This is a genomic window from Exiguobacterium sp. s6 (genome assembly GCF_018618155.1).
In the GTDB taxonomy this organism is placed as follows: domain Bacteria; phylum Bacillota; class Bacilli; order Exiguobacteriales; family Exiguobacteriaceae; genus Exiguobacterium; species Exiguobacterium mexicanum_A.
Genome location: NZ_JACSLN010000001.1, coordinates 913,758 through 971,428, shown reverse-complemented (window position 1 = coordinate 971,428; position 57,671 = coordinate 913,758). Strand labels below are relative to the sequence as shown.

Sequence of the window (57,671 nt, the reverse complement as noted above, 5' to 3'; positions counted from 1 at the left end):
CTTTCCGGTCCCGGCCGGCCCGATTCCGAAGACAAGATCTCGTTTTTCAATGGCACGAACGTAGCGGCTTTGTCCGACTGTTTTCGCCCGGATTGGTTTGCCTTTGTTCGTCGTGAAGACGACCCGCTCATAATGCTCGAGCAGTTCATCGCCTTTGCCGACCTTGATATGTTGAATCACGCTGATGGCATCACTCTCGTTCAAGCGAGCCCCTTTTTTGACAAGCTGTTGTAGCGTCTTGATGACGGTTTTCGTCAATTCAAGTGTGTCAGCAGTATCGGCCTGAATGATCAATTCTTCTCCACGAGGAGTGAGTGCGACCGCGAGTTCTGCCTCGATAGCGTGAAAGACCTCGTCTTTCGGCCCGAGGAGTGCCTGTGCTTCGTTCGCATGTTCCATGACGAACGGTATCTTATCAGTCATAATCAATGGTTGTTTCTCCTCCCCATCAGTAGATTGTTCCTTCTTTACTTTAGCACTATCAAGCCGTTCGTGAAAGAAAGACCGTCCGTTTCGGCCACAAAAAGAAGCAGTGACTCGATGTCACTGCTTCAGGCTTAGCGACGGCGTTTCGACACCGGCGGCTGCAAAATTTCACTCCAAACGACAGCTTGCCGAACTTGCTTCATCGACATGCGCGGTTGCGGTTGCGGCCGAGACTCGGTCGCCTCCGAAATCGGCGGAATCTTGACTGTCTGTTCGAACTGCGCACTCACGTGCGGTAATTCTTCCCGCCGGCGCGACGGCTGAGACTCTCTTGATTCAGCCGGGGCAGCGACACGACGACGCAGTTTTTGCGGCGTCGGTTTTTCCTTGCCATCGCGTGGCTCGTCAAATGTCGCCTCGACTTCTTTCATCATGTCACCGACCGTATCGAGATAGCGTTTCAAATCCGTACTCGGCGGCCGTTCTCCAGTAGAAGATGATTTCTCCATCCGCTTCATGACCGCCGAAGCGATCCCGAATGCGGCGAGGAGTAGTACCCAAAGTCCATCCATCCCGATCACTCTTTGTCAGATTCGACTGGGTGACCGATCGCTTTACGCATTTCTGTATCGGCTTGGACGTTCAAGTAGTTGACGTAGTCCATGACACCGAGCTTGCCGTGGCGAAGCGCATCTGCCATCGCAAGCGGGACTTCAGCCTCGGCCGCGACAACTTTCGCGCGCATCTCTTCGACTGATGACTTCATCTCTTGCTCACGGGCGATCGCCATCGCGCGGCGTTCTTCCGCTTTCGCTTGCGCGATTTTCTTATCAGCCTCGGCTTGGTCTGTCTGAAGGACCGCTCCGATGTTTTTACCGATATCAATGTCGGCGATATCGATGGACAAGATTTCAAACGCGGTCCCTGAATCAAGACCTTTCGTCAATACGGTACGTGAAATCATATCCGGATTTTCCAAAACGTGTTTATGGTTGTGTTGCGAACCGATCGTCGAGACGACCCCTTCACCGACACGGGCGATAATTGTCTCTTCTCCGGCACCCCCGACAAGACGGTCGATGTTGGCACGAACCGTGATCCGGGCTTTCGCTTTCACTTCAATCCCGTCCATGGCCACACCGGCGATGAACGGCGTTTCGATGACTTTCGGGTTGACGGACATTTGAACAGCCTCTAACACGTTTCGGCCGGCAAGGTCGATTGCTGCGGCACGTTCAAACGACAATTCGATATCGGCACGGTGGGCCGCAATCAAGGCGTTGACGACACGGTCAACGTTACCCCCAGCCAAGAAATGACTCTCGAGCTGGTTCGTGTTTAAGCCAATACCGGCTTTGACCGCTTTGATGAGCGGGTTGACGATTTTCGATGGGACGACGCGACGGAGTCGCATCCCGATCAATGTGAAAATCGAGACGTGGACGCCAGCGGCGAACGAGCTGATCCACAGCCCGACCGGGACGAACGTGAAGAATACGGCGAGCGCAATCAAACCTCCACCTGAGATGAGTAACGTGGTCAATAGTTCTGGTGTCATTCTGTTACATCCTCCTTCGGCTCTATAAAGCTACGGACGACAACGCGCCCTGAATCGACTTTATACACCTGAATTTTCGTTTGCGAATCGAGATAGCTACCTTCTGTCACGACATCAATCCGTTCTCCGTCAATCTCAGCGGTACCCGCCGGGCGCAGCGGCGTCAATGTGACCCCGACTTTCCCGAGCAACCGTTTGCGGTCATCGTGAGACAGATACCCTTTGTCTGATGACGTCGAATCGGTCAAAATCAACCCTTTATACATGAGCGAACGATTGGACTGCAGGCGACGATATGCCCAAAATCCGAGTCCAGCGACGATGGCCGTGGCTAACCCGAGCGACAACCATAGTTGCCCGATCGTGGCGCCCGCCATAATCAAACTGGCGACGACCGCCCCGATCCCTAGCACGCCAAACAATCCAAAACCGGCAACGAACACTTCAATTCCTAGAAGGACGATCCCGACAAAAAACACCGTCAGAATCACTCCGAGACCAAATGTCATCGTATTGCAACCCCCTTCCGAGTTCACAAGCTACCTCTTATCTCTAGTGTATACGAAACAAGTTTGCTTGTGGTTTCAGAATACGCAAAAAAAGACAGAAACTTTCGGTTTGACCCAAAAGCTCCTGTCTCTTTCATTAATTCGTCAATTGTTGTTTGACAATGCGGTTCACAAGACCACCGTCTGCCTTGCCTTTAACTTGAGGCATGACGACGCCCATCACCTTACCCATATCTGACGGGCCTGTGGCATTCGTTTGAGCAATAGCTGCTTTCACGATCGCCGTGACTTCATCTTCAGAAAGTTGTTCAGGCATATAGGCCTCTAGTACGACAATCTCGTCAGCTACTTTAGATGCAAGGTCTTCACGACCAGCGCTTTCGAATTCTCGGAGGGAGTCTCTGCGCTGTTTCATCTCTCGGTTGAGCACCGTGAGTTCCTCTTCCTCAGTAAGATCTTGTCGACCAAATTTGATGGCCTCATTTTGGAGCGACGCTTTGACCATCCGGATCGTCGTAAGACGATCTTTCTGTTTTGCGCGCATGGCTTGCTTCATGTCGTCCGTCAAGCGTTCTTGAAGACTCATGAGCTAACACCCTCTCTACAAATGAAACTGAAATTAGAATTTCTTACGCTTACGCGCAGCTTCTGATTTCAATTTGCGTTTTACGCTTGGCTTTTCGTAGTGACGACGTTTGCGAACTTCGGCAAGAGTGCCATCTTTCGAAACACCGCGTTTGAAACGACGAAGAGCGTCTTCAAGCGATTCGTTTTTACGGACACGAGTTTCCACTAGTTTTCCCTCCCTCCGAATTACACGACTAAGGAAACGTGTTTCACACGTCATAACATATTATAGTGAAAGTAAGTCGTGCGGTCAACCACTAGTTATTAATAGTCGCTATCTGAACGTCCGCCTGTGACGATGGCGATTCCAGCTGATGCGCCGATGCGCGTCGCGCCGGCATCGATCATCGCTTGTGCGCCTTCGAAATCACGTACGCCGCCTGAAGCTTTGACGCCGAGATCTGGTCCGACCGTCTCACGCATGAGGCGGATATCTTCTACCGTCGCGCCGCCTGTTGAGAAGCCAGTCGACGTTTTCACGAAGTCTGCGCCTGCTTTGACTGAAAGTTCAGCCGCTTTTTTAATTTCTTCTTTTGTAAGGAGGCACGTCTCGAAGATGACTTTGACGAGCGTTCCGTTTGCCGCTTCGACGACAGCGCGGATGTCGCGTTCGACGAGGTCGAAGTCGCCGTCTTTCATGGCGCCGATGTTGATGACCATGTCAATTTCATCTGCACCGTTGGCAATCGCGTCTTTTGTTTCGAACGCTTTCACTTCTGGCGTGTTGGCTCCGAGCGGGAAACCGATGACCGTACATACTTTGACGTCGTCATCTGATTTGAGTTGTTCCGCCGCGTACTTCACCCATGTCGGGTTGACACAGACGCTTGCGAATTTGTATTCGAGCGCCTCGGCACAAAGTTTCGTGACTTGATCTTTCGTTGTTTCTGCCTTCAAGGCTGTGTGGTCGATATAACGTGCTAATTCCATCGTAAAATTCCTCCTCTGATGTATCGGTCTGACATATAGGTCTGACATCTAACATATTATCATGTTTTCTTGAAATGTAACAGCTTTCAATTCAGACGAGTTGACGACGTTTTCGTGTCTGGATCCAGCTGTTCCAACTAAAGAAGAAAATCGCAATCCAGATGCACGTGAACGCAAAAACGTGATAACCCGTGAACGGCTCATTATAGAGGATGACCCCGATCGCGAGACTGAGCGTCGGTGCGATGAATTGAAGAAACCCGACAAGCGTGAACGGGATATGTTGCGCCCCGTACCCGAACAAAAGAAGCGGCAACGCCGTCATCACGCCTGTCCCGATCAAGGCGACCCAAATGACCGGTTCGGTCGTCATCGTCAATCCGCCCTGTGACGTCTGCCAACCTAAGAAAATGATAGCGACCGGCACGACCGCGAGCGTCTCAATCCCGAGACTGACCGTCGAGGCAAGCGGTCGGCGTTTCTTCACCATGCCGTAAAATCCGAACGTACTGGCCAGAATGAAGGCGATCCACGGGAACGACCCATACCCGAACGTCAAAACGAGCACACCGATCGCCGCCACCGTCACCGCGAGCCATTGGACTCGGTTTAATGATTCCCGAAAAACAAGCACACCTAACACCATGCTGACGAGCGGATTGATGTAATAGCCGAGTGACGCCTCGATGATATAGCCGTGATTGACCGCCCATATGTACACGAACCAGTTGGCGCTGACGATGAAGCCGTTCAACATAAAGGCGTTCCGCGTCGCCCGGTGCCGGAGCGCATAGTTGAACTCAGTCCACTGCTTCGTCCATTTCAAGACGAGTAAGATGAAGAGAAACGACCAGACGATCCGATGGGCCAAGATTTGACCGCTCGGTATCTCCTGTAAAAACTTCCAATAAATCGGTAGGACGCCCCACATGACGTAGGCTCCGACCGTCGGCATGACGCCTTTGTTCACTTCGTTCACCCGCTCTCGTAATCAATTATCGTCAGTGTAGTCGATGCGATTAGGACATTCAAGCGAATTCTTTCGCCATGCACACGACAAAAGAGGTGCGCTCGCAAGCGCACCTCGCATCACTATGAATGTTAGTTCGGAATCGTCGCCACGGTCGCGAGCGCTTGCTCCAAATCTTCAATCAAATCTTGTACATCTTCGAGACCGACGGAGATGCGGACGAGCCCGTCCGTAATGCCGAGCTCGAGACGACGTTCCGCCGGGATTGACGCATGGGTCATCCGGGCCGGGACGCTAATCAAGCTCTCGACCGCGCCGAGACTCTCGGCGAGCGTGAAGTATTTCGTCTTCGCGACGACGAGTTCGGCCGCCTCGGCTGAACCGACATCGAAGGCGATCATTCCACCGAAGCCGCGTGCCTGCGACAAGTGGACCCGCTTCGCTTCTTCGCTGCCGACACTCGGATGTAGGACACGGCTCACCGCCTCGTGCTTCGTCAAGTAGTCGACGAGCGCGAGCGCGTTTGACTCGATCGCTTCCATGCGGACCGCGAGCGTCTTGATGCCACGGACGACAAGGAAGCTGTCTTGCGGTCCGAGTACCGCGCCGACTGAATTTTGAAGGAATGCGAGACGCTCTCCGAGTTCTTCCGTCCGAGCGACGACGAGACCGGCGACGACGTCGCTGTGGCCACCCAAATATTTCGTGGCGCTATGAAGCACATAATCGGCCCCGAATTCGATCGGATTTTGGAAGTACGGGGTCATGAACGTGTTGTCGACGACGAACAAGACGTCCGCCTCGTCAGCGATGGCGCGAATCAGGCGCATGTCGGTCACGTTCAACAGCGGGTTCGTCGGTGTCTCGACGTAAATCATTTTTGTGTTCGGTTGGAGCGCTTCACGGACCGCTTGCGTATCGGCCGTATCGACAAAAGATGCCTCCAAGCCAAGTGATTGAAATACTCGATTGAATACACGGTACGTTCCCCCATATACGTCAGAACCGACGATGACGTGGTCCCCTGATTTCATTAACATTAAAATCGTCGAGATGGCTGCCATCCCAGAGCCGAACGCGAATCCGAGGGCACCGCCCTCGATATCGGCGATGAGCGTCTCGAGTGCCGTTCGCGTCGGGTTGGCCGTCCGCGAATACTCATATCCGTCCCGGAGATTGCCGATGCCGTCTTGCTTGTATGTGCTCGTCTGATAAATCGGTGGTGTGACGGCTCCTGTCAGGGGATCCGTCGTTTTACCGCCATGAATGAGTGCTGTTTTTGTACGCATATTCTGCCTCCTTGACTATTCCTTGACTTAAATAACGTTCGACACTGTCCGGTAAAATCGTGACGATAACACCTTCCGTCATCTTCGCCGCTTCTTGAACACATGCCGCGATGGCCGCTCCGGATGAACTTCCGACGAGCAAGCCTTCTTGTTTAGCGAGATGAGCGACATAATAGAACGCCTCTTCGTCCGTAATCGTGTAAATCCCGTCGACGAGGTCGTGCGGCAAGAATGCCGGCCACGCCTCGACCCCAATTCCTTCTGTCTTATGGGGGCCAGGAGCTCCCCCGTTCAAAATCGACCCTTCCGGCTCGACGACGATCGCCTTCGTCCCGTTCGGCCGCAACTTGCTCGCGACACCGGTGAACGTGCCGCCTGAGCCGGCCCCGGCGACGAACACATCGATGTGGGGAAGGTCGGCCTGAAGCTCGAGTGCGAGCGTGTCGACGTACGCGTCCGGGTTATCCGGGTTCGAGAACTGTTCCGGCACATAGGCGTCATATTCGATGGCGAGCTCTTTCGCCCGCGCGATGGCGCCTTTCATCCCGAGTTCGGTCGGCGTGTTGACGACGGTCGCCCCGAGTAGCGCCATGAGCGCCTGCTTCTCTTGACTGAACTTTTCCGGCGTGACGGTCATCAACTTGATGCCGTGACGTTGACAGGCGAGCGCGAGCCCGATTCCGGTGTTCCCGGCCGTCGGTTCGACGACCGTTCCCCCGCGTTCAAGTTGTCCACGTTCAAGCGCCCGTTCAATCAATTGCAGACCGAGACGATCCTTGACGCTACCACCCGGATTCATCATCTCGAGCTTGCCGTATACTTTCACACCCGCAGGTACCGGCAACGTCCGCAATTCGAGAAGCGGCGTCTCCCCAATCAATTCATAGACGCTTTGGACAATCATTTACGCTTCGTCCTTGAAGATGATGTGCCACTCGTCACGCTTGGCAAGCATATCGGCCGCAAGCTTCTTCGCGCCTTCGAAATCGTGATGGTTCGCGCTCCCGCATTGAATCGGGTTTTGTGCCGGCAACTCCGTCGCATTTGCTGCGTCGCGGAGTGTCGCTTCGACGAGGTCGAGCATCGCTTCGTAATCCCCATCGTTCAACATCGTCCAATAGAAGCCTGTCTGGCAACCCATCGGCGAGACGTCGATAATTTGATTCGAATGGCTACGGCTGTTCTCGGCGATCAAATGCTCGAGCGAGTGGACGGCCCGCATTGGCATGAGCCCTTCGTTCGGTTGAATGAAACGGATATCATATTTATAAATCGTATCGGCCGTCCCTTTCTTCACTCCGGCTAAACGGACGTAAGGCGCTTGTACTTTTGTATGGTCTAAATTGAAGCTCTCGACTTTATAACTTTTCATGATTGAGTTCCTCCTGTTTGTTTCGTGGCCACGACGAGCCAGACGAATTTATTTTTTTGCGTAAGGGTGACCGTGTAGCCGTTTGCTTCGAGCATCGCTTGAATCGTCTGGGTATACGGATAAAACTCTCGATTCAAATCTTCGAGTAAATCGGTATAGCCGTTCGCTTCGGCCCAGTCCAAGATGTCCCGTTTCGCTGTTTGCGAGGCGAACATCGTATCAAGCAAAACGAAACGCGGGGCGTCAAGGTGTTCGACGTAACTTCGAATCGCCGTCCGTTTCTCGTCATCCGTCAAATGATGGAACGCATACGACGACACGATCGTATCGACGGACTTGTCAGTCGGATAGTTGAGAAAATCACCATCGACGATATCGAGCTGTAACTTTTCGGCCGCGACGGCCCGCATCTCTGGCGACGGTTCGACAGGGATGAGGTCGTGCCTCTCTAGAATTCTTGCGCTTAAGTTCCCAGTCCCAATCCCGAATTCCATCACTCGGCCTTCTAACTGGTCGACGACCTCGCCGATCATCGTCTCGTACCCCGCGAATACTTCGCGATATTGTTCGTCGTGTCCGGTCACGGCCGCGTCATATTCCGACGCCCACTCCTTAAAAATGTCCATGAACTGTAATCCCATTCTGTCACCCCATCATCTTTATTCCGACTATATCGATAAGTTTTATATGATTTATCTACTACAGACTGTATCAACTTACGCTAGAAATCTCAAGTAAATTGTCCATTTCGTTTTAGAGAATTCATTTTTTGAGACTTGGGGCCCTACACTGGAAAAAGACCTATATGCCAATCTGAGCACATAGGTCCAAAGTAATTGTCAGAATCTTTTAATTTGTTCAAATTCATTACCCTTCCGTTTAAAAAACAGGAGGATTTTTGGGTTTAAATCCGCTATCATTTTCCACAAATGGATTTATTTTTTCAAAAAACGATTGGAGGATACTAAATTGCCACAACCAAAATTTTATTTGAACGTCTCCCTCGCGACATGTCTCGCGTTGACCCCTGGCCTGCTCGGTCTCGGTGCCGAACCGGTCTTGGCCAAACCGTCCGTCAAACAAAGCGTGAACACGACGGACAAACACGAGAAGTTACGTGTCGTCGTCGAACTCGTCGGTGCCCCGGCGATCGATCAAGCAAAAAAGAAAGGCAAGAAATTCAATGAATTGACGAAGACCGAGAAAGATGGCGCCCAAAAGGTCGTCAAAGCCGAACAAAAGAAAGCGAAAGCGGCCATCTCGAAAAAAGGCGTTAAAGCCGTGACGCTTGAAGAGTTCACAACCGTCTTCAACGGGTTCAGTACGATGCTCACAGCGACAGATGTCAAAAAAGTCGAGGCGTTACCTGAAGTTGCGCACGTCCACGTCGTCAATGAGTACGAACGTCCAGAAGTCAAACCGGATATGGTCACGAGCAACGGCATGGTCCAATCGCAACAGACGTGGGGCGACTATGGCTTCACGGGCGAAGGCACGATCGTCGCCGTCATCGATACAGGCGTCGACGCCGACCACCGCGACTTCCGTCTCACCGATGATTCGAAGGCTGAGTTATCTCAAACAGAAGTCGAGACGGCCGTCAGCACGTTCGGCATGCCTGGAGCTTACATAAACGAGAAAGTCCCATACGCTTATAACTATTATGATGAGAACGATGATATCCGTGACGATTCACCTGGCGCCTCGATGCACGGCATGCACGTCTCCGGTACCGTCGCCGCCAACGGTGATGAAGCCGCGGGTGGATTGAAAGGCGTTGCCCCTGAGGCACAAGTGCTCGGGCTCAAAGTATTCAGTAACGACCCGAACTACGCTTCGACATATGGCGATATTTACATTAAAGCCATCGATGACGCCATCAAACTCGGGGCGGACGTCATCAACATGAGTCTCGGATCAACGGCCGGATTCGTCGACGCCGACTCACCGGAACAACAAGCCGTCCAACGTGCCGTCGACAACGGTGTCTTCATGTCCATTTCAGCAGGGAACTCGGCCTACTTCGGGAACGGTTATGACCTTCCATACGCCAACAACCCGGACACGGGCGTCGTCGGTGCCCCGAGTGTCAGCTCGGCATCGACATCGGTCGCATCGCTTGAGAACGATCAAATCCAATTGGACGCGTTCTCCATCAAGTCAGGCGACAACACCGATAAAATCGGTTGGAAAAAACAAGACGGTCCCGCCTTTACACAAGGAGACTATGAACTCGTTTACGTCGGCGACGGGCAACCGAGCCAGTACGTCGGAAAAGATGTCAAAGGGAAAATCGTCCTCGCCGTCCGTGACGGTAGTTACTTCTATTCGAACATTCAGCAGACGGCCGAAGCGAACGGCGCGGCCGGTGTCATCGTCCGCGGTGCTGTCGGTCATGGCGACTACGTGAGCATGGCCTTGTCAAACCCGCAAGTCCCGATGGCCTCGCTCAGCATCAAAGACGGAAACGCCTTGCAACAACGTCTCCTTGCGGGCGAACAGATGACGATCGGCTTTGCCGGCGATCGACTCAGCGTCGTCAACGGTGCGGCCGGTCAGCTCTCGAACTTCACATCATGGGGCATGACGCCAAACCTTGACTTCAAACCAGAGATTTCGGCACCAGGCGGACAGATCTTCTCGACGTTGAACGATAACCAGTACGGCTTGATGAGCGGTACATCGATGGCTGCGCCACACGTTGCCGGTGGAGCCGCCCTCGTCCTCGAACGCGTTGACCGCGACTTCAACTTGACAGGCACGGCACGTGTCACGATGGCGAAGAACTTGCTTATCAACACGTCGAAAGCTGTCACGGATATCGGACCGCTCAACAAACAGTTGCAACAAAACCTTCCGTACACGCCACGTCGTGGTGGAGCAGGTCTCATGCAATTGCATGCTGCCGTTTCGACACCAGCGATCGCGTACGAGAAGAAAACGAAAGAAGCAAAAGTCGCGCTCAAGGAATTGAACCGCAGCAAAGCCACGTTCACACTCGTCGTCGAGAACTTGTCGGATAAGGCCGTGTCGTATAACGTGTCTTCGTCACTCCAGACCGACCTCGCCATCGAACAGACGGCTGGACTCGTTCAGAACGCGATGGAAGCACAAGCACTCGAGAATGCAAAAGTGACGGTGAATGGCAAAAAAGTTCGCACGGTCAAAGTGAAACCAAATCAAAAAGTTGAATTGAAAATCGCGCTCGACGTCTCGAAAGCGAAAGTGCTCAATCCGAAAACGCTCGACGGCCTCGTACCGGCGAAAGACGTCTTCGAGAACGGTTACTTCGTCGATGGATTCGTCCGCTTGACGGACGTCAACGGTCCTGAGGGCAACCCGTCACTCGTCGTGCCGTTCGTCGGTTTCGAAGGAGACTGGGGCAAGGCACCGATCTTCGATGCCTCCATCTATGAAGACGGCTCGTTCTATGAAGTATCAGGCATGGTCGACCAGACAGGAAACTATCTCGGTTCGAACCTCGACAAGTCTGTCGATGCCGACGCGATCGCCTTCTCCCCAGACAAAGATGGCTCAAAAGATGTCGCTGTACCGGTGTTCTCGTTGCTCCGTAACGCCAAAGACGTCAAGTACCGCATCGTCGACGAGTCAGGGAACGTCGTCCGGACGCTGTTCCAAGACGAAGAACTTCGTAAGAACTACTTTGACGGTGGTGCCAACACGCCTTACTACTACTCGGCCGCTTACACGTGGGATGGTCAGTTGAACGGAAAACCAGCTCCTGCCGGTAAGTACTTCTACGAAATCGAAGGAAGCATCGACTACATGAAGAAACAAGCCCAGACGCTTCGCTTCCCGGTCAAAGTCGATTACACGGACCCGACGTTCACGACGAAATGGCAAGGGGACAGCTTGGCCGTCCAAGCGAAAGATGAGTTCTCAGGCATTCATTCGGTCGAATATTTCTTGAACGGAAAATCCGTCGCCAAACAGGCTGACGGAAAAGCGGCTTACACGTTCGCAGGCGTCAGTGACGCCGATCAAGTCAGCGTTCGCGTCGTCGATCACGCCGGCAACAGCACAACGAAGACGGTCGTCTACTCGACAGACGCCGATAAGCCTGGCGTGTTCGTGAACGCCCCGCTCGCTTTGACGCCATACGCGACATCGGACATCCCGGTATCTGGAACGATTCAAGATGCATCTGCGATCCAATCGTTCCAAGTTGACGGCGTTGACATGCCACTCACGTGGGATGATGCGAAGAAAGAACACGTCTTCAACACGACTCGCAGTTTCGGGGACGGCGTCCATAAATTACGCTTCGTCGCCGAAGACGCGGCCGGCAACGTGACCAACTTCCAACGTGCGATTTTCGTGGACACGACACCAGCCGTCATCGAAATCGGTAAACTGCCGAAGAAAATCGGTAAAAAACAATCGACGGTCAACGTCGACGTGACCGTGAAAGACAACTTTGATGAAGTGAAGCTTCTCGTCAACGGTGACTTGAAATTCAGCCAAACGCTGAAGGCTCCGTATGAGATGCGTTCGTTCACTAAAACCGAGCGAATCGCGTTACCTGTGACAACAGGTGAGAACACGTTCACGTTCGAGACGACTGACCTCGCCGGAAACGTGACGACGAAGACGATCACACTCGTCAAAAAATAAGTGGAAGGGCTCGCGTCTTGGATGCGAGCCCTTTATCTTTCCACAAAAAATGGCTCTCGCATGTGCGAGAGCCATTTGTGTGGTGTATCAATTCAATTCAAGGGCGTAGGAAATAGCTGAGAGCGCATAGAGCGGAGCCGTTTCCGAACGCAAGATACGCGGACCGAAGGCACAAGGTACGGCACCCGCCTCGATCCAACCGGCCACTTCCGCTTCATCGAAGCCGCCTTCTGGACCAACGAGAAGCAGGAGCTTCGAGCCCGGTCGAGCGGCTGTCAATACCGTCGCAAACGCGGAACCTTCTCCGTGTTTGGCCACCTCTTCGTACGCGAGAACGACCGCATCATATGCATTGAAACGAGCCGTTAGCTCTTTTGGGGTGAGATAAGCACATGTCGGGACGACGGCGCGGTACGACTGTTCGGCCGCCTCCTGCATGATTTTTTGGAGCCGTTCCAGCTTTTTCGGCACCTTCTTGGCGTCCCATTTGGCGACCGAGCGCTTCGACTCGAACACCAACAGATGATGCATACCGAGCTCGGTCCCTTTTTGGGCAACGAGTTCGACTTTATCCCCTTTCGGGATCGCGTAGGCGAGCGTCACGTCAACCGGCAGTTCGGTCGTCGCTTCCCGCTTCTCGACGACGCGTGCCGTACCGGACTTCTTATCGAGCGTCACCACTTCGGCCACGTATTCAAATCCGGTTCCGTCCAAGAGCACGAGTTGATACCCAGGACCTCCCCGAAGCACTGTGCCGATGTGATGCACGACGTCGGCCGGCAATTCGACGAGATCGCTTCCAAACGCTTCACGTTGTAAAAAATATCGTTGCATGGCTTACCCTTTCTTCGCGATGATGGCGACCCAATCTTCCATGACACGCGTCTCTTCAATCGTGAATCCGGCCGCTTCGAGCGCAGCTGTCACTTCGGCCCGCTTCTGACCGATGATTCCAGACGTGATGAAGTAACCGCCTGATTTGACGCGCGCATAAGCATCATCGATGAAGAGCATGATGACGTCGGCCAAAATGTTGGCGACGACGAGGTCGTACTCGCCCGTCATCCCTTTCAGCAGATCTCCCGTCTTCACGTCGACGACGTCTTGGGCATCGTTCGTCTCGACGTTTTGACGCGCCGATTCGACGGCGACCGCATCCAAATCAAGCGCCTCGACACGTTCGGCGCCAAGCTTCGCCGCGGCGATGGCGAGTACACCGGATCCGGTACCGACATCGATCAAGCGGTCACCCGGCTCGATATAATTCTCGATTGCTTGGATACACAGCATCGTCGTCGGATGTGTCCCGGTGCCAAACGCCATGCCCGGGTCAAGCAAGATGACGTTCTCTTCAGGTTGCGGCTCATAATCTTCCCAGAGCGGGACAATCGTGAGATGTTGCGAGATTTTGACGGGTTTATAGTATTGCTTCCACGAATGGGCCCAGTCCTCTTCGTCCATCTCGACGACCGTCACTTCGCCGGTGCCGATGTCGAGCATATGACGCAACCCGTCCACTTCTTTTTTGAACGCTTCGAGGGTGTCTTGGAAATCACCCGACGCCGGGACGTACGCTTTCACGTAGACGCCGGACGTCGGATACGATTCGCGTCCGGAAACGTCCCAAATCTCTCCGAAATGGTCTTCGGCCATCATCTGGTCGTAGTCCTCGACGTCCTCGATGACGACCCCTTGTGCCCCCACTTCATGTAATAAGTTCGATACGGCTTCGACTGCCTGCTGTGTCGTGTGGACACAAATTTCAGACCATTTCATCGTTTCACACGCTCCTTTTACTGGCTAAAAAACTTCTTCATTTTTTGGAACAGGCCGTGCTGTTCTTCGACGCCTGCTTCCCCGCTAATCTCTTCGAACTCACGAAGCAGTTCTTTTTGACGGTCGGTCATGTTCGTCGGTGTCATGACGACGATATTGACGTACTGGTCGCCGTTGCCGCCGCCGCGGACGCTCGGCATCCCTTTGCCGCGCAAGCGGAATTTCGACCCGGTCTGCGTGCCGGCTGGTACTTTTAGGCTCACCTTGCCGTGGACGGTTGGCACTTCTAGCTCGGCACCGAGTGCTGCTTGTGCGTATGTGACCGGCATCTCCATCGTGATGTGTTGGTCGACCCGTTCAAAGATCTCGTGGGCCCGGACGCGGACGACGATATATAGGTCTCCAGCTGGTCCGCCGTTATAACCTGGGCCGCCTTTACCGGAGAGACGGATTTGTTGGCCGTTGTCAATCCCGGCTGGAATCTTGACTTCGACTTGCTTCTGTTTCTTGACGTGGCCAGAACCATGGCACGTTTCACATTTTTCTTTAATCGTCTTCCCGCTGCCGTGACATTGGCTACACGTCCGCTGGTTGACCATCCGCCCGAGAATCGTGTTCTGTTCAACCGTCTCGACGCCGCTACCGCCACAACGGCCACACGTCTCTGGTTTCGTTCCTGGTTTGGCACCGCTGCCCATGCACGTGTCACATTCCACTTCGATCTCGAGGTCGATTGTTTCCGTCTTGCCGGTCACGCTCTCCATGAAATCGAGATCGACGACGTATTGATAATCTTCGCCGCGACGTGGAGCGTTCGGGTCTTGACGACGTCCGCCGCCACCGAAGAACATGTCAAAGATGTCACCGAAGCCACCTTGGAAGTCGCCACCGCCACCGAACTGGCTGGCCCCTTCAAAACCGAAGCGGTCATACTGGGCCCGTTTCTGCTCGTCTGACAGCACTTCATATGCTTCTCCGAGCTCTTTAAATTTATCGGCCGCATCCGGCTCTTGGTTAATGTCTGGATGATATTGTCGTGCGAGCTTACGATATGCCCGCTTGATGTCTTGTGCCGAGGCCGATTTATCCAGGCCAAGCACTTCATAATAATCTCGTTTCGCCACGTTACTCTCTCCTCTACACTGTCTAAACTAAGATTCTACCGAATCTACCTTAACATGGAAAGAGCCAAAGCAGAAACCTGCTTTGGCGCTCTCCTATCTATCGGTTGCCTTATTTACGATCGTCGAGGTCTTCAAACTCCGCGTCGACGACGTTGTCGTCTTTCGCTTCCGTCTGTGTCTCGGCACCTTCAGCACCTTGCTCTTCAGCCATGTTCGCATATACTTTTTGCGTCAATTCTTGAACGACGTTTGACAATTCGTCTTTCGCCGTACGGATTGCTTCGAGGTCTGTGCCTTCGAGTGCTGACTTGGCTTTTTCTTTCGCCGCTTCAGCACGTTCTTTGTCAGCCGCATCGACTTTGTCGCCAAGGTCTTTGATCGCTTTGTCTGTCGCGAAGACGAGTTGGTCCGTTTCGTTGCGGAGTTCGGCTTCTTCTTTACGCTGTTTGTCCGCTTCTGCGTTCGCTTCCGCTTCTTTTACCATGCGCTCGATTTCAGCCTCATCGATACCTGAAGACGATTGGATCGTGATTGACTGCTCTTTGTTCGTACCGAGGTCTTTCGCCGATACGTGAACGATTCCGTTCGCATCGATGTCGAATTTGACTTCGATTTGCGGCACACCGCGTGGTGCCGGCGGGATGTCCGTCAATTGGAAGCGGCCGAGCGTCTTGTTATCCGGCGCCATCGGACGTTCCCCTTGGAGGACGTGGATGTCTACGGCCGGCTGGTTGTCAGCTGCCGTCGAGAAGACTTGTGATTTCGAAGTCGGGATCGTCGTGTTACGGTCAATCAACTTCGTCATCACGCCACCCATCGTCTCGATACCGAGCGAGAGCGGAGTCACGTCGAGAAGGACGACGTCTTTGACGTCACCAGCGAGGACACCACCTTGGATGGCTGCACCGAGAGCAACAACTTCATCCGGGTTGACACCTTTGAACGGCTCTTTTTTCGTGAAGTCGTGAATTGCTTTTTGGACCGCTGGGATACGTGTCGAACCACCGACGAGGATGATCTTGTCGAGGTCAGATGGTGTGAGCCCAGAGTCTTTCAAGGCACGGCGTGTCGGTTCCATCGTGCGCTCGACGAGTTCGGCTGTCAACTCATCAAATTTCGCACGCGTGAGCGTCGTTTCAAGGTGAAGCGGACCAGCAGCTCCGGCCGTGATGAACGGAAGGCTGATGTGTGCGCTTGTCACGCCTGAAAGGTCTTTCTTCGCTTTTTCAGCTGCATCTTTTAGACGTTGGAGCGCCATCTTGTCTTGTGCGAGGTCGATGCCGTTCTCTTTTTTGAATTCAGCTACGAGGTAGTCGATGACTTTTTGGTCAAAGTCGTCACCGCCGAGACGGTTGTCCCCTGCAGTAGCGACAACTTCGAAGACACCATCGCCAAGTTCGAGAATCGACACGTCGAACGTACCGCCACCGAGGTCATAGATCAAGATTGTGTGGTCTTCACCTTTATCGAGTCCGTAAGCGAGTGCTGCTGCCGTCGGCTCGTTGATGATCCGTTTGACATCAAGTCCAGCGATTTTCCCTGCATCTTTCGTCGCTTGACGCTCGGCGTCGTTGAAGTAAGCAGGAACAGTGATGACCGCTTCCGTTACTGACTCACCGAGGTAGTCTTCTGCATCTTTTTTCAATTTCTGTAAGATGATCGCCGAAATTTCTTGCGGCGTGAACTTCTTGCCATCGACTTCTACTGTATGAGCCGTACCCATGTGACGTTTGATCGACTGGATCGTGTTCGGGTTTGTGATCGCTTGACGTTTCGCGACTTCTCCGACTTGACGTTCTTCCCCTTTGAAGGCGACGACAGATGGTGTCGTACGGTTCCCTTCCGCGTTCGAGATGACGACCGCTTCGCCACCTTCCATCACTGCCACACATGAGTTCGTTGTCCCTAAGTCAATTCCGATAATTTTACCCATTGTCTATTCCTCCATCTAATTAAGTAATGTTATTCTGAGACTTTTACCATGCTCGGACGAATGACGCGCCCGTGCATCGTGTATCCTTTTTGAAGCTCCATCGTCACGATCCCTGATTCGAACTCATCGCTCGGCTCTTGCATGACCGCTTGATGATAGTTCGGGTCAAACGGCTGTCCGACCGCTTCGATCGCTTCGACGTTCTCACCGTTCAAGACGTCGAGCAACTGGCGGTGAATCATGTCGACACCGGCTTGAATCTGCTTAGCGTCGTCCGAATTCGCTTCGACTTGGAGCGCACGCTCAAAGTTGTCGATGAGCGGGATCAATTTCTCGACGACCGTCTGCGACGCGAATTTCACGCGTTTTGCGTTCTCTTCGTTCGTCCGGCGTCGGAAGTTGTCAAAATCCGCGCGAATACGGAGCTCGCTCGCCTTGAGCGCATCGATTTCTTTTTGTAAATCCGTCCCCTCAGAAGTTTCTTCCACAAACTCAACATTTGAAACCTCTTCAGCTTCTACCGTCTCTGTCTGTTTCGGATCAAAATCTTTTTCTTCGAGCACTTCTTCTGGCTCTGGCCCATTCTGTTTGTCAGTTGTCATAATGAGGCTCCTTTCCATCACTCTTCTAATTTCGTTCGCCTGAGCGCCTCAATGATTTGTCCCATCATCTGAACCCCGTGTCGATAATCCATCCGGGTCGGTCCGATCATCGCGATCGTCCCGAACGTCTGACCGTCGAGCGTATAGTCGGACGTGATGACGCTACAATTTTGAAGCGCGACGATGCCATTCTCGCTTCCAATGCTCACATAAATCTCGCGGTTTGGCAACGATTCGAGCCAGTCGGTCAACCGCTCCTGCTCGTCGATCCATTCAAGGAACGGACGCAACGTATCAAGCGTCTGGAACTCAGGTTGGTTGAAGATGTTCTTCTTCCCGCCTAGGTAGAGCGAAGCAGGATGTTGGACGCCGACGGTCGATTGAATGAGTTGCATCATGAACTCGAATTGTTCCTGATGCGCGAGTCGAAGCTTGGACACTTCTTCTCCGATCCGGAACTTCAGCTGACCGAGTGGAGTTCCTTTCAGACGATCGTTCAAGAAGCGGATCGTCTGTTCGACCAGGTCCGGCGCCATCGGAGATTCGAATACGACCGTCCGATGTTCGACGTGGCCTTGATCAGTCACGATCAAGACGACGCCACGCCTTTCGTCGAGCGGCATCAAATCAATCCGGGCCAGCCGATTCATCTGGCTGTTCGGACCGAGCGCCACCGTCGTATAATTGGTCAGGTCAGAGAGTAGGTCGGCGGCTTGACGGATGAGCACTTCCGACTCTTGGGCCGAGGCACGTAGCCGCTCGCCAAGGCGATACGTCTCCCGCTCGTCGATGATTTTCGTCTCGACGAGATGGTCGACATAATACCGATAGCCGACTTCGGACGGGATGCGTCCGGCCGACGTATGCGGCTTTTCAATCAGACCCATATCTTCTAAATCAGCCATGTCGTTCCGAATCGTCGCCGAACTGAATGACAAGTCATCCCGCTTCGATAACGTCCGCGAACCGACTGGTTGGGCCGTTTGAATATAATCATCAATGATGGCTCGTAAAATGAGCAATTGTCTCTCTGTCAGCACAACGTCACTCCTCTCTGAAGGATTGGCCTCGCTTTATTAGCACTCATATTTACTGAGTGCTAATCACACTTCAAATATTATCATGTTCTCCATATTTGTCAATTCATTCGCATCATTTTTTCCAGCCCCATAGAGCCTTCCGGTATGCATGTTTCTTCAAGTTTCGGTATGATACGAATTGAGGTGATTAGATGTTTACAACACAACAATTTAACGTATTCACGCAAGACGGACTCGATGCCCGCATGGCAGGCATCCGCTCTGAGATTCAACCGCTGTTCCACCGAATCTATGAGGAGGTCGGTCCCCAACTCGAGGCCGATGTCGGTGTCCCGCTTTACTTGCATGTCGCCAAACATGCCCGTCGGACGGTCAATCCACCGAAAGACACGTGGATGGCGATCGGCCATGACAAACGCGGCTATAAGAAACATCCCCATTTCCAAGTCGGGTTATTCGACGACCGGGTCTTCGTCTGGCTCGCGTTCATCTATGAGATGCCGAACAAAGAAGCGATCGGCCGTCGACTCATGACGATCGACTTCAAATCAGAGTTCCCCGACTTCCATATCGCCGGGGACCATATGAAAAAAGACGCGTTCTTAATCGAGGATTCGTCAGCTGAATCGATCGAAGCGATCACAGAACGGTTCGCGACGGTGAAGAAAGCGGACTTCTTGATCGGTCGTCAACTTCCGGCCGATGCGTCGATTCTGCAAAACGAAGCCGCCTTCCTGGCGCTCGTCGAGGATACGTTCAGCCGGCTCATGCCGATTTACCGCGATCTTGTCTTATAAGCAAAACAAGGGCGAACCCAATCCGGGTTCGCCCTTGTTTGTTATGACATCGATGTCTGTTCCGGTGAGTCGCTCATCCGTGCCTCGCCGATGAAGGCAGCGAACGCCTCGTTGGCGAGCGGGAGCCCAGATTCGGTCAAGCGGACGTGTGTGTCCGTCGTCTCGATCAACCGTTTTGCCTCGAGTTCCGACAAGACATGCCCGAATACCGAACGCATCGACACACCATACTTCGACTCGAACGTCGCAAACGACACGCCTTGACGCATCCGGAGTCCAAGGAACAGTTCCTCTTCCATCTTCTCGACCGTCTCGAGCGTCGTCGTATTGCGAACCGGTAGCCCTTCCGCCTTGATATAGTGCGGAATCGGCGCGATGTTCGCCCGACGCTCCCCGTTCAAATAACTGTGCGCCCCAGCCCCGAAACCATAATACTCTTCGTTGCGCCAGTACACTTGGTTGTGACGGCTTTCGCGTCCTTCGAGGCTATAGTTCGAGATCTCATACTGTTTCAAGCCTCGACGTTCGAGCGTCTCCATCACTTTCAAGTACATCTCGACTTCGATATCCTCGCCCGGGAGGCGCAACTTCCCTTTCCGCTCTTGAATCGCGAACACGGTGTGCGGCTCGAGAATCAACGAATAGGAAGAAACGTGTTGGATTGGGAGCTGGAACGCCAAGTCGAGGTCGCGCTCAATCTGTTCGAGCGTCTGTTCCGGCAAGCCGAACATCAAGTCGATCGAGATGTTATCGAATCGCTTCGCCGCTTCCGTCACGGTCGCGAACACGTCATCGGCCCGGTGTGTCCGTCCGATTCGTTCGAGTCCACCGTCATCGAACGTCTGGACGCCGAAACTGACGCGGTTGACCCCTCCATGTTTCATCGTATCGAGCTTCTCGGCGCTCACGAAGTTCGGATTCGCCTCGACCGAGTATTCGAGGTCTGGCGACGCGAGCGGGAGCAAGTGACGCGCGACCATGTCCATGAGACGTTTCATCTGCGCCTCATTGAGGGCGGTCGGTGTCCCGCCGCCGATAAAGATCGTCTCAATCGTATCGGTCGGGTATTGTTCGAGCGAGAGTTTGATTTCTCGTTCTAATGCATCTAAATAGTCATCAACCGGTTGGTTCTTCAAGAACACCTTGTTGAAATCGCAGTAATAACAAATATGTTCACAAAATGGAATGTGAAGATATACGGCTTTAGCCATGGCGGCCACCCCTTTCTTCTCTTCCATTTATAACGCTTTTCACGCCGTGACGCCACTCTGCACGTTCAATCGAACCGATGAATGAACAGACCACTCTTTAATTTCGGTTCGAACCACGTCGATTTTGGCGGCATTTGACCGCTCTCGTCGGCGACGCGCATCAGCTCTTCCATCGCCGTGGCGTGACACGTCAACACGACGACGTCATCACGTTCAGCCAAGTCGGCGAGGCGCGTCGGGGCATCTTTGCCGCCGATGAAATCGATTCGTTTGTCCGTCCGTACGTCTTTGACATGGAAATACGGCTCGAGCACATCCCGTTGCAACGTCGCGACGTCGAGTGCCGTCGTCGTCTGCCGTTTTTTGAGCATAAAATGCTCGCCCCGGTAAGACAAACCGAACGTGCCCCGTTCGTTCGGGACGTGTAAGGCAGGCACCGATTCAATCTCATACGAGAAAGCTAAACCGTCAAGCAACGCTCTGACTTCTTCTGGCGCCACATCGTTCAAAATGCGATGATACGGCAAAATCGTCAGCTCATCGCTCGGGAACAAGACGCCGAGGAAGTGGTCCCGCTCTTGTTTCGATTCCCCTTCATGGATCGGGCTCCGGGCGACGACAGCTGCGGCTTTGGCCCGGTGATGCCCATCGGCGATATAGATGGCCGGAATGCTGGCCCCGAGCATGATGACGCGTGCTTGATGCTTGGATGGCACGGCATAGCCTTCATGGATGACACCTTCACTGTCCGTGAAGGCAAACAACGCCTCTCCTGTCGTCGCGTCGTCCAAGATGCGACGCAACCCCTCGTCCGGGACGTGACTCATCAAAATCGGGCCGGTGTGCGCTTTCGTCGCCGATACGTGTTCGATCCGTTCACGTTCTTTCACCTCACGTGTGTGCTCGTGGATTTTGATTCTTCCTGCCTCATAATCGGTCACCGAGAACGTGGCGACGAGTCCGGTCTGCACATGTCCGTGGTCGGTGAGCCGGTAGACATAAAACCCATGTGTCCGCTCGGTCAATTCTGATTCATAGAGCCGTTCGAGCTCATGACGGGCTCTGCGTCCCCAGGCGTCGAGTGGCATGTCCGCCGTGAACAGTTCTGGTTTATCGACCGAAAGAAAAGAATGGGGACGCTGATCGACGTCTTCACGCGCCTGTTCGACAGTGACGATATCGTACGGGGCGGCAGCGACCGCCTCAGGGTGTTTCGGCATATACGGGGCAAACGGTTTAAATACGACCATGGTCATTCCTCCTTAAAATTCGCGGACGCGCATGACACCCTCGATGTCATATAGGGCATGCACGGATAACGTCTCATGTTTATGGTTGTCGATGTCGATCAACGTATAGGCCACATCGTTGCGGCTCCGGTTGACCATATTATCGATATTGATGCCGTTTTCGGCGAGCCGGCTCGCGATTTGACCGACCATGTTCGGGACGTTCAAATGGAGCACGGCCAAACGCCGCTTGCCGACATACGGGAGCTCCGCGTTCGGGAAGTTGGCCGAGTTACGGATGTTACCGGTCTCTAAGTACAGTTTGAGCGTATCGACGGCTTGAATCGCACAGTTCACCTCAGACTCGTGCGTCGACGCCCCGAGATGCGGGAAGGCGACGACTTGCGGATGACCGAGCAGCGCCTGTTTCGGGAAGTCGGTGATGTACGTCGCGACGTTCTCATCGAGCGCCTCGAGCAAATCGGAATCGTTCACGAGCTCACCGCGGGCAAAATTCAACACGGTGGCGCCCGGTTTCATCTGTTTGAACCACGTCGCGTCGATCATGTGACGCGTGTCATCGGTGAGCGGCATATGAATCGACAGGATATCGACATCGGCGAGCAATTCGCTCAACTGCTTCGCCCGCTTCACTTGTTGCGAGATGTTCCACGCCGCGTCGACCGATAAATGCGGGTCGTAGCCGACGACGTCGATGCCAAGGTGGAGCAGGTCGTTGGCGAGCGACGCGCCGATCGCACCGAGACCGATGATCCCGACTCGCTTGCCTCTTAGCTCAGACCCGACAAAGCGCCGTTTCTCGTCTTCCATCGCCTGCTCGAGCGACGCCTGATCGGAAAACGTATGACCGTTGACCCAGTTCGTCCCTTCTAAAATCGGTCGAACCGACAACAGCATGCTGGCGAGCACGAGTTCCTTGACGGCGTTCGCATTCGCACCCGGTGTATGGAAGACGACGACGCCTTGACGAGCTAACCGTTCGAGCGGAATGTTGTTCACACCGGCACCGGCCCGGGCGATGGCCAGCAAATAGGGCGGGATGTCCGCCTGATGGACGTCATGACTCCGAATGACCCAGGCGTCGGCTTGCTCCGCATCATTGACGGCGTACTCGCTCGGTTCGAAGCGTCTTAGCCCGTCTTTGGCGATTTGGTTATACGTTTTTATATGAAACATCTTGTCCCTCCTGTTCAAACTCGTGCATCACGTCAATGAGACGCGTCACACCTTCAAGTGGCATCGCATTATAAAGGCTCGCTCGAAGACCCCCGACCGACCGATGACCCCCGAGCTCGATCAACCCGCGCATCTCCGCAAACTGCCGGAACGCTTCATCCGTCGCGTCATTTCCGCTCGTGAACGGGATATTCGTCAGCGACCGATCCTTGCCGGAGACGAGCGCGTGAAATACCGGTGACGTATCCAAGGCGTCATATAACAGCTTGCTCTTCTTTTCGTTACGGCGTTCCATCTCGTCGACGCCCCCTTCGGTCTCGACCCAAGCGAGAACCCGCTCAGCGACATATAAACTGAACGTCGACGGGGTGTTGAGTAGCGTGTCGACATGCTTGCTGTAAGCCAGATACGACGGCAAATCGCGCTCAGTGACCAAGTCACGACGGATGATGACAATCGTCAATCCGGCCGGACCGATATTTTTTTGGGCACCGGCGTACAAGAGACCATAGCGCTGTACATCGATCGCTTCCGCTAAAATGTTCGACGAGATGTCGGCGACGAGCGGGACGTTCGTATCCGGCAACGTCGTGTAGCGCGTCCCTTCGATCGTATTGTTCAACGTCACGTGAAGATAATCCACATCCTGAATATGTTCCGGCCACTCCGGGATTGCGTCGTAGTTGGATGACGCTGAACTACCGGCGACGATGACGTCACCGAAGTGTTTTGCGTCATTGATCGCTTTCTTCGACCATGTCCCACTGTCGAGATAGGCGAAGCGACCCGATTCCCGCAGGTTCATCGGCACCATTGAAAATTGAAGCGTCGCCCCACCTTGAAGGAACAGGACGGCGTAATCGTCTGGAATCTGCATCAATCGCCGCAGTCTCGTCTCGAGCTGCTCGACGATCGTCGCGAACGTGTCGGAGCGGTGACTCATCTCGACGATGGACACCCCATGTTTATAGGAAAGAAACTCGGCTTGCACTTCTCGTAAGACAGGTTCTGGCAATACGCCCGGCCCTGCTGAAAAATTATATATCGGCACCGCCACTCCTCCTCTATTTATCTGTAAGTGGGTACTATTCCGTACCTGGCCCACCGAATCCTGCCAAATGCGAAAAAAACGCCCTCATCCGTAGATAAGGGCGAACGATTATTCTTCGTCCATCGACAAGACGGACATGAACGCTTCTTGCGGCACTTCGACAGAACCAACCATCTTCATGCGCTTTTTACCTTCTTTTTGTTTCTCGAGCAATTTACGTTTCCGTGAGATATCGCCGCCGTAACATTTGGCGAGGACGTTTTTACGGAGCGCCTTGATTGTCGAACGGGCCACGATCTTCGTTCCGACCGCTGCCTGAATCGGCACTTCGAACTGCATACGCGGAATGAGCGCCTTCAATTTCTCAACGATGACCTTCCCACGTTCGTAGGCGAAATCGCGGTGCACGATGAAGCTGAGCGCATCGACAAGTTCGTTGTTGAGGAGGATATCCATCTTGACGAGGCGTGACGGGCGATAACCAATCAAGTCGTAATCAAGTGACGCATATCCTTTCGTGCTCGACTTCAACTGGTCGAAGAAGTCATAGACGATTTCACTGAGCGGGATGTCATACGTGATTTTGACACGCGTCGTATCGATATATTGCATGTCGATGAAACTGCCGCGCTTCTTCTGACAAAGTTCCATGATGGCGCCGACATAGTCGTTCGGTGTCATGATGGCCGCTTTGACGTAAGGCTCTTCAATCGACTCGACTTTTTGTTGTTCCGGCATTTTCGACGGGTTATCGACATGGATGACGTCGCCGGCCGTCGTTGTGACGTGATAGATAACCGATGGAGCCGTCGTGATCAAGTCGATCCCGAACTCACGCTCGATTCGCTCTTGAATGATTTCCATGTGAAGCATGCCGAGGAATCCGCTGCGGAATCCGAAACCAAGTGCTTGCGACGTCTCCGGCTCGAATTCGAGCGCCGCATCCGATAACTGAAGCCGTTCGAGCGCTTCACGTAAATCGTTATATTTGGCAGCATCGATCGGATACAGACCACAGTACACCATCGGGTTCATTTTCCGGTAGCCCGGGAGCTGTTCCGTCGATGGATTTTTAGCGAGCGTGATCGTATCACCGACGCGGACGTCGCCGACCGTCTTGATTGACGCCGATAACGTACCGACATCACCGACGTTCAGTTCCTTCACCGAGACCGGTTTCGGTGTCGAGACGCCGAGATCCGTCACGTCGAACGATTTACCGGTCGACATCATTTGGACTTTGTCCCCGACTTTGACCGAACCGTTGACGATTCGGATCGAGGCGACGACGCCACGATAGGCGTCATAATACGAGTCGAAGATAAGTGCTTGGAGCGGTGCCGACGGGTCACCGGTCGGTGGCGGAACGAGTTCGACGACTTGCTCGAGAATCTCTTCAATCCCGATTCCCGCCTTGGCAGAAGCCGGCACAGCGTCACTAGCGTCAAGTCCGATCACATCCTCAATTTCTTGACGGACGCGTTCGACGTCAGCCGATGGCAAGTCGATCTTGTTGATGACCGGGATGATTTCAAGGTCGTTATCAAGCGCGAGATAAACGTTCGCGAGTGTCTGAGCTTCAATCCCTTGAGCCGCATCGACGACAAGGACCGCCCCTTCACAGGCTGCGAGCGAACGCGACACTTCATATGTGAAGTCGACGTGTCCCGGTGTATCGATCAAATGAAGGATGTACTCTTCGCCATCTTTTGCGGTATAGTTCAATTTAACGGCGTTCAATTTGATTGTGATCCCACGTTCCCGTTCGAGATCCATCGCATCAAGCGTCTGTTCTTTCATTTCACGCGCTGTGAGCGCACCAGTTCTCTCGAGAATCCGGTCAGCGAGTGTCGACTTCCCATGGTCGATGTGGGCGATGATGGAAAAGTTCCGTATTCTCTTCTGACGATTCTCTAATTCTTGTTTGTTCATATATGGGTTCACCTATCCTTCTCATGCATACCGTGTCATTATATCAAAATCCTAAGTTAATGTGTACGACCTACTACAACAATACCACATATAGTTTTCAGAATAATCATCAAGTGGTTGCTTTTCGAATAACCGTTTGCTACAATTGTGCTTGTTCTGTTGAATGATTACTTGAAGTAATGAGAACATACACTTTCTTGTTTCAGGAGGTGAAATAACATGGCAAATATCAAATCAGCAATCAAACGTGCAAAAACTTCTGAAAAGCGTCGCGTAGCGAACTCGCAAGAGAAAGCAGCAATGCGTACAGCAGTAAAACGTGTTGATACTCTCGTTGTAGAAGGTAACAAAGAAGCAGCTCAAGAAGCTTTCGTCCTCGCTACGAAGAAAATCGACAAGGCTGCAGCAAAAGGTCTAATCCACCAAAACAAAGCAGGTCGTGACAAATCACGTCTCGCAGCTCGCATCGCAGCTCTCTAATTAGAGACTAAAACGAAACAGCCGCCTCCATTAGGAGCCGGCTGTTTTTTCGTATTTCATCACGTAATGGGGTCCAATCCCTGGAATGTCAAACGCGTCACCAACCGTCACCAATCCGTTCCGTTCATAGAACCGGACGGCGATCGCTCGAGCGTTGCACCACCACGAATCACTGACCGCTTCATGCAACGCCTGTAAAAAGGACGAGCCAATTCCTCGGCCAGCAAATGCCGGGTCCGTTGCCATCCCTCTAAGCTGATACGGCACCGTCTGACCGTCGAAGTCACGCCCCACTTCCATCACGGTCGCAATCGACACGACACGACCGTCTTCGACCCAAGCATAGTGGCGTGTCGTCTCGGCGTCATCCCCTTCAAAATAACATGTCTCGACTGCCTGTCCCGGCCGTAACACTTCATGCCGAAGCGGAATCACGTCCACGAGTCTCACTTCCTGTAATCCCATGTCTTCACCTCACAGTAACGTTAATTGGCAGACGAGTGTGTCAAAGACGATTTGCTTGTCGCCCCGTCCCGTCTTCATCGCCTCGTCCGCATCGGCAATCATCGTCAGCGCCCGGGCGAGCTGGGCCTCTGAGAAATTCCGGCTCGCTTGTGAGGCGAGTTTTACCGTATATGGATGCGCCCCGATTTTCGAGGCGATCTGCTTCTCGCCATAACCTTTCTCGGTCAACTGTTTGGCCAGATACATATTCCGGTACTGCCGGGCGAGGAGCGACAACAGACCGATCAATTCCTGCCCCTGTTTCTCCAAGTCCCGTACAAGCCGAAGCGCAGCATCCGCACGTCGGGCCACTAAAAACTCGGATAGCTGGAATACGTTATCCTCGAGCGTCCGCGGGACCAAGTCGTTGACGATCTCCATCGGGATGTCGGCGCCTTCACTCGCATAAAGTTGTAATTTCTCAAGCTCGCGCACGAGTTTTCCCCAATCGTCCTGACAGAGGAACAACAGACGCTCGACGGTCGCCCGCTCCATCTTTTGACCACGACGATTCAATTCGTCGCCGACGTAACGCATTAATTCGGATTGGCTCGGTTTTTTCGCTTCGAGGACGATGGCCCGTTCTTTCAGGCGTTTGACAACTTTTTTTCGTTCATCGAGTTTTTCCGCTTCAATGACAAAGACGAGCACAGAGTAAGGCGCCGGTTGTAAGACGTATTCCGTCAAGCGCTCGACGTTTTGTTTCTGCTTTTCTTTCGCCCCCGTCAAAAACTGGGCATGTTTGACGATGACGGTCCGATACTCACTGAAAAAAGGTACCGTCTCCGCTTCATCAAGCGCCGTATCGAGTGACGTCTCGTGCAAGTCGAGCTGCATGACATCAAATTGATCACCAGACGGGTTGGCGGCTTTGATGATCGCCCGTTCCCACGTCTCTAGTAAATATTTCTCTGTCCCAAATAGGACATATACGTTCGACAACTTTCCGTTATGCAGCCACGGTTCATTCAAAACACACACCACTTTCACAATTTATTCTTATCTAAACATAGATTATCCTTCACTGATTCGCTATACTTAGGACGGAACCATTTCAAGGAGGGACTCACTATGCATATTAACTCTGTTCGCCCACAAAGCGAAAACCCGTTCGAGAACGACGTGCAGTGCAAACGTAACGATGCCATCGATTCAGCAATCGGCTTCATCGTCCCGTTCGGCTTTTTCTTCACCATCTTCGCGATCGGTGTCCTCATCAAGTTCTTGAGCTTATAAGTCAGTCAGAAAGCGATTGCCCCGGGGGAGCAATCGCTTTTTTAGTTTATCATAGATTTCTTGGAGTGACCCCCCTCGTTACGATCCCGCGACAGCGATTTCGTTCACAGACGACCATCCCGTCCTCGTCCGTCCGCAATAACCGTCTTCCTTCGATTCGCTCTAACGTGTCGGGGTGGGGGTGACCGTAGCGATTGTTCGCCCCGACGCTGACGACAATCCATTCCGGATCGACCCGCTCAATCAACTCACGACTCGAGGATGAGTCCGCCCCGTGATGTCCGAGCTTGAATACATCGACGTCGACGGTCGGGATCATCCCTTCCCGTGTGTCCGGTAAGTCTCCGGTCAATAAATAAGTGAGGTCCCCAACTTTCATGAACAGTGACACCGAGTTCGCATTCTCATCCTCTCCTGACTCGTCCGGGGCGACGACCCACATCCACGGGTACGGCCTGTCCCCGCTCGACAGGAGCCGGATCGGGACTTGATAAGCCGCCAGCTCGGCCAGTAACTCGTCTCGTTTGCCTTGATCCGCTACTTCCGCCGAGAGCCACACCTCATCGACTTCGATGGACGAGAGCAAACCGGACAGTCCGCCGACATGATCATGATCGGCATGGGTAAGCAGCAAGAAATCGAGACGCGTCTCCCCTCGCTTCCATATGTACGGGGCGACGACATCCGCTCCCGGATCATACGTGGACCGTTTCGATTCCTTCGGGTCTTGAAACACTCCGCCGACATCGATGACCCCGGTCACATCGCCATACTCGACGACGATGGCATCGCCCTGCCCGACATCTAGAAACGTGACGCGTGGCTGTTCGGTCCATTCCAACGAGACGTGAAGGAAGAAAAGGGAACTGACGGCCAGCGCCCAGCCCGTCCAGCGCTTCCATTCGAGTAAGATCAACCCACCCCACAGCACGGCAGCGAGCGTTACAGCGTGCCAAAACGTGAACTCGTGCAACGGGAGCCACGGCTGCCAGTCATGGTGCAGTTGGAACGTCCCGTTCAACCCGTCGAGGACCGGATAGAGGAGTGGTTCGGCCGTCGGTACGAGGTACGAGAGCAGTGTGATCGGGATGATGAACCAAGAGATCAACAGCCCGACGAGCACGTTATATACCGGTGCCAACATCGATAGAATTGGTTGCACGGGCCATAGGAAGATGAGACCGAACCATTGCGCATAGATGGCCAATCCGAACGGCCCCTTCCACATCGACCGGGTCACGAGCAAAAATAGCGTCATCGCGACCGTCAATTGAAACCCTAGATTCCAGAACAGATAAGGTTGCACGGCGAGTAGCATCGCGGCACACCAACTCAGTAAACGAATCGGGTCACGGACACGGTAGCCGAACAGCGACAACCCGAGCAACAGATCGGCGACGAGAACGGCCCGTGCGACCGGTGGCGAAAACCCGGTCAGCCAGCCGAACAGCGTGACCGCGGCGATGATGAGTTGCGTCTTCGTCTCCTGACGAAACGGCAAACCGCGCATCAGCCAACGGAACGCCAAAACGAGGAGCGCGATATGTGACCCGGAGATGACGAGCAGATGAAGCAGACCCGTGACCCGGTAAGAGAACGAAGTGTCCTCATCGAGCAATCGGCTCTCCCCAAACAATAACGCCTCCATATATAGCGCCACATCTGGTCGATACGTTGCCTCGATTCTCGCGAGCTGTCGTTCTTTCCAGCGGAGCATCCGCCCAGCTATCCCGTCACTCGGACGACACGCCTCAATGGCGACGTCACTCCCTTTGAACGTCAGACCGGCTCCGAGCGCCCACGCCGACTCATTGAATCCGCCCGTATTACGCAGCGGTGCGAACGGGATGTGCGTGAACGTGACGAGGCACGTCTCTCCGGGACGACCGAGTGCGAGGTCACGACCGGTCAACACACCTTCCGTGCCGTCGATTTGTCCATACAGCCGCGCTGATAGTCCGTTGTCCCGCCGGCTCTCGATGGCGAACAGATAGGGCCCGTCCTCCGGCAACGGTTCGGCGTCAGGACGTACGAACACGAACAGGACGAGCAGGACGGCGCCGATATGTGCATAGACGGATTGACCGCGACAGGTGAACGCGATGGCGACAGACAACAGGAGGCAGAGGGCGACCGACCCGTACATCCCGGCAATGAATAGGCTGATCGGCAATAGTGGATACAGCGGCATGTCACGGGACCAATAAATAACCTTCCATGCTTTCTAACGTCTTCTCCCCGAATCCTTTGACGTTGCCAATCTCTTCGTATGACTTGAACGGCCCATGTTGTTTCAAATGATTGAGAATCGCCTCGGCTTTGGCCGGGCCGATGCCCGGTACGGTCATCAGTTCGTCCTTCGTCGCACTGTTGACATGGACCCCGTTCGTCCCCCCGCTCGCTTCTTCAGCGGCCGGCACAACGACCGTCTCTCCTTTTTTCGGGACGCTCACTTTCGTCCCATCGACGAGCAATTGGGCCAAGTTCAATTGTTCGGGGTCGGCCTCATCCGTCAAGACAGCGAGTGACAACACGTCACCAACACGCGCACCTTGTGGCATCGTATACATGTCCGGTGTCTCGACCGCCCCGGTCACATAGACGACGATTTCGGTCGGGACGCTCGGCTCGACTTCCGGTTCGGGTGTCGCGACGAACTGTTCGACCATCGGCGTCTCCGGTTCTTTCGAATAAAACATATAGCCCACCCCGATAAACAGTCCGATCAGCAGCACGACGACATATCGTTTCCACTTCTCCATACGTCCCCTCCTCGAGCGAGTCTTTTCTATAGTATGAAGAAACGTTGTCATCTGTGCCGAGGCCGAACTCGTCGTTTTCCACGCGCCTATCGGACGAAGGCATCCGCTTCCTGTACATAGCGAGACGACAAAAAAGAGACAAGCCGAAACTTGTCTCAGTGCTCTTCAAAATGTTGGACTTGGCTCGCGAGTGCCGCGGCTTGCCCTTCTAACTCTTGCATCAAAGCGAAAATCTGATCGAAGCTCGCTTGCTGCTCTTTCATCGAGGCTGCGACTTCTTCGTTCCCCGCTGCAAGTTCCTCGGTGACACCGCTCACTTCTTCAACCCGTTTCAAGACGTTCGTCACTTCTGAACTCGACGCGACCATCTCGCGTTCAATCGTACTGACAAACGAGGCGACGTGGTCCGTGCGGTCATGGATTCGGTTGAACGCCTGCTTCGTCATTCCGAACGCCTCGAGCTGTGCCGTCTGTTCCCGACTCGACTCTTCGACCATGTCCGTCAAGCGGACGACCTCGTCCCGGATTGTCTGGACGACACCAAAGATGGAACGTGTCGCCACGTTGCTCTCCTCGGCCAATTTCTTCACTTCGCTGGCGACGACTGCAAAACCTCGTCCTGCCTCCCCTGCCCGTGCAGCCTCGATGGCCGCATTCAAGGCGAGCAAGTTCGTCTGGGCGGCGACATCTTCCACGAGCTTCGCCATTTTTTCGATTTCTTCTGTTTTCCGGGCGAAATCATCCATCCGGTTGACGAGCGATGCGTTACGTTCGCTCGAACGTGCTAAAATCGCTTCCTGGTCCGTCAACGTCTCGATGCCGGCCGCGACTTCGCGTGTCATCTCAGACGTCTGTTCGGTCGTCTGCTTCGTCTGGTTCAAACTTGTCTCGAACGAGGTCGCCATGATGCCGACCGATTCAAGTGTCTCTTGCAGTTCGGTCGCAATCGACTGGGCCCCGTTCGCCATCTCATCGACCGCATTCGTGATGTTCGATGTCGTACTGACCACGGCCTCGTTCTCAGCAGCCGCCGTCTCTGTCATATCGTTCACTTTCATCGACGTGACACGGATGGAACCGATGACCGTCTGGAGCGACATCGTCATTTCCCGCATCGCTCGTTCTAAGCGTCCGATCTCATCACGTCGCGTCGAATCCGGCAGCGTGATCAATCGTCCGGCCGCGATCGCTTCCGCCGCCTCGACGTTACGTTCGAGCGGGTGGGTGATCGAGCGGGCGAAGAAGAAGTTGTATACACTGAGTGCGACGATGACAAAGACCGTCAACAATACGGACACGAGCAGGAGACGTTTCGTCTCACTCGCCGCCTCGGCTTGTAACGCCTCGTAGAATGTTCCATTTTTCAAGAGGAGCGTATTCACATCGTTCAATACCCCTTCAAGCTTCGCCGCTTGAATCCGGGCGGCGATTCCGCCGGCCTCGGCCGCCTCGACCTCGGCTCCGATTCGCTCATACTTCATCGTCGCACGTTCGAGGTGGTTCGCAAATTCAGGAATAAGATACGTCTGTTTCAATGTCGTAAACGTCTCCGTGTTTGTCGTCCGAATCCGCTCGAGCTGCGTGAGCGTCGATTGGCTCATCTGCTCACCGAGCGAGGTCCAAAGGGACTGCTCCTGCAAGAGCGACGTCTCGAGTTGGGACAACTCAATCATCTGGGTGCCGTACTGCTCGTTATAAGTTTGCAGACGATTCAACGTCGACAAGACATAACTCATCATCAAGACAATCAATAAGACCGTGAACACGGTCGAAAAGATGAACCGTTTCCGTAAGCTCATTTCAGCGTCCCCTCCATCAACTGTTTCTGAAACGACTCGAACCGTTTTGTCTCGTCGTCATCCCATTGGACACGACGAAGAGCGGCCAAACCGACACCGCCTTGATCGATCCCGAGTTCGACGTGAGCGTTGAACGCCTTCGCTTCGACCCGATCCGCGATTTCGACGATGGCCAAATCGACTTGTTTCAACATCGACGTGATGACCGCGTCCGGTGCGATCATCGATTGGTCGCTATCGACGCCAATCGCTTTCACGCCGTTCCGTTCCGCTGCTTCTAAGACACCGACCCCTGTCAGTCCTGCAGCGGCGTACAGCACGTCCGCTCCGGCTTCAATCTGTTTCTCTGCCAACTTACGTCCGATTTCAGGCGAGGCAAAATCGTTGGCGTAATCGACGAGCATCGTTACGTCTTCATTCACGCCTTTTGCACCGAGCTCGAAGCCGGTCCCGAATTTTTGAATCAGCTCGTTGTCGACACCCCCGATGAAACCGATTTTATTCGATTCCGTCTCGAGCCCCGCGACTGCCCCGGCGAGTGCACTGCCTTCCGTCTCTTGGAACGTCACCGAGATGACGTTCGGTAACGTCGATACGGCATCAATCAACGCGAACTGTTGCTCTGGATGTTCGGCCGCCACCGCTTCAAGATCCGTCTGACATGCGAAACCAAGACCGATGATAACATCATGTCCGTCCGCGACGAGCTGTTCGAACCCCGCTTTATATGTCTCCGTCTCGGCAAGCTCGCGATAGTCGACGAACCATTTCCCTGTCTCCCGGAGTTGCCCCATGCCGCGCATCGCCGCGTCGCTGAACGATTGGTCCCCGAGACCAACATCGGACAAGACGACGCCCATCGATTGACGTGTTTCCACGGTTTGTTCCGGTTGGTCGATGACAGACTGACAACCGGGCAACCAAGTCACACATGCGGCCAACAAGCCGATGATGAGTGATTTCTTCATAATAGCTACTTCCTCTCTCTAATGGTCTGACATCTCCCTTATCGTCAGAAACCGATCGAGTTTGAAGTCTTTCCTATCAAATTTAGAGGAATCCGCACGAAACAAAAAAGCCACAGACGATTGTCTGTGGCTCTCGGCTCACTCTTCGGTCGCGGCGAACGTCGATTCGCTCAATTCGCGATTCGCGCTCGGCTGGACGTTGCCTTTCCCGGCAAAATTGTCGAGTAAATCTTTCATGTCGATTCCTGACGACGCTTTGAGCGTCTGTTGGAGCGATGCCATCAAGTCTGTAGCGTAGCCTGTGACTTTGCCGGCACCCCCATCTTTGCCGCTGCCCGTATCGACGACCGTGATCTTGTCGATATTGCCAAGCGGTGCTGCAATCTGTTTCGCGTAGTCCGGAAGCATCTTGACGACCATGTCGAGAATGGCAGCCTGTCCATACTGTTCGAACGCTTCGGCGATTTTTTGTTTCGCTTCGGCTTCGGCGAGACCCGTCAAGCGGATAATCTCGGCTTCGGCTTCCCCTTTGGCCCGTTCCGAGTCCGCTTCGGCCACACCGGCGAGTCGAACGCGTTCGGCGTCAGCTTTCGCTTCCGCTTCGATACGATATTTCTCGGCATCGGCCGAGGCGATTTGACGTGCCTTGTCGGCTTCCGCTGACTGTTCGATCGCATAGCGGTCGGCGTCGGCCTTTTTCTTCACTTCTGAATCGTATTGTTTCTCACGACGCATGATTTCTTTCTCTTCGAGCTCGATTTGCTTTTGACGCTCGATGATTTGGACTTGCATCTGTTGCTCGGTGACTTCTTGTTTGGCGCGGGCTTCTTCAAGTTCATACGCTTGGTCGGCCCGGGCCTTGGCGACGTCTTGCTCACGACGATAGGCGGCGATGCGGAGCTGGTTCTCTTTCTCGGCTTCTGCGATTTCCGAAGCCCGTTCGAGTTCAGCTTTCTTCGCGTCTTTCATCGCTTCTGCTTGTTTGATGCGTGTCTCTTTGTCCGCTTCGGCCGTTGCGATATCAGCATCGCGTTTCACTTGCGCGATTCGTGGTTTCCCGAGTGATTCGAGATAGCCGTTCTTGTCACGAACATCTTTAATCGTGAACGACACGATGACGAGCCCCATTTTCGCCAAGTCTTGTGAGGCGACGCGTTGGACTTCTTGTGAGAACTTATCGCGGTTCTTATAAATCTCTTCAACTGTCATCGAACCGAGGATGGAACGGAGGTGACCTTCGAGCACTTCTTTCGCCTCGTTCTCGCGTTCGATTTTCGGTTTGCCGAGGAACTGCTCGGCCGCCGTGGCGATCTCGCTGATCGAGCCACCGATTTTGATGATGGCCGTACCGTCCGCCATGACCGGTACGCCTTGCTCGGTGTACACTTCCGGCGTCGTCACTTCAAGTTTGCTCGAAAGAAGGCTGAGCGGTTCCGCCTGCTGGAACACCGGCAAGACGAACGTTCCGCCCCCGCGGATAATCTTTACACGGTTGCCCGACGCGTCGCTATGGACGTTCTTTTTCCCTAAGTAACTGCCGGTGACGATGAGCGCCTCATCTGGTCCGACCGTGCGATACTTCAACACGAAGACGAAAATCAAGGCGAGCAAAATCACCCCGACGATAATACTGGCTAATATGGCTGTGCTCATAAGTTAAAACTCCTTTCGGATTGTCGGCTCGTCATATTCCATGACGACCGCAATGTTTCGTTCGACTTCGATGATGATGACCCGTCGATCACTCGGAATCGCTTTGCCGTCCACACTTTGAGCCGTCTTTAAAATCGAACCGATGACCGATTCGACGAGTACTTCCCCGTAACCGCCTTCCGGAACGGGGACGGTCAACCGTCCGACAAGTCCGACGAGCGATTCATCGGTCATCCCGATCGATTCTTCCGCGTTCGATAACGGCAAGAGGACGAATAAGTACAGGAGCGTCGTGAGCGCGAACGATCCGACGAGTGCGACGGCGAGCCCGATCATCGGGGACACATGGGCGAGAGCGTTCAAAATGAGGCCGATGCCCGCACCGAGTGCTAAAAATGACAGGATGACCGCTGGATTGAACCAACCATCGAATAAATCAAACGCATCTGAAAATAACATGTACAAAAATGTACCGAGACCGGCGATGATGAGTACCCACCAATACAGCTGATCTAACGATTCCATTACCACTCCTCCTCGGCGCGACGCTGTCGTTCATAGGAAAGAACACGACGCAAATGTTCGACTTCGAGTGCGAGTGCTTGCTCGATCGTGTCCCATTCGGACAAAGGCCGGGTCGGTTGATCGACCACCTGCCGCACACGTCCTAACGTCTGTTCGAGACGCAAGCGGTCGTAGCGATCGACCGCTTCCGCTCGCTCTTGTCGCAATAGCGATAAAAAATGATCGACTTCCGCTTGCAGCGCAATGATTTGTTCGGTCGCCGCGGCCGACGATTCTTGCATCAGCAGGCGACGCACCCTGACTTGATGGGCGATCAGCTTCGCAATCCTAGCCTCTAGCTCGAGAATATGTTTATAGAGAGATCCCGCCTCATCTTCATCCGTGTCATCGCGCCACCACATCTCCGACTCACCTCACTTCTTTCTTTACTCACTTGTCTATACGTTTAGAGCGAAACTTTGGTTTCAAAATATCTAAAAAAAATGTAAGATTGATTTGCTAGAGTTAGAAAGGAAGTGCTCACGTTGGGCAATCAAGTCATCAAATTGTCGACCGCGGCCCAAGAAGAACTCATCGCGAGTTATCGGGCCCACGCGGTCAATCCACCGCCCCATGCACGATTCAGTGCCAAAACACCTCAGTGTGTGATTACGGTCTACAATTCGGGTAAAGTCATGTTCCAAGGACACGATGCCGACAGCGAGGCCGCAAAATGGGGAACGAGTATAAAAAAAGAACCAAGTGTGCCTAAAACCGTTCTACCGGAAGGCTTTTCGGACTGGTCTGTCATCGGGAGCGATGAAGTCGGAAAAGGAGATTATTTCGGACCGCTCGTCGTCGTCGCCGCCTATGTGCCGAAAGAGAAAATCGCCCTTGTCAAAGAGCTCGGGGTCAAAGACTCAAAACTGTTGTCCGATACAGAGATCGTCCGCATCGCCAAAGATTTACATGTCACCATCACCTATCAGAAAGCGACGCTGCACAATCCGGCGTATAATAAGATGCAACGGACGATGACACAAGGTAAGATGACGGCCATCGCTCATAATGCCGCCTTGTCGGCCTTATTACAGAAGCTCGATGCGACACCGGACGCGATTTTAATCGATCAGTTCGCTGAAAAGAACGTCTACTACAACCATTTGCGATCTGAAAAGGTGGTCGTCAAAGACGACGTCTATTTCTCAACGAAAGCGGAAGGACTGCACGTCGCCGTGGCCGCCGCCTCGATTCTCGCCCGGGCCTTGTTCTTAAAAGAAATGGACAAGTTAAGTGCGACACTCGGGGTCACGTTACCGAAAGGGGCCGGTGCCAAAGTCGATCAAGTCGCTGCCGCGTTGATCATCCGTTACGGTCAAGAACGTTTGAACGAAGTGGCGAAAGTCCACTTTGCCAACACGAAGAAAGCGCTCCGTTTGAGTGAGCTGAAACGATAGTCCTCACTTCGAAGATATGGTATATTAATTTTAGGGTTTAATGAACTTAAAAATTTTTGGAGGATAGCGTTCATGTTGCATTATAAAACGTACACTTTAAGCGACGACCATCCTTGGGTCATCTTCATCCATGGCGCCGGTGGAAGTCTGTCGCATTGGTATCGTCAAATTCGGCCGTTCAAAAAAAAATATAACGTGCTCTTGCTCGATCTCCGTGGACACGGCGGCTCGTACAACGAAGAACAGTCGTTGAACCAACCGCTGAACGCATATACGCTCGACGTCGTCGTCGAAGACGTCGTCGAAGTCATGGATCATTTGAAGATTGAAAAAGGACATATGGTCGGCCTGTCGCTCGGGACAATCGTCATCCAGGCGATGTTCGAGCACCATCCGGAACGAATCGCTTCCGTCGTGCTCGGTGGGGCCATCGTCAAGTTCAACGTCCGCTCGACGTTGTTGATTCGACTTGGCAGTCTCGTGCAGAGCTTCGTGCCGTACATGTGGCTGTATCAGTTGTTCGCGTGGATCTTGTTACCGAAAAAACGTCATAAAAAATCACGGATGATGTTCGTCCGCGACGCGGCCAACCTATGCCAGCGCGAGTTCATCCGCTGGTTCAAGATGACCGAGAATATGAATCCGTTGCTTCGTCACTTCTCATCAATCGAGACGAACGTACCGATTCTCTATATTATGGGTGATGAGGACTACATGTTCCTTGAAGCTGTCGAACGGACCGCGAAACATCAACCGACGGCTCGCGTCCAGGTCGTCTCGGACTCGGGTCACGTCGTCAACGTCGACCAACCCGATCACTTCAATTCGATCTCGATGGCGTTCATCGATCAACAAGTCGGCTCACTCGCCGCCAGCACATCTTAAAGAAAGACGGTCCTGCACGGGGCCGTCTTTCTTTTTGAGCGGTTTTCAATTTTTTTCAAAGAAATTTTCAGAAAATATTGATTATTGAAAAATATCGTGTTACTCTTAGACAAATCTTAACAAACGGAGGAGCTGGCACTGATGAAAACCCATGCACAACACGGCCTACTGATTATTATTCGACTGAGGGACTGAAAATCGACTCGATGACCGAGACGAATTTTTGGGCCCTTGTTTCGATGGTTTCGGACGAGGCGCTCATGGTTTGACCGACGCGCCTATCCAATCTGGATAGGTTTTTTTATTGGAACGATACACATAGAGGAGATGATGGAAGTGAAACAGTACGCAATGGATCGGATGATCAAAATATCAGCAGGAATGGCAAGCGCCGTCCTCGTCACGCTCGGGGTCGGACTCTTGATTGAAACGATTGGGAAGATGGCCGGAATCGAGACACTCGTCTTGATCGGCCAAGTCGCGAAATCGTTGCTCGCCCCGGCACTCGGTGCCGGTGTCGCCTACCAGCTCGGCGGCAATACCCTCGTTTTGTTCAGTGCGATGATTGCGGCAACCGTCGGTGGTGCGGCGCTCCAACCGACCGAGAGCGGGCTCGTGCTCGTACCTGGTCAACCGATCAGTGCTTTAATCGCGGCCGCGGCTGCGGTTTGGCTTGGTAAACGTGTCCTCGGCAAGACGAAGTTCGACATGATGGTCGTCCCGGTCACAGCCGTCCTCGGCGGCGGGATCGTCGGGGGCGGGGCAGCAGCCGTCACGACACCGCTCATCAACTCGATCAGTGCGAGCATCACCGCTTCGGTCAATACATCGCCAATCGCGACATCGCTCGTCATCGCGCTCGTCTTCAGTGTCATGCTCATGTCTCCGGCTTCATCGGCCGCACTCGCCATCGCGCTCCAGCTCGACCCGGTCGCCAGCGCCGCCGCGTTGATTGGATGTACGGCCCAGTTCGTCGGCTTCACCCTTATGGCGTATCGCCAAACGGATCCGGGCGGGTTGGTCGCCTCGTTTTTCGTCACACCGAAAGTGCAGTTCCCGAACGTCGTCAAAAACCCTCGCGTCGTCATGCCACCTTTTATCGCGGCGATGATCAGCGCTCCGATCGCGACGCTCGTCTTCTCGCTCGAGGTCCCCTACGAGATCGCAGGGCTCGGCCTCAACTCGTTGATCGCCCCGCTCAACATCCTTGCCGCGCAAGGAATGGACGCGTTCCTCATCTTCGTCGGAACGGGTGTCGTCCTCCCGGCCGTCATCACGCTCCTGTTGTATAAAGTGACATGCCTCGTCGGTTGGACGAAGTTCGGCGACTTGGCTCTCGAGGTCCAGTAAACTCAAAAAAGGTGTCCACACGTGGTGGACACCTTTTTTAGGTTAGGCGCGAACTTCTGCGCCGTGGGCCGCTTGAACGGCTGCAAGGATTGCTTCATACGACGCCGTCACTTCTTCATCTTGAAGCGTCCGCGTCGGGTCTTGATATTTGAGTGAGAAGGCGATTGATTTTTCATCGTCTCCTACGTTCTCTCCGACATAGACATCGAACAAGGCGAGGTCGATCAAGAGCGGTCCGGCAGCCTGTTTAATCGTTGCTTCGACTTGACCCGCCGGGATATCCCGCTTCAAGACGAGTGCCAAGTCGCGTGAAATCGATGGGAAACGTGGCACGTCTTCGTAGACGAGTTGTGCCGTCTGATGCAACACATCCAAGTCGAGCTCGAATACGTACACTTCTTTCAAACCGTACGTTTCTTTTGACACGCCCGGATGGACTTGTCCGACATAGCCGATGACACGTCCGTCCACGAGGACGTTCGCAGTCCGGCCCGGATGCATATCCGCAATCGTCGCCGCCTCATACGTCGCGTCGATGCGAAGTGCATGCAACAGCGTATCGACGATGCCTTTGGCGACAAAATAGTCGACCGGGACGCGTGTGCCTTGCGAGCGATGGTCGTACCAAAGCCCCGTCAATACACCGGCGACGCGTTCCGTTTCGCGTGGTAACGTCTCGCCTTCTTCCACGTAGACGCGCCCTGTTTCATACAAGCGCACATTCGCTTGTTGGCGTGACGTGTTGTATCGCGCCGCTTCGAGGAGACCTGGGACCAGTGAGGTCCGGAGCACTGAGCGCTCTTCGCTCATCGGCATCGCCAAGTTAACTTTGTCCGAGCCTTCCCCACTGAAGCGTGCGGCGTGTCCGACGCTCGTGAGCGAGTACGTGATCGCTTGCGACAATCCTGTCCCTTGAAGGACACGACGAACTCGGCGACGTAACACGTTCTCTCGTGGGAGGTACCCTTTTGAACGCGACGCCGGGAGTGTCGACGGCAGACTGTCATACCCATAGAGGCGCGCCACTTCTTCCGTGATGTCGGCCGGTAGTTCCAAGTCAGGCCGGCGTGACGGTACGTGGACCGTCAACGTCTCGTCTCCGGTCACGTCGAGACCGAGCCGCTCCAAAATGCGGACGATCGTCGCTTGTTCGAGGTCCATCCCGAGGCGATGGTTGATATAGGCGACCGAGACATCGATCGTCCGGGCCGCTGAAGCTTTGTCCCCAGCGACGACGATGTCGCTGATCGTGCCACCGCTCACTTCGACGATGAGCTCGGCGGCACGGTCGAGGGCCAGTTGCAACCGTGCCGGGTCGACTCCTTTTTCAAAGCGGGCACTCGAATCCGAACGCAATCCGAGCGTACGGCTCGTCTTCCGGACCGATGCCGGTACGAAGTAGGCCGACTCGAGGATGATACTCGACGTCGTCGCATCGACTTCTGTGTTCGCACCGCCCATGACGCCGGCAATGGCGACAGGACGTTCACCGTCCGTGATGACCATCATCGAGGCATCGAGCGTGCGCGTCACGTCATCGAGCGTGACGATTTCTTCGCCGTCATGCGCTTGACGGACAGCAATCGTCGTCCCGAGTTTTGCCGTATCGAACGCATGTAGCGGCTGGCCGAGCTCGAGCATGACATAGTTCGTCACATCGACGACGTTGTTGATCGGCCGGACACCTTCGGCAATCAAGACGTTCTTCAGCCATTGTGGCGAATCTCCGATTGTGACACCATCGACGCGACGTGTCGCGTAGTACGGGCAGTTGTCTGTCTCAAGACGGACACTGACCGCGTTTGGTGCGTCAGTCGTCACATCTGCCGACGGAAGCGTGTAAGGACGCTCGAGAATGGCCGCGACTTCATGGATGATTCCGTATAGGCTCAAGCAATCCGAGCGGTTCGGTGTCAACCCGAGCTCGATCACTTCGTCGTCAAGGTCGAGTAAGCTGATGACGTCCGCACCGACCTCAACCGATTCACGGAACGTATGGATGCCGTCCTGTTCATCTTCACGAATCTGCTTCTTCTCAAAACCGAGTTCCTCGAGGGAGCAAATCATCCCTTGTGACTCGACACCACGCAGTTTCGCTTTCTTAATTTTGAGTCCCGGGAGACGAGCTCCGACCGTCGCCACGATGACGTGCTGTCCGGTCGCGACGTTCGGTGCGCCGCAGACGATTTGCACCGGGCTGTCCGCACCGATATCGACCGTCGTCACGTTCAACTTGTCCGCTTCAGGATGTTTCTCGCACGAGAGGACGCGACCGACGACGAGTCCTGACAATCCTTCAGCGCGGCTGATGACGCTCTCGACTTCGATTCCGTTCTTCGTGATCAAGTCTCCGAGTTCTTGCCCGCTCAAGTCTGATACATCAATATATTGATTCAACCATTTTTTCGATAATAACATATGTGTTCCCCCTTAGAATTGCTCGATGAAACGTAGATCGTTTGTATAGAAGTGACGGATATCGTCTACTCCATGTTTTAACATCGCCATCCGTTCGACGCCGATCCCGAATGCGAATCCAGACATCTTCGTGGCGTCATAGCCAGCCATCTCGAGAACGCGTGGATGGACCATGCCGCCTCCGAGAATCTCGATCCAGCCTGTTCCCTTACAGACGTTGCAGCCTTTGCCGCCGCATTTGAAGCAAGAGATATCAACTTCGACCGACGGTTCCGTGAACGGGAAGAAGCTCGGGCGAAGACGAATTTCACGCGTCTCACCGAACAATTGCTTGACGAACACTTCGAGCGTGCCTTTCAAATCAGCCATCGAGATGTGCTCATCGACGACAAGCCCCTCGATTTGCATGAACTGGTGTGAGTGTGTCGCGTCGTCTTCGTCGCGGCGGTACACTTTCCCCGGGCAGATGATTCGAATCGGTTTCCCGTCGGCTTGGAGCATCGTCCGGGCCTGAACTGGTGACGTGTGTGTCCGGAGAAGCGTCTCATCCGTGATATAGAACGAGTCTTGCATATCACGTGCCGGATGGTCTTTCGGCAAGTTGAGCATCTCAAAGTTGTACAGGTCTGTCTCGACTTCCGGGCCTTCGGCGATTGTATAGCCGAGCCCGACGAACAAGTCTTCCATCTCATCGACGATTTGTTGAAGTAAATGGGTATGGCCCGGCAGCGCCGTCCGACCCGGTAGTGTGACGTCGATTGTCTCAGCCGCGAGTTTCGCTTCAAGTTCGACCGCCTTCACTTCCTCGATCCGCGCCTCTAACGTGTCTTGGATCGTCGTCCGAACCGTGTTGACCAACTCTCCGACGACCGGACGTTCTTCAGGAGACAGTTTTCCCATCCCACGAAGCACCTCGGTCATCGGACCTTTCTTCCCTAAATATTTGATGCGGACATCGTTCAATTCTTTTTGCGACGAAGCCGCCTGAATCTCATGCAATGCCTCTTGCTGTAATTGTTCTAACTGTTCTTTCATCCTTATTTCCTCCTCTACAAAAAAAGTCCCTCCAGTCGATGACTGAAGGGACGAATAATCGCGGTACCACCCTACTTGGCCGAAATCGGCCCACTTGAGAGCATCGATATCGGGATGCTACCCCGGTGTTGTCTCCAACACGACTCGAGAGTGAATTCGGCGCCGACCAAGGCATCGGCTCGCAGTCTCGGCCCATGCTCCCTGTACTCGTTCGGTAGTTCGCGTACTATGCTCTTTCAACGTCTATTCGGTATGTTGTTCGATGTTATAAACCTATCACGATTTTTCAGTGCTGACAAGATTATTGTAATGCGATCCGGTACATGAGGATGCCCGCCGCAACAGCCGCGTTCAATGATTCGGCATCGCCGAGAACCGGGATATGAACGCGCGTGTCACATAAATCAAGTACGTCGTTGTGGACGCCTTGCGCCTCATTGCCGATGACGAGCGCGACTTTGTCCTTGAAGTCAACTTGTTCGTAAGATGTCGCTTTCGCGAGTGCGGTCCCATACACATGGAAGCCTTCGCTCTTCAGTTCTGGTAGCGTCTCGAGCAAATCGACCGAGCGCACGTTCACGTGGAACAACGAACCTTGCGTCGCCCGGACGACCTTGGCGTTGAACGGGTCGACCGTCCCTTTGCCGAGGAGGACCGTGTCAAATCCGGCCGCATCGGCCGTGCGAATCATCGTCCCGAGGTTACCTGGGTCTTGAATCCGATCGAGGACGAGGACGTGCTTCATCTTCCGTTCGACCGGGGCCATCTTGACGACGGCGAACACACCTTGCGTCTTCTCCGTTTCAGATAACAGGTCGGCCACATGGTCCGATAGTTCGAGGACCGGCATCTCATCGAGGCGCCACGATCCTTTCGGAGTATACGATTCCCCCATGATCAGCTGAACGAGTCGTCCGGCCCGAATCGCCTCGTCGACCAAATGCTCGCCTTCGACTAAAAATTGCCCGGACTCTTGTCTGCCTTTTTTCGTCATCAATCGCTTTAAGCGTTTGATCGTCTCACTTTTCGTAGACGTGATTTTCGTCATATTATCCCTCTTTCAACCATTGAACCGTTTCTTGGTCGAGTCGTTTCGTGAGCGCTACGACCAAATCGACGGCTGCTTCATAATCTGCTTTGTGAATGATTGAGACATTCGTATGCAAATAACGGACCGGCACCGTGAGCGCGACGGCCGGCATCCCGACTCCAGACAAATGGAACCGACCTGCGTCTGTCCCGCCGCCCGGCGTCAAATCCAATTGGTACTTGATGTCGTTCTCTTTGGCCACGTCGACAATCAAATCGATGAGGCGTGGGTTCGTGACGGTCGTCGCATCAAAGAAGATGACTTGGACCCCTTCCCCGAGTTTCGACAATCCTTCTGCCGGTGTCATTCCTGGCGTATCTCCAGGAATGCCTGTATCGACGGCGATGGCGACGTCTGGTTTGACCAAGTTGGCGGCCGTGACGGCACCACGCAACCCGACTTCTTCTTGGACCGTCGCTCCTGTGTAGACGACACCTGGTACTTGTTCGTTCTTCAAACGTTTCGCCGCCTCAATCGCGATGGCACAACCGATTCGGTTATCCCATGCTTTCGCCATCAAGAAATCTTCGTTCTTCATGACCGTGAACTCACAATGCGGGACGACCGTATCGCCCGGACGGATGCCCCACTCGGCCACTTGTTCTTTCGACGTTGCACCGATATCAAGGAACATGTCTTTGATCTCAACCGGCTTCTTGCGTGCCTCGACCGGAAGGACGTGAGGTGGTTTGGCACCGATGACGCCTGGGATTTTCTCTCCCGAGCGTGTGACGACGTCCATGCGCTGTGCGAGGAGAACTTGGTTCCACCAGCCGCCGAGTGCTTGGAAGCGGAGGAAACCGCCCTCTTCAACGCGCGTGACCATGAACCCGACTTCGTCCATATGACCGGCAATCATGACACGCGGACCTTCCGCATCGCCCGTCACTCGACCAAACAGACTGCCTAGCCCATCCTGTTCGAACGTTTCGACGTGAGGTTCTAAATACTCACGCATGAGTGAGCGGACTTCACCTTCATTTCCAGGGACACCTGTGGCATCCGTCAAGCGTTTCAACATATGTAATGATTCGTTCATGGGGCATCGCTCCTTCGATTTTTGATTAGTAACCTTGATTTTGTCGCTCATGGTTCTTTTCATTTTTCGCCATATACGCCATCACCATCAACTCTTCATTGATCCCGAGCGTATAGCCAAGTTCGAGATAAGCCGCCATCAGCGTCTCGTACATCGGTTCCGTCTTCGACAAACCAAAGTTCGTCACTTTGCGGAACACGTCTAAAAAAGCGTCAGTCGCGTCAAGATACGAGCTACCTGCCGGGAACGAATCACGTTCATACCCGAGGGCAAGTCCGAGCGACAATAAGAAATGAATGCCGTCGACATACTCTTCTAAGATCACGTCTTGAGGCGACGGGCCCTTCGTTGACCAAAATTTAAAACTACGGGTCTCATTGGCGAGTTCACCAAGCTCGACGAGCAAAGCAAGCAAACGCTCATCAAATTGGTTCCCGGATAATTGATGTTCTTCTTTGATCCGCTCATCTAATTCACGCTGCCGATCAAACAATGTTGTCCAGTTCACCGGTTGCTCCTCCTATTCTCCATTCAAAGCAGTACTAAAATCATTAAAGACCAGCCGACTGCCAAAATCAATACTTGTATTTGAACACGTTTTGGGGCATGAACCGCCTTTTTACGCGTCAAATGAAGTCCGAACAGAGCACCGATCGCACCGCCTGCGTAAGCGTACAAGACGTTGAAATCACCTTCTCCGAGCGTGTAACGTTTCGCCTGCAAATAGGTGTAGACGTTCAAGACGATGAGCGCCAATGCGACGATGGCTAAGACTGATTGATCCATAGGACGTCCTCCTTATCTTAAGTTTAAGGAAAAAATCTGAAAAAAGAAAGCGCCGAGATAAGGTCTCGGCGCTGTCGATTGAACGATTACGCGTTCAATTTTGATTTAGCTGTATCAGCAAGTGACGCGAATGCTTGTGCATCTGTCACAGCAAGCTCAGCAAGCATCTTACGGTTGATGTCGATCCCTGCGAGCTTGAGGCCGTGCATCATACGGCTGTATGAGAGGCCGTTTGTGCGTGCTGCCGCATTGATACGTGTGATCCAAAGACGACGGAAATCACGTTTCTTTTGACGACGGTCACGGTAAGCGTACATGAGTGACTTCATGACTTGTTGTTTTGCTACTTTAAATAGAATGTGTTTCGAGCCAAAATAACCTTTGGCAAGCTTGATTTGCTTTTTACGACGTTGACGAGTCGTATAACCGCCTTTTACGCGTGGCATATGGTTTCCCTCCTAAATTCTTTCTGTATTACTTCGCGATCATGTTGCGAATGCGTTTGAAGTCTCCAGCTGATACGATAGCACCTTTACGGAGCTTACGTTTCGCTTTAGTCGATTTGTTACCAAACAAGTGACTTGTGTAAGCGTGTGAACGCTTGAGTTTACCTGATGCAGTACGTTTGAAACGTTTAGAAGCACCACGGTGCGATTTCATTTTCGGCATGAGTATTTCCTCCCCACTATGACTCGATGATTAATCTTCTTTCTTCGGAGCCAGCACTAAGAACATGCTGCGTCCTTCCATCTTCGGCTTTTGCTCAACTGTTGCCAAGTCGGCACATTCCGCCGCCAATTTTTCCATAACGCGTCGGCCGATTTCCGAGTGTGTGATGGCGCGTCCGCGGAAACGGATCGACGCTTTCACTTTGTTTCCATTTTCAAGGAATTTGCGAGCGTTACGCAATTTCGTTTGGAAATCGTTTTCCTCGATTGTCGGGCTGAGGCGTACTTCTTTCAATTGGATGACTTTTTGGTTTTTACGCGCTTCTTTCTCCTTTTTCTGGAGTTCGAAACGGTATTTCCCATAGTCCATGATTTTAGCGACCGGTGGGTTAGCTTTATCGGCGACCAAGACGAGATCGAGTTCAGCCTCTTCTGCTAAACGTAATGCTTCATTACGCGATTGCACACCGAGTTGTGCACCGTCCGCTCCAATTAAGCGAACTTCACGGGCACGAATGTTTTCGTTGATAAAGAGCTCTTTGCTAATGGTTAGCACCTCCATCGTGCGATTGCACGAGTTTTAGATTGATAAGACAACATGGCAATAAAAAAAGCGTCGGCAGTTTCCCGCCCACACATCATTTCGGAGTCAGCAGAGACCAAGGCTCAACTGCTTCACGTACATGATGGACCTGACCGAAGCTGTTCGGACGAGGTGAGAAGCGGGCGCTTCTGCTTTGTTGTATTTAATCACTATGTCATCTTAACACCAATAGGATTAAGATGTCAAGAATTCGCGCATGAATAATTGGTAGCTCACACTTTTATGATGATAACAGTCATTTCGTTGTTTCGCAATACCTTTTCCGAGGGAATAAAATAAAAAAGGAGGGATGGGCCGTGTCTTGGAGACAGCAAGTGAAAGGTGACCATGATTATCACGACCAAATCAAACACATCGTACAAGAGACGATGCGCCACCATGACGTGAGTGATGCCAAGCTCGAAGCGGTATTGACAGACCTTTTAGAAGAGATGAACCGAATCACGTTGAAGATTGTGGACGACCACGAGTCTGCTCGCGACTATATCCATAAACGATGGTATTGAAAAAGGGCCGAGGCCCTTTTTTCAATACCATTTGTCATGTACTCAAAGCCCGTTCAATTCGTCAACGACTTGAAGAAGTTGCTGAGCGCTTCGAACAAACGGGCGAAGAAGCCTTGGACTTCCTCGGTCTCGAGAAACGCCTGAACGTCTTGACCGGCCCCTTGTAACCCATTGCTGATTGCACCCCAGTCGAGGTTCGCCTGCTGCATGTTCTCGAACAACGTCGTCAATTGCGTCAACTGCGTATCAGACAGTTGGACGTTGTTTTGATTCAACACTTGGATAACGATATCTCGAATCTCGATGTTCGTCTCCGGTGCCTTATTCGCAATTTCCGCTTTGATCTCGTTCATGAGTCCGGCCACGTCCTCTTGCCCGACCGTCTTCCCGATCTCAGAGGTGACCGCGAGCTCTTCTTGCGCCAAGTCTTTTCGTTCCTCGCTCAATTGAATGCCTGTCTCCGCGGCCGTCTGATCATAGGCTTTCATGATGCCCGTCAACGCCGACGTCCCGGTGACGCGAATCGGCGACGTGATATAAATATCGGCATCCGTGACGCCTGCCGTCACGAGAGCATTCGCATACATATCTTCGGTCACCCATGTCACGTTTTCCGTTTTGATATCGAGCCCGGTCCCGTCGGTCAGTTTAATGCGGGCTGATGAATACATCCCCCCGCCGCGCTGCGCCTGAGGGACGGCGTCCCCTAAGTATTTATCTTCATCGGCTGCGGTCGTGATGATCGGCTCAATCCCCGCCGGTGCCTCGACCCGTTCGAGCACCCAGTCCCGTTGGCTCGCCGATAACGACTCTCCGAGTGTGACGATCGTGTCATCGACGATGGCTTCTGCGTTTACTTTTGGAATCATGCTTGTCGCGACGACCGAACCGATCGTCAACGCCACTAATGGTTTCATATAATTCAAGATGAATCACTCCTTTCTTCTACCATACGTGTTTGGTGAAGTCTTCCGCATCCGTCTCAAGACCGAAAAAACGACCACCCTTCCAATGAAGGATGGTCGACATATTAACGTGAACGGTTGGCGATCTCTGCTGTAAGTGACGACAAGAATTCATCGAGCGTGGCCGATACTTGTTCTTGTTGTCCATAGCGACGGATGTTGACTGCACGCTCATCACGTTCTTTATCTCCGAGGACGAGCGTCATCGGAATTTTCTTCATCTGTGCTTCCCGGATCTTATAGCCGAGTTTCTCGTCCCGAAGGTCCGTTTCGACGCGGACACCGCGCTTAACGAGCTCTGCTTTCACTTCCGCGACGTATTCGTCGTGGACGTGTGAGACCGGGATCAATTTGACTTGGACCGGGGCGAGCCATGTCGGGAATGCGCCTTTATATTCTTCAATCAAGTAGGCGACGAAACGTTCCATCGTCGAGACGACCCCACGGTGAAGGACGATCGGGCGATGATCTTTGCCGTCTGGTCCTGTGTACGTCAAATCGAACCGCTCTGGGAGCAAGAAGTCGAGTTGGACCGTCGACAACGTCTCTTCTTTGCCGAGCGCCGTCCGGACTTGGACGTCGAGTTTCGGTCCGTAGAAGGCCGCTTCGCCTTCGGCTTCGAAATATGGGAGACCGAGCTCATCCATCGTCTCTTTCAACTGGCGTTGGGCTGTTTCCCAAATTGCGTCGTTGTCAAAGTATTTCTCTTTGTCGGCCGGATCACGGTACGACAAGCGGAAACGATAGTCTTTAATGCCGAAGTCGGCGTACACTTCTTGAATCAAGTGGACGATATCTTTGAACTCTTGCTTCATCTGTTCCGGTGTGACGAACGTGTGTCCATCGTTCAACACCATGTAACGGACGCGTTGGAGGCCTGTGAGCGCACCTGACATCTCGTAACGGTGCATACCGCCGAGCTCGGCGATACGAAGCGGGAGTTCGCGGTATGAGCGCGGCTCATGTTTATAGATCGTCATGTGGTGCGGACAGTTCATCGGACGAAGGACGAGTTCTTCGTTGTCCATCTCCATTTTCGGGAACATATCGTCTTGATAGTGATCCCAGTGACCAGACGTCTTATACAAGTCGACCGAACCGAGGACCGGTGTGTAGACGTGCTGGTACCCGAGCTCGAGTTCTTTGTCGACGATATAGCGTTCGACCGTCCGACGGATCGAGGCACCTTTCGGAAGCCACATCGGCAAACCTTGGCCGACTTCTTGCGACACGAAGAAGAGATCGAGCTCTTTCCCGAGCTTGCGATGGTCGCGCTCTTTCGCTTCTTCCAATAGACGCAAGTGTTCCGCGAGTTGTTCTTTCGTCGCGAACGCCGTTCCGTAAATGCGTTGGAGCATCTTATTGTCCGAGTCGCCGCGCCAGTATGCCCCGGCCACGCTCATCAACTTGAACACTTTCAACTTCGATGTCGACGGGACGTGCGGCCCACGGCATAAGTCGAAAAATTCGCCTTGATGGTAAATCGTGAGCGTCTCGCTCGCCGGGATATCTTCAATCAATTCGATTTTGAGCGGGTCTCCGAGCGCCTTGTAGCGTTCGAGCGCCTCGTCGCGCGACACGACTTCACGTGTGATGTCCAAGTTCTCGTCGACGATCCGCTTCATCATTTTCTCGATTTCCGGGAGATCTTCTTCGTTGATGCGGCGATCCATCTCGATATCATAATAGAAACCGTTCTCGATCGTCGGTCCGATGCCGAGGTAGATGCTGCCTTCTTCCCCGTATAACCGTTTGATGGCTTGGGCCATCAAGTGGGCTGACGAGTGGCGCATCAAATCGATGCCGTCTTCTGAGTCGGGCATGACGAGCTCGATTTTACCGTCCTGTTCAATCGGACGACGGTAATCGATCATCTCACCATCGATTTTGGCGGCGATTGCTTTTTTTCGGAGTCCTGGACTAATCGAACCTGCTACTTCTTCTGCTGTGATGCCTGCCTCAAACTCTTTGACGGCCCCATCTGGAAATGTCAATTGAATCATGTGTCAACTTCCCCTCTCTACATTTAAAAATAAATAAAAAAAGCCCATCCCTATGAAAGGGACGAGCTTTGATTCTCGTGGTACCACCCTCGTTCCCAAGCGTAACGCTTGGCTCGAACACACGATAACGAGTGTGAATCGCCGCACGATTGGCCCGTACGGTGCTCTGAGGGAGTAAGGCGATCGGCGTGTTTAGGAAGCTCTCACCAGTCTTCCCTCGCTTTGAAACCCGTGACGACGTCTCATGTCCTCTTCGATGCATCGGTTATATGATTATTAGTATAGTCAACTCGTTCAAGAAATACAATCCCTTTACCGACGTCGGTTCTCACCTTTTAATTCGATTTGTGTCGTCGTCGTCGAGATGCGCTGCATGAGCCGCTGGGCTTTCATTTTGTTCTGCGGCGAACCGTCGATCGAGAAGTGCGTCTCGAGCTCTTCACCGCTGAAGTTCGAACTGTAAAGCGTCGGTAAGCGATGCATCATGCGATATTGCAAGATGATCCCGAACAGCTCGTCGCGTACCCACGGACTGATCGCCTCGGCACCGATGTCATCAATCAATAACACCGGCACGTGTTGGAACGACGTCAAAAATGAGTCGAACGAATCGGTCCGGATCTTTCGTTTCGCTTCCGAGACGAATCCCGGGGCGTGGACGAGAATCGTCTCGATGTCCGCCACTTTCAGTTCGTTGGCGATCGCCGCAAGCAAATACGTCTTCCCGACCCCGAAGCTGCCGTGAAGGTATAAACCGTTCACTTTTTGGCGGGTCTTCATGCCTGAGACGAACCGCATCGATTCACGGAGTGCAATTTTACGGGCGTCATCCGACCAGTCGAACGATTCAAAGCTCGCCTCTCGCACTTCTTCCGGCAAGAATAAGCTCTTAAACTTCCGGTCCATCTCTTTTTGGCGCCGTGCTTGACGATGCTTGACCGTCTCTTCATAACGGATCGCGATTTGACCGAGGTCGACATAGAGTACCGGCTGATGGCCCGGGATGACGGCTTGCTCCTCGACGAGCTTCTTGCCGTCCATCTGTTCTGCATATTCACTGAGCTTCGTAAAGCCGACCTCGACCGCCGTCTCGTCTAACTCCGGATGCGCCTTTAAAAAGGCGACGACTTCTGGATGTTCGAGGGTGCGCCGGCGAATCGATTCGTACGCTTCCCGCACTTCTTTCCGGTTCATCATTTGGGCGAGCGTTTGATTGATGCGTTCCATGTCCCTCATCCTTTCTCTTTCAATTCATTTAACAACTTGACGAGTTCCGCGTCGTCTGGAACCGATGCCTCGAGCTCTTGTTTTCGTTTTTGATCGTACGTCCGTTGCTCTTTCGCCTCGTCCTCGAGCCATTTTGGCATCTCGGTCTTGTCTTTGCGTCTCGAGCCGACGGTCGTCCGCTGTTGCACGTTCTCCCGCTTTTGCTGTTTCTTCTCGATGAGCGCGTCTTGCGTCGCTTCTTGTTCCAAGGCGTCTTTGGCGTTCAAATAGCCTGCCGTCTTCCAACTCGTCGCGATCCGCATGACGTAGTTCTCACTGAGCCGGGTCTGCTTCTTCACTTCGATACAGTAATAGAACAACGCGTTGATGACACTTGGCGCGAGTCCAAGCGTATCGACGAGGTCGATGATGAGTTGCTCGTCGCTCTTCGACAGTTGTGGCGTCTTCCGTAACGTCGACACGTACTGATGCGGATGCGCTTCTTCCATGACAGTCACGTCATGCAAATCACCGATTTCTGCCTTCTCCGTCTCATCCGACTTCACTTTCCGATGGCGCGTCTGTTTTTTCTTCAACTGCAACACCATCTGACGGCAGCCGTCGCGCTTCTCTTGCTCGCTGAGCGGTAGATACGCCTCGTGGACGAAGTACTCCTTCAACATCTCGGCCATCGTCTCTTCATCGATTTGGGAGACGTAGGCAAGCTTCGTGATCGTCTCATCGAGCTTCTTCGTGAAGAAGCCGACGGGAAAGTTCGTCAACTTTTTGACGATTTCCATATCGAACGTATAGTTGATCTCGATTTTGGCGCGGTCAGGTTTCTCGTAGTTCTTTTGTGTGAACGCCATATGATTGACCCCTTTGACGTCGAACACTTCATTAAAGTCTTTCGTCACTTCAATGATTCCGGCCGGCAATGGATCGATCGTGAATCGACCTTGTAACTGTTTAAAGCGGACTTCCCCGACTTTATAGAAGAGGAAACTCGACAACAGCCCGTCATTCAAGAACGTATGGGGTGCGAGTGGGACCCGCAGTTGATACACGTACTGGGTCAAGCGCTCGTCTTTCGTCTTATACGTCCGGACGAGACCGATCGCTTCGAGCCGGAACAGACAGTCTGTCAGCTCGTTGATCGAGTAATCGAGCATCTCACAAAGCGCGCTATGTGACATATAGTTCGATTTCATTTTCCCGGGCTTCAGCTCGCTCCAAAGCGTCTGATACATCGCGAGCGCCTTCACTCCGATGACCGGCTGATATAAATGGTACAGCGACTGATACGACTCGCGATCGATGAGTCCGGTGCTCATGATCAACAGTTCGTCAGTTCCGTACAGGATTCGTTCTTTTTCCATGGTAGGTCTCCCTTGAAAAAAGGCGACCAGCAGGCCGCCCGTTTAGTTGGTCGATTTTTCTTGCTTCATTAAATCTTCTAGTTCTTTAAAGAACACAGAGATATCTTTGAACTGGCGATAGACGGACGCGAAGCGGACGTATGCCACTTCGTCGACCCGCGCGAGCTCGTTCATGACGAGCTCCCCAACCTGTTCACTCGGAATCTCGGACTGGCCGAGGGCGCGTAACTGTTGTTCGACTTTCGTGACCACACCTTCAAGTTGCTCCAGCGTGACCGGACGTTTCTCGCACGCCCGAATAATCCCGCGAAGCACTTTCTCACGGCTGAACTCTTCCCGATTCCCGTCTTTTTTGACGATGATGAGCGGTGTCTGTTCGACCGTTTCAAACGTGGTAAAGCGATAGCCGCACTCCTCGCATTCGCGACGGCGACGAATCGAATAGAAATCTTGTACTGGCCGGGAGTCGAGCACTCTCGTTCCATTATGATCGCATTTAGGACAACGCATGCTCAGCCCTCCTTATCGTTCGACAGATTGATTCCCGATGGCGCGGAGCGGGAACTTTACGGATAGCGCCTCATAATATGTGGTGACGATTTGACCGAGGTCCGGTCCGAGCATCTGGTCACGGTTCAATGTAAAATCGACGGCCGTGCGTCCGCCGTCCACTTGGACGATGGTCGCCAATGCGTCCCATCCGTCTCCATGAAACGCCACTTCGCCCCGGTCTGCATCGACCCGGCGAACCGTTTGACCTTCTGCTTGAATCCGTTCGCGGAGCCATGTGAGCACGGCGCTTGGCGATGCCGCCACGTAACGCGTCCGTAACGCCTCATTTTTATGCGAATCGTCCGTTTGGACATGTGTTTGAAACTTATCAAATAATCCCATTATCCACCTCGACACCTTATTTATATAGGTTAAGCATATCAAAATTAAGCGGTTAACAAAACAATTAAAAGGGCTGACCGAAAATCGGCCAGCCTCATAAGGTCAATCTGATTATTTGCTGATTGCCACTTGCGCTTCAGGAACACGAATCGGTCCCATCCCACGGTCAAGTTTCACATCTTCACGAACTTTTGCTTCCAAGCCTTCTGCAATGTATTGCGAGGCTGTAGCTGGATCGATTCGATCCCCACATGTGAACACATCGACTGATGCGTAGCCATGCTCTGGGAAACTGTGAATCGTTAAGTGTGATTCTGAAATGATAACGACTCCACTTACACCGTGCGGCGCAAATTTGTGGAAAGCGACTTCGCGGACTTCAGCGCCCGAACGAAGTGCTGCATCGACGAACAAGCGCTCGATGTAGTCGATATCGTTTAATTTGTCGGGATTGCACTCCCAAAGTTCTGTAATAATGTGACGTCCCATAGTATCCATATTAGTGGATCCCCCTTTACATCAATGGTCTCAAAGTAGTTGATGATCACTCACTTTGTGCCTGAATCGCCCACAACCACGGGGGCAAGTTAGTCCTAAGAGGTCCTAACCCTTTAAGTTGCGTTTGTCAGACCAATTGAAGTTCACGAGTTAGAGTGTATCTTGTTTAGGACGTCGTTACAAGACATTTGTTTCAATTCTTTAAAAATATTTTTAGATAAATATATTTTTTCAGACGTGGGTTTCTTGTTGTCCGATTTGCAGGTAGCTCGCGACCATGTCCAACAAGTCGACGACGCGGCACGAATAGCCCCATTCGTTGTCGTACCAAGCGAGCACTTTGACATGATTGCCCCCGAGCACCATCGTCGAATCGGCATCGATGATTGACGAACGCTCATCTCCATTGAAGTCGATCGAGACGAGCGGTTCGTTCGAGACGCCGAGCACGCCTGTCATTTCCCCGTGTGCAGCACGCTCGAACGCCTGATTCACTTCGTCGACCGTCACATCTCGACGCAACTCGACGACGAGATCGACGAGCGAGACGTTCGGCGTCGGCACTCGTAGCGCCATCCCGTTCAATTTGCCCTGAAGTTCCGGCAAGACGAGCCCGATGGCTTTCGCAGCACCAGTCGAAGTCGGTATAATGGAACTGCCACAAGCACGGGCACGACGCAAATCTTTATGCGGATTGTCGATATTGTTTTGATCGTTCGTATAGGCATGCACCGTCGTCACGAGCCCCGTTTCAATCCCGAACGTCGAATCCAATACTTTGACGACCGGGCCGAGACAGTTCGTCGTACACGAGGCGTTCGAAATGACGTGATCGTGCTCCGGTAAATAATCCCGATCGTTCACCCCCATGACAATCGTCCGCAACTCGCCTTTTCCTGGTGCCGTCAAAATGACTTTTTTCGCACCGGCCGTCAAATGTTTTTTCGCCCCGACATCAGAATTGAATTTCCCCGTCGCCTCGATGACGATCTCGACACCGAGTTCAGCCCACGGCAATCGCTCCGGGTCTCGCTCGGATACGAGCATGATGCGTTTCCCATCGACTTCGAGCGCATCCCCATGCGCTCGGACCGTCAGTGTGAACGGTCCGTGGACCGTGTCGTGTTTGATCAAGTGCGCGAGCGTTTCCGCCGGATAACTCGCATTGATGGCGACCACGTCGTGACGCCCTTCGAGCATCAACTTCCGAAATACCATTCTGCCGATTCGACCAAATCCATTGATTGCAACTTTCGTCCCCATTCTGAATCCCCCTTTTTTCTGCGTTACGACACCATTATAACGGAAAATTGGAAGCGTTTTCACTATGAATCGTCACATTTTTTTCACTTTTTTACAGTTTCAGATTTGAAAAAGAGGGAAATTTGGTGTAGAGCTTGGAAAGGAGCTAAGACTATATGTTTGATTGGACAGACCTAGATAAATTTGTCATCTCATTTTTCATCATCTTACCGATTGTGACGATTATCCATCAATTCGGTCATTTCTTCTTCGCGAAACTATTTGGGGGTTCGCTCGACATGGAGATTGGGACCGGGAAAAAATTGTTTAAAATCGGACGCCTTCAATTTAACCGCGTTTATTTTTATGACGCCTGGTGCCAATTCAGTGACTTGAAGTACAGCAATCGCCTGACGCGGAGTCTCGTCTACGCGGGCGGTTCAATTTTTAACTTATCGAGTATTTTGATTGTGAACGCCTTCATCTTGACGCGAGAGATCGAGCCGACAATTTACACGTACCAGTTCGCATACTTCTCGTTCTATTATGTCTTCTTCTCACTCTATCCGATTTACTATTCGAACGGCCATCCGAGCGACGGACGCGCCATCTTCGACACGTGGAAAAAAGGGAAGCCTGACTCAGACCCACTCAACTGAACAAAAAAAGAAGGCGTCGTCAGTCGCCTTCTTTTTTCATGTCTTCAAATTGTTCGACGAGGCGGACCACTTGGGCCGACAAGTCGCCTAACGCACCATTGTTGTTGATTAAAAAATCAGCCTGTTGTTTCTTCTCTTCGATCGGCATTTGCGCATGGATCCGAGCGAGCGCTTCTTCTTTCGTCAACCCGTTGCGCTCCATGAGACGCATCAGTTGAATCTCTTCACGGCAATAGACGACGACCGTATAATCGACGAGGTCCCGCATCGTTCCCTCGAACAAGAGCGGGATATCGAATATGACGACCGTCTCCCCTGCAGCCTCGTATCCGCGCATCTCCTCGAGCATCTCTTCTCGGATGGCCGGATGCATGAGCTGATTCAGCAACTGACGTTTGGCATCATCATGAAAGATTTCTCGTCCGAGCGCCTGGCGGTTCAACTCGTCACCCGTGAAACATTGCGGGAACGCCTCGCGGACGCCCGCGAACGCTTTGCCGCCTGGCTCGATGACGATCCGTGCCATCTTGTCGGCGTCGATGATCGGGATGCCCTGCTTTCGAAACAGTCTGGATACGGTCGACTTTCCTGTCGCAATTCCACCTGTCAAACCAATCTTCAACATCATGTCCACCTCTTACTGTTGGCAGTGCGGACAGTAATGTGTGCCCCGTCCGCCTAATTTCATCTTTTCAATCGGTCGGCCGCATCGCTTACATGGCTCCCCGGTCTGTCCATATACATACAGTGTCTCTTGATACGTCCCGCTCGCCCCATCCGGATTCGTATAGCTCCGAATCGTGCTTCCGCCTCGTTCAATCGCTTCCGTCAATACGGCCACAGCCTCTTGATGCACCCGACGGACCTCGTCAA

The 57,671-nt window shown here is 53.1% G+C and carries 60 protein-coding genes (2 of these 60 cut by a window edge); 9 read left to right on the top strand and 51 right to left on the bottom strand.

Annotation, left to right across the window (positions count from 1 at the left end; all coding sequences use genetic code 11):
* From KNP75_RS04985 to KNP75_RS04930, 12 genes are all read right to left on the bottom strand, one after another.
* On the bottom strand, nt 1-423 hold the 5' portion of the coding sequence (locus tag KNP75_RS04985) for a PhoH family protein (RefSeq protein WP_034779973.1). It extends 534 nt beyond the left edge of the window; only the first 423 of its 957 coding nucleotides appear in the window; it begins with the start codon at nt 421-423; its stop codon lies beyond the left edge, outside the window.
* A gap of 134 nt (nt 424-557) precedes the next feature.
* Nucleotides 558-998 carry a hypothetical protein gene (locus KNP75_RS04980; RefSeq protein ID WP_034778119.1) on the bottom strand — a complete coding sequence of 147 codons (441 nt, stop codon included), beginning with the start codon at nt 996-998 and terminating at the stop codon, nt 558-560.
* A gap of 5 nt (nt 999-1,003) precedes the next feature.
* Nucleotides 1,004-1,984: a flotillin-like protein FloA gene (gene floA, locus KNP75_RS04975; protein WP_034778121.1), complete on the bottom strand. Its 981-nt coding sequence runs from the start codon at nt 1,982-1,984 to the stop codon at nt 1,004-1,006.
* Complete coding sequence (locus KNP75_RS04970; protein ID WP_034778122.1) at nt 1,981-2,493, bottom strand: NfeD family protein; 513 nt, start codon at nt 2,491-2,493, stop codon at nt 1,981-1,983. The genes floA and KNP75_RS04970 overlap by 4 nt, the downstream gene beginning before the upstream one ends.
* 136 nt (nt 2,494-2,629) lie before the next feature.
* Nucleotides 2,630-3,079: a GatB/YqeY domain-containing protein gene (locus tag KNP75_RS04965; protein ID WP_021065683.1), complete on the bottom strand. Its 450-nt coding sequence runs from the start codon at nt 3,077-3,079 to the stop codon at nt 2,630-2,632.
* Between the two features lie 33 nt (nt 3,080-3,112).
* On the bottom strand, nt 3,113-3,307 hold the full coding sequence (gene rpsU / locus KNP75_RS04960; protein WP_029334745.1) for a 30S ribosomal protein S21: 195 nt from the start codon (nt 3,305-3,307) through the stop codon (nt 3,113-3,115).
* Between the two features lie 77 nt (nt 3,308-3,384).
* Nucleotides 3,385-4,050, bottom strand: coding sequence for a deoxyribose-phosphate aldolase (deoC, locus tag KNP75_RS04955; RefSeq protein ID WP_029595219.1), 666 nt, complete (start codon nt 4,048-4,050; stop codon nt 3,385-3,387).
* Between the two features lie 91 nt (nt 4,051-4,141).
* On the bottom strand, nt 4,142-5,029 hold the full coding sequence (gene rarD / locus KNP75_RS04950; protein ID WP_215189974.1) for an EamA family transporter RarD: 888 nt from the start codon (nt 5,027-5,029) through the stop codon (nt 4,142-4,144).
* A 122-nt stretch (nt 5,030-5,151) separates the two neighbouring features.
* Nucleotides 5,152-6,309, bottom strand: coding sequence for a bifunctional cystathionine gamma-lyase/homocysteine desulfhydrase (locus tag KNP75_RS04945; protein WP_215189973.1), 1,158 nt, complete (start codon nt 6,307-6,309; stop codon nt 5,152-5,154).
* A complete protein-coding gene (locus KNP75_RS04940) occupies nt 6,275-7,213 on the bottom strand; it encodes a PLP-dependent cysteine synthase family protein (protein ID WP_215189972.1) in 939 nt (312 codons plus the stop codon). Before KNP75_RS04940 ends, KNP75_RS04945 begins: the two co-directional genes overlap by 35 nt.
* Nucleotides 7,214-7,681: an S-ribosylhomocysteine lyase gene (locus KNP75_RS04935; RefSeq protein ID WP_021065678.1), complete on the bottom strand. Its 468-nt coding sequence runs from the start codon at nt 7,679-7,681 to the stop codon at nt 7,214-7,216.
* Nucleotides 7,678-8,322, bottom strand: a complete 645-nt coding sequence (locus KNP75_RS04930) for a class I SAM-dependent methyltransferase (protein WP_215189971.1) — start codon at nt 8,320-8,322, stop codon at nt 7,678-7,680. Before KNP75_RS04930 ends, KNP75_RS04935 begins: the two co-directional genes overlap by 4 nt.
* A 328-nt stretch (nt 8,323-8,650) precedes the next feature.
* Here KNP75_RS04930 and KNP75_RS04925 point away from each other — a divergent pair, with 328 nt between their 5' ends.
* On the top strand, nt 8,651-12,316 hold the full coding sequence (locus KNP75_RS04925; protein WP_215189970.1) for a S8 family serine peptidase: 3,666 nt from the start codon (nt 8,651-8,653) through the stop codon (nt 12,314-12,316).
* Nucleotides 12,317-12,403: 87 nt separating this feature from the next.
* Here KNP75_RS04925 and KNP75_RS04920 read toward each other — a convergent pair whose 3' ends face one another.
* From KNP75_RS04920 to hrcA, 6 genes are all read right to left on the bottom strand, one after another.
* Nucleotides 12,404-13,150 carry a 16S rRNA (uracil(1498)-N(3))-methyltransferase gene (locus KNP75_RS04920; protein WP_214823133.1) on the bottom strand — a complete coding sequence of 249 codons (747 nt, stop codon included), beginning with the start codon at nt 13,148-13,150 and terminating at the stop codon, nt 12,404-12,406.
* Between the two features lie 3 nt (nt 13,151-13,153).
* Nucleotides 13,154-14,092, bottom strand: a complete 939-nt coding sequence (gene prmA, locus KNP75_RS04915) for a 50S ribosomal protein L11 methyltransferase (RefSeq protein ID WP_215189969.1) — start codon at nt 14,090-14,092, stop codon at nt 13,154-13,156.
* A 17-nt stretch (nt 14,093-14,109) separates the two neighbouring features.
* Nucleotides 14,110-15,216 (bottom strand): molecular chaperone DnaJ, encoded by a 1,107-nt coding sequence (dnaJ, locus tag KNP75_RS04910; RefSeq protein WP_034778138.1) that lies wholly within the window; start codon nt 15,214-15,216, stop codon nt 14,110-14,112.
* A gap of 109 nt (nt 15,217-15,325) precedes the next feature.
* Complete coding sequence (gene dnaK, locus KNP75_RS04905) at nt 15,326-17,149, bottom strand: molecular chaperone DnaK (RefSeq protein ID WP_215189968.1); 1,824 nt, start codon at nt 17,147-17,149, stop codon at nt 15,326-15,328.
* Nucleotides 17,150-17,178: 29 nt separating this feature from the next.
* Nucleotides 17,179-17,751 carry a nucleotide exchange factor GrpE gene (grpE, locus tag KNP75_RS04900; protein WP_034778140.1) on the bottom strand — a complete coding sequence of 191 codons (573 nt, stop codon included), beginning with the start codon at nt 17,749-17,751 and terminating at the stop codon, nt 17,179-17,181.
* 17 nt (nt 17,752-17,768) lie between these two features.
* A complete protein-coding gene (gene hrcA, locus KNP75_RS04895) occupies nt 17,769-18,791 on the bottom strand; it encodes a heat-inducible transcriptional repressor HrcA (protein ID WP_214823136.1) in 1,023 nt (340 codons plus the stop codon).
* Nucleotides 18,792-18,982: 191 nt separating this feature from the next.
* On the opposite strand from hrcA, the gene KNP75_RS04890 reads away from it, so the two are divergent.
* Nucleotides 18,983-19,588: a DUF1054 domain-containing protein gene (locus KNP75_RS04890; RefSeq protein ID WP_214797268.1), complete on the top strand. Its 606-nt coding sequence runs from the start codon at nt 18,983-18,985 to the stop codon at nt 19,586-19,588.
* A gap of 41 nt (nt 19,589-19,629) precedes the next feature.
* Here the strand turns inward: KNP75_RS04890 and hemW are convergent, their stop codons facing one another.
* The 5 genes from hemW to lepA form a co-directional block, all read right to left on the bottom strand.
* Entirely contained in the window at nt 19,630-20,799 is a 1,170-nt protein-coding gene (gene hemW, locus KNP75_RS04885; protein ID WP_214823137.1) for a radical SAM family heme chaperone HemW, read from the bottom strand.
* A gap of 65 nt (nt 20,800-20,864) precedes the next feature.
* The gene (locus KNP75_RS04880) at nt 20,865-22,049 is read right to left on the bottom strand and encodes a DUF1015 domain-containing protein (RefSeq protein WP_215189967.1); all 1,185 of its coding nucleotides are present in this window, start codon (nt 22,047-22,049) and stop codon (nt 20,865-20,867) included.
* 12 nt (nt 22,050-22,061) lie between these two features.
* A complete protein-coding gene (locus KNP75_RS04875; protein WP_215189966.1) occupies nt 22,062-23,225 on the bottom strand; it encodes a phosphoglycerate dehydrogenase in 1,164 nt (387 codons plus the stop codon).
* Nucleotides 23,203-24,276 carry a 3-phosphoserine/phosphohydroxythreonine transaminase gene (serC, locus tag KNP75_RS04870; protein ID WP_215189965.1) on the bottom strand — a complete coding sequence of 358 codons (1,074 nt, stop codon included), beginning with the start codon at nt 24,274-24,276 and terminating at the stop codon, nt 23,203-23,205. Before serC ends, KNP75_RS04875 begins: the two co-directional genes overlap by 23 nt.
* A gap of 108 nt (nt 24,277-24,384) precedes the next feature.
* On the bottom strand, nt 24,385-26,208 hold the full coding sequence (gene lepA, locus KNP75_RS04865; RefSeq protein ID WP_034778150.1) for a translation elongation factor 4: 1,824 nt from the start codon (nt 26,206-26,208) through the stop codon (nt 24,385-24,387).
* Between the two features lie 219 nt (nt 26,209-26,427).
* Between lepA and rpsT the strand changes: the two genes are divergently transcribed.
* Nucleotides 26,428-26,688 (top strand): 30S ribosomal protein S20, encoded by a 261-nt coding sequence (gene rpsT / locus KNP75_RS04860; RefSeq protein WP_034778152.1) that lies wholly within the window; start codon nt 26,428-26,430, stop codon nt 26,686-26,688.
* A gap of 30 nt (nt 26,689-26,718) precedes the next feature.
* Here the strand turns inward: rpsT and KNP75_RS04855 are convergent, their stop codons facing one another.
* Both KNP75_RS04855 and holA read right to left on the bottom strand, forming a co-directional pair.
* On the bottom strand, nt 26,719-27,153 hold the full coding sequence (locus KNP75_RS04855; protein WP_215189964.1) for a GNAT family N-acetyltransferase: 435 nt from the start codon (nt 27,151-27,153) through the stop codon (nt 26,719-26,721).
* 9 nt (nt 27,154-27,162) lie between these two features.
* Nucleotides 27,163-28,173, bottom strand: coding sequence for a DNA polymerase III subunit delta (gene holA, locus KNP75_RS04850; protein ID WP_353049031.1), 1,011 nt, complete (start codon nt 28,171-28,173; stop codon nt 27,163-27,165).
* A gap of 90 nt (nt 28,174-28,263) precedes the next feature.
* Between holA and KNP75_RS04845 the strand changes: the two genes are divergently transcribed.
* Nucleotides 28,264-28,428: a YqzM family protein gene (locus tag KNP75_RS04845; RefSeq protein WP_016508105.1), complete on the top strand. Its 165-nt coding sequence runs from the start codon at nt 28,264-28,266 to the stop codon at nt 28,426-28,428.
* 49 nt (nt 28,429-28,477) lie between these two features.
* Here KNP75_RS04845 and KNP75_RS04840 read toward each other — a convergent pair whose 3' ends face one another.
* The 7 genes from KNP75_RS04840 to KNP75_RS04810 form a co-directional block, all read right to left on the bottom strand.
* On the bottom strand, nt 28,478-30,619 hold the full coding sequence (locus KNP75_RS04840) for a ComEC/Rec2 family competence protein (protein WP_215189963.1): 2,142 nt from the start codon (nt 30,617-30,619) through the stop codon (nt 28,478-28,480).
* A gap of 1 nt (nt 30,620) precedes the next feature.
* On the bottom strand, nt 30,621-31,190 hold the full coding sequence (locus KNP75_RS04835) for a helix-hairpin-helix domain-containing protein (protein WP_215189962.1): 570 nt from the start codon (nt 31,188-31,190) through the stop codon (nt 30,621-30,623).
* 155 nt (nt 31,191-31,345) lie between these two features.
* Entirely contained in the window at nt 31,346-32,989 is a 1,644-nt protein-coding gene (locus KNP75_RS04830) for a methyl-accepting chemotaxis protein (RefSeq protein WP_214712729.1), read from the bottom strand.
* Complete coding sequence (locus KNP75_RS04825) at nt 32,986-33,957, bottom strand: BMP family lipoprotein (RefSeq protein ID WP_215189961.1); 972 nt, start codon at nt 33,955-33,957, stop codon at nt 32,986-32,988. The genes KNP75_RS04830 and KNP75_RS04825 overlap by 4 nt, the downstream gene beginning before the upstream one ends.
* A gap of 138 nt (nt 33,958-34,095) precedes the next feature.
* Nucleotides 34,096-35,610, bottom strand: coding sequence for a flotillin lipid rafts scaffold protein FloT (locus KNP75_RS04820; RefSeq protein ID WP_034778170.1), 1,515 nt, complete (start codon nt 35,608-35,610; stop codon nt 34,096-34,098).
* 3 nt (nt 35,611-35,613) lie between these two features.
* Nucleotides 35,614-36,135: an NfeD family protein gene (locus KNP75_RS04815; RefSeq protein WP_034778172.1), complete on the bottom strand. Its 522-nt coding sequence runs from the start codon at nt 36,133-36,135 to the stop codon at nt 35,614-35,616.
* Entirely contained in the window at nt 36,135-36,536 is a 402-nt protein-coding gene (locus KNP75_RS04810; RefSeq protein WP_034778175.1) for a hypothetical protein, read from the bottom strand. Before KNP75_RS04810 ends, KNP75_RS04815 begins: the two co-directional genes overlap by 1 nt.
* Nucleotides 36,537-36,659: 123 nt before the next feature.
* Between KNP75_RS04810 and rnhC the strand changes: the two genes are divergently transcribed.
* From rnhC to KNP75_RS04795, 3 genes are all read left to right on the top strand, one after another.
* On the top strand, nt 36,660-37,571 hold the full coding sequence (gene rnhC / locus KNP75_RS04805; protein WP_215189960.1) for a ribonuclease HIII: 912 nt from the start codon (nt 36,660-36,662) through the stop codon (nt 37,569-37,571).
* Nucleotides 37,572-37,643: 72 nt separating this feature from the next.
* Nucleotides 37,644-38,456 (top strand): alpha/beta fold hydrolase, encoded by an 813-nt coding sequence (locus KNP75_RS04800; protein WP_138859206.1) that lies wholly within the window; start codon nt 37,644-37,646, stop codon nt 38,454-38,456.
* A 327-nt stretch (nt 38,457-38,783) separates the two neighbouring features.
* Entirely contained in the window at nt 38,784-39,806 is a 1,023-nt protein-coding gene (locus tag KNP75_RS04795) for a PTS sugar transporter subunit IIC (RefSeq protein ID WP_215189959.1), read from the top strand.
* A 42-nt stretch (nt 39,807-39,848) separates the two neighbouring features.
* Here the strand turns inward: KNP75_RS04795 and pheT are convergent, their stop codons facing one another.
* The 9 genes from pheT to infC all read right to left on the bottom strand — a co-directional run bounded on the left by pheT (nt 39,849) and on the right by infC (nt 47,404).
* A complete protein-coding gene (gene pheT / locus KNP75_RS04790) occupies nt 39,849-42,224 on the bottom strand; it encodes a phenylalanine--tRNA ligase subunit beta (RefSeq protein ID WP_215189958.1) in 2,376 nt (791 codons plus the stop codon).
* A gap of 12 nt (nt 42,225-42,236) precedes the next feature.
* Entirely contained in the window at nt 42,237-43,259 is a 1,023-nt protein-coding gene (gene pheS, locus KNP75_RS04785; protein ID WP_034778187.1) for a phenylalanine--tRNA ligase subunit alpha, read from the bottom strand.
* Between the two features lie 301 nt (nt 43,260-43,560).
* Nucleotides 43,561-44,307 carry a TrmH family RNA methyltransferase gene (locus KNP75_RS04780; RefSeq protein WP_034778188.1) on the bottom strand — a complete coding sequence of 249 codons (747 nt, stop codon included), beginning with the start codon at nt 44,305-44,307 and terminating at the stop codon, nt 43,561-43,563.
* A 1-nt stretch (nt 44,308) separates the two neighbouring features.
* The gene (locus KNP75_RS04775; protein WP_034778191.1) at nt 44,309-45,388 is read right to left on the bottom strand and encodes a M42 family metallopeptidase; all 1,080 of its coding nucleotides are present in this window, start codon (nt 45,386-45,388) and stop codon (nt 44,309-44,311) included.
* 25 nt (nt 45,389-45,413) lie between these two features.
* Nucleotides 45,414-45,896, bottom strand: a complete 483-nt coding sequence (locus tag KNP75_RS04770; protein ID WP_029595195.1) for a dUTP diphosphatase — start codon at nt 45,894-45,896, stop codon at nt 45,414-45,416.
* Nucleotides 45,897-45,919: 23 nt separating this feature from the next.
* Nucleotides 45,920-46,174 (bottom strand): hypothetical protein, encoded by a 255-nt coding sequence (locus tag KNP75_RS04765; RefSeq protein ID WP_034778195.1) that lies wholly within the window; start codon nt 46,172-46,174, stop codon nt 45,920-45,922.
* A gap of 86 nt (nt 46,175-46,260) precedes the next feature.
* The gene (rplT, locus tag KNP75_RS04760; RefSeq protein WP_021065642.1) at nt 46,261-46,620 is read right to left on the bottom strand and encodes a 50S ribosomal protein L20; all 360 of its coding nucleotides are present in this window, start codon (nt 46,618-46,620) and stop codon (nt 46,261-46,263) included.
* A 28-nt stretch (nt 46,621-46,648) separates the two neighbouring features.
* Nucleotides 46,649-46,843, bottom strand: coding sequence for a 50S ribosomal protein L35 (rpmI, locus tag KNP75_RS04755; RefSeq protein ID WP_021065641.1), 195 nt, complete (start codon nt 46,841-46,843; stop codon nt 46,649-46,651).
* A gap of 30 nt (nt 46,844-46,873) precedes the next feature.
* Nucleotides 46,874-47,404 carry a translation initiation factor IF-3 gene (infC, locus tag KNP75_RS04750; RefSeq protein ID WP_021065640.1) on the bottom strand — a complete coding sequence of 177 codons (531 nt, stop codon included), beginning with the start codon at nt 47,402-47,404 and terminating at the stop codon, nt 46,874-46,876.
* 338 nt (nt 47,405-47,742) lie between these two features.
* Here infC and KNP75_RS04745 point away from each other — a divergent pair, with 338 nt between their 5' ends.
* Nucleotides 47,743-47,952, top strand: coding sequence for a hypothetical protein (locus KNP75_RS04745; protein ID WP_034778198.1), 210 nt, complete (start codon nt 47,743-47,745; stop codon nt 47,950-47,952).
* Between the two features lie 53 nt (nt 47,953-48,005).
* Here KNP75_RS04745 and KNP75_RS04740 read toward each other — a convergent pair whose 3' ends face one another.
* From KNP75_RS04740 to KNP75_RS04705, 8 genes are all read right to left on the bottom strand, one after another.
* Entirely contained in the window at nt 48,006-48,869 is an 864-nt protein-coding gene (locus KNP75_RS04740) for a DUF1002 domain-containing protein (protein ID WP_034779979.1), read from the bottom strand.
* Between the two features lie 113 nt (nt 48,870-48,982).
* Nucleotides 48,983-50,920 (bottom strand): threonine--tRNA ligase, encoded by a 1,938-nt coding sequence (thrS, locus tag KNP75_RS04735; protein ID WP_215189957.1) that lies wholly within the window; start codon nt 50,918-50,920, stop codon nt 48,983-48,985.
* 312 nt (nt 50,921-51,232) lie between these two features.
* Complete coding sequence (gene dnaI / locus KNP75_RS04730; RefSeq protein ID WP_021065636.1) at nt 51,233-52,147, bottom strand: primosomal protein DnaI; 915 nt, start codon at nt 52,145-52,147, stop codon at nt 51,233-51,235.
* A gap of 5 nt (nt 52,148-52,152) precedes the next feature.
* The gene (locus KNP75_RS04725) at nt 52,153-53,505 is read right to left on the bottom strand and encodes a DnaD domain protein (RefSeq protein WP_034778203.1); all 1,353 of its coding nucleotides are present in this window, start codon (nt 53,503-53,505) and stop codon (nt 52,153-52,155) included.
* A 42-nt stretch (nt 53,506-53,547) separates the two neighbouring features.
* Nucleotides 53,548-54,015: a transcriptional regulator NrdR gene (gene nrdR, locus KNP75_RS04720; RefSeq protein ID WP_021065634.1), complete on the bottom strand. Its 468-nt coding sequence runs from the start codon at nt 54,013-54,015 to the stop codon at nt 53,548-53,550.
* A gap of 12 nt (nt 54,016-54,027) precedes the next feature.
* The gene (locus KNP75_RS04715) at nt 54,028-54,399 is read right to left on the bottom strand and encodes a hypothetical protein (RefSeq protein ID WP_034778204.1); all 372 of its coding nucleotides are present in this window, start codon (nt 54,397-54,399) and stop codon (nt 54,028-54,030) included.
* 111 nt (nt 54,400-54,510) lie between these two features.
* Nucleotides 54,511-54,897, bottom strand: coding sequence for an adenosylmethionine decarboxylase (gene speD, locus KNP75_RS04710; RefSeq protein WP_029595188.1), 387 nt, complete (start codon nt 54,895-54,897; stop codon nt 54,511-54,513).
* 231 nt (nt 54,898-55,128) lie between these two features.
* Nucleotides 55,129-56,160, bottom strand: coding sequence for a glyceraldehyde-3-phosphate dehydrogenase (locus KNP75_RS04705; protein WP_034778206.1), 1,032 nt, complete (start codon nt 56,158-56,160; stop codon nt 55,129-55,131).
* 155 nt (nt 56,161-56,315) lie between these two features.
* Here KNP75_RS04705 and KNP75_RS04700 point away from each other — a divergent pair, with 155 nt between their 5' ends.
* The gene (locus KNP75_RS04700; protein WP_034778208.1) at nt 56,316-56,798 is read left to right on the top strand and encodes a site-2 protease family protein; all 483 of its coding nucleotides are present in this window, start codon (nt 56,316-56,318) and stop codon (nt 56,796-56,798) included.
* A 19-nt stretch (nt 56,799-56,817) separates the two neighbouring features.
* On the opposite strand, the gene coaE is transcribed toward KNP75_RS04700, so the two are convergent.
* Complete coding sequence (coaE, locus tag KNP75_RS04695) at nt 56,818-57,423, bottom strand: dephospho-CoA kinase (RefSeq protein WP_214823148.1); 606 nt, start codon at nt 57,421-57,423, stop codon at nt 56,818-56,820.
* A 12-nt stretch (nt 57,424-57,435) separates the two neighbouring features.
* Nucleotides 57,436-57,671 carry the final stretch of a DNA-formamidopyrimidine glycosylase gene (gene mutM / locus KNP75_RS04690; RefSeq protein ID WP_215189956.1) on the bottom strand. It continues 589 nt past the right edge of the window, so only the last 236 of its 825 coding nucleotides appear in the window; its start codon lies beyond the right edge, outside the window; it ends in the stop codon at nt 57,436-57,438.

Coding starts and splice junctions, on each gene's coding strand:
- KNP75_RS04980 (WP_034778119.1), bottom strand. CDS start 998: ATGGATGGACTTTGGGTACTACTCCTCGCCGCATTCGGGATCGCTTCG.
- floA (WP_034778121.1), bottom strand. CDS start 1,984: ATGACACCAGAACTATTGACCACGTTACTCATCTCAGGTGGAGGTTTG.
- KNP75_RS04970 (WP_034778122.1), bottom strand. CDS start 2,493: ATGACATTTGGTCTCGGAGTGATTCTGACGGTGTTTTTTGTCGGGATC.
- KNP75_RS04965 (WP_021065683.1), bottom strand. CDS start 3,079: ATGAGTCTTCAAGAACGCTTGACGGACGACATGAAGCAAGCCATGCGC.
- deoC (WP_029595219.1), bottom strand. CDS start 4,050: ATGGAATTAGCACGTTATATCGACCACACAGCCTTGAAGGCAGAAACA.
- KNP75_RS04945 (WP_215189973.1), bottom strand. CDS start 6,309: ATGCGTACAAAAACAGCACTCATTCATGGCGGTAAAACGACGGATCCC.
- KNP75_RS04940 (WP_215189972.1), bottom strand. CDS start 7,213: ATGATTGTCCAAAGCGTCTATGAATTGATTGGGGAGACGCCGCTTCTC.
- KNP75_RS04935 (WP_021065678.1), bottom strand. CDS start 7,681: ATGAAAAGTTATAAAGTCGAGAGCTTCAATTTAGACCATACAAAAGTA.
- KNP75_RS04930 (WP_215189971.1), bottom strand. CDS start 8,322: ATGGGATTACAGTTCATGGACATTTTTAAGGAGTGGGCGTCGGAATAT.
- KNP75_RS04920 (WP_214823133.1), bottom strand. CDS start 13,150: ATGCAACGATATTTTTTACAACGTGAAGCGTTTGGAAGCGATCTCGTC.
- prmA (WP_215189969.1), bottom strand. CDS start 14,092: ATGAAATGGTCTGAAATTTGTGTCCACACGACACAGCAGGCAGTCGAA.
- dnaK (WP_215189968.1), bottom strand. CDS start 17,149: ATGGGTAAAATTATCGGAATTGACTTAGGGACAACGAACTCATGTGTG.
- grpE (WP_034778140.1), bottom strand. CDS start 17,751: ATGACAACTGACAAACAGAATGGGCCAGAGCCAGAAGAAGTGCTCGAA.
- KNP75_RS04890 (WP_214797268.1), top strand. CDS start 18,983: ATGTTTACAACACAACAATTTAACGTATTCACGCAAGACGGACTCGAT.
- hemW (WP_214823137.1), bottom strand. CDS start 20,799: ATGGCTAAAGCCGTATATCTTCACATTCCATTTTGTGAACATATTTGT.
- KNP75_RS04880 (WP_215189967.1), bottom strand. CDS start 22,049: ATGGTCGTATTTAAACCGTTTGCCCCGTATATGCCGAAACACCCTGAG.
- KNP75_RS04875 (WP_215189966.1), bottom strand. CDS start 23,225: ATGTTTCATATAAAAACGTATAACCAAATCGCCAAAGACGGGCTAAGA.
- lepA (WP_034778150.1), bottom strand. CDS start 26,208: ATGAACAAACAAGAATTAGAGAATCGTCAGAAGAGAATACGGAACTTT.
- rpsT (WP_034778152.1), top strand. CDS start 26,428: ATGGCAAATATCAAATCAGCAATCAAACGTGCAAAAACTTCTGAAAAG.
- KNP75_RS04855 (WP_215189964.1), bottom strand. CDS start 27,153: ATGGGATTACAGGAAGTGAGACTCGTGGACGTGATTCCGCTTCGGCAT.
- KNP75_RS04845 (WP_016508105.1), top strand. CDS start 28,264: ATGCATATTAACTCTGTTCGCCCACAAAGCGAAAACCCGTTCGAGAAC.
- KNP75_RS04840 (WP_215189963.1), bottom strand. CDS start 30,619: ATGCCGCTGTATCCACTATTGCCGATCAGCCTATTCATTGCCGGGATG.
- KNP75_RS04835 (WP_215189962.1), bottom strand. CDS start 31,190: ATGGAGAAGTGGAAACGATATGTCGTCGTGCTGCTGATCGGACTGTTT.
- KNP75_RS04830 (WP_214712729.1), bottom strand. CDS start 32,989: ATGAGCTTACGGAAACGGTTCATCTTTTCGACCGTGTTCACGGTCTTA.
- KNP75_RS04825 (WP_215189961.1), bottom strand. CDS start 33,957: ATGAAGAAATCACTCATCATCGGCTTGTTGGCCGCATGTGTGACTTGG.
- KNP75_RS04820 (WP_034778170.1), bottom strand. CDS start 35,610: ATGAGCACAGCCATATTAGCCAGTATTATCGTCGGGGTGATTTTGCTC.
- KNP75_RS04815 (WP_034778172.1), bottom strand. CDS start 36,135: ATGGAATCGTTAGATCAGCTGTATTGGTGGGTACTCATCATCGCCGGT.
- KNP75_RS04810 (WP_034778175.1), bottom strand. CDS start 36,536: ATGTGGTGGCGCGATGACACGGATGAAGATGAGGCGGGATCTCTCTAT.
- KNP75_RS04800 (WP_138859206.1), top strand. CDS start 37,644: ATGTTGCATTATAAAACGTACACTTTAAGCGACGACCATCCTTGGGTC.
- KNP75_RS04795 (WP_215189959.1), top strand. CDS start 38,784: ATGATGGAAGTGAAACAGTACGCAATGGATCGGATGATCAAAATATCA.
- pheT (WP_215189958.1), bottom strand. CDS start 42,224: ATGTTATTATCGAAAAAATGGTTGAATCAATATATTGATGTATCAGAC.
- pheS (WP_034778187.1), bottom strand. CDS start 43,259: ATGAAAGAACAGTTAGAACAATTACAGCAAGAGGCATTGCATGAGATT.
- KNP75_RS04780 (WP_034778188.1), bottom strand. CDS start 44,307: ATGACGAAAATCACGTCTACGAAAAGTGAGACGATCAAACGCTTAAAG.
- KNP75_RS04775 (WP_034778191.1), bottom strand. CDS start 45,388: ATGAACGAATCATTACATATGTTGAAACGCTTGACGGATGCCACAGGT.
- KNP75_RS04765 (WP_034778195.1), bottom strand. CDS start 46,174: ATGGATCAATCAGTCTTAGCCATCGTCGCATTGGCGCTCATCGTCTTG.
- rplT (WP_021065642.1), bottom strand. CDS start 46,620: ATGCCACGCGTAAAAGGCGGTTATACGACTCGTCAACGTCGTAAAAAG.
- rpmI (WP_021065641.1), bottom strand. CDS start 46,843: ATGCCGAAAATGAAATCGCACCGTGGTGCTTCTAAACGTTTCAAACGT.
- infC (WP_021065640.1), bottom strand. CDS start 47,404: ATGGAGGTGCTAACCATTAGCAAAGAGCTCTTTATCAACGAAAACATT.
- KNP75_RS04740 (WP_034779979.1), bottom strand. CDS start 48,869: ATGAAACCATTAGTGGCGTTGACGATCGGTTCGGTCGTCGCGACAAGC.
- thrS (WP_215189957.1), bottom strand. CDS start 50,920: ATGATTCAATTGACATTTCCAGATGGGGCCGTCAAAGAGTTTGAGGCA.
- dnaI (WP_021065636.1), bottom strand. CDS start 52,147: ATGGAACGCATCAATCAAACGCTCGCCCAAATGATGAACCGGAAAGAA.
- KNP75_RS04725 (WP_034778203.1), bottom strand. CDS start 53,505: ATGGAAAAAGAACGAATCCTGTACGGAACTGACGAACTGTTGATCATG.
- nrdR (WP_021065634.1), bottom strand. CDS start 54,015: ATGCGTTGTCCTAAATGCGATCATAATGGAACGAGAGTGCTCGACTCC.
- KNP75_RS04715 (WP_034778204.1), bottom strand. CDS start 54,399: ATGGGATTATTTGATAAGTTTCAAACACATGTCCAAACGGACGATTCG.
- speD (WP_029595188.1), bottom strand. CDS start 54,897: ATGGATACTATGGGACGTCACATTATTACAGAACTTTGGGAGTGCAAT.
- KNP75_RS04705 (WP_034778206.1), bottom strand. CDS start 56,160: ATGGGGACGAAAGTTGCAATCAATGGATTTGGTCGAATCGGCAGAATG.
- KNP75_RS04700 (WP_034778208.1), top strand. CDS start 56,316: ATGTTTGATTGGACAGACCTAGATAAATTTGTCATCTCATTTTTCATC.
- coaE (WP_214823148.1), bottom strand. CDS start 57,423: ATGTTGAAGATTGGTTTGACAGGTGGAATTGCGACAGGAAAGTCGACC.